Source organism: Polaromonas sp. P1_F2 (genome assembly GCF_056405735.1).
The window spans coordinates 499077-553408 of sequence record NZ_JBFUBN010000001.1 but is presented as its reverse complement, the minus strand read 5'-3'; the positions used below and the strand labels follow the sequence as shown (position 1 = coordinate 553408).

The following is a 54332-nucleotide window of genomic DNA, read 5'->3' as shown; positions in this document are numbered from 1 at the left end:
CCTGCTGAAATGGGGCGGCAACTCCGCCACGACCACTCTGCAGAGCGGTAACGCTTGGCGGTTGGTCGCATCCAAGCTGCAACTGGGGTCCGTGATCGGCGCCGCGGCCTTTATTCCCTTTTTCTGGGTGGTCTCGGGGGCCTTCGAGCGCACCTACGGCGCGCTGAGCCTGTTGTTGTCGTTTGTGCTGGTGTCGGCGCTGTGCAGCGTGGCGACACTTTATTTCCGCGATTTCGCGACGGTGAGTGTGGGCGCCGGCGGGCCGGCGCTGGGCCTGGGGCTGTGCCTGCTCATTGCCATGTTGCGGGGGACCGAAGGTGCGCCCGGCAGGAGCGACCTGTCCATACTCAGCGGGCTGGCGCTGGTCCCGCTGCTCGGCCTTCTGGGTTTTGCCGTTGCCAAGGGCTCGGCGGATTTCGGCTCGCTGCTGTGCGGGCTGTCCTGCGGCGCTGTCATGGGCATGTTGCTTCAGCCGAAAGCCGCCCAAGCGAGTGCGGGGCGCGGCAGCCGGTTTGCGGCCGTCGCGGTATCCGTGGCCGCGGCAGCCGTCATCGTCGGCGGCACGCTTTATGCGCCCAGGCCGCCGTACTACTGGTCGGAAGTCGTGGTGTTGCAGCAGGCCGCGCGGGAGTATGAATCGCAGATCAACCCGCTCAATGCGCGGTTCGAAACATTTATGAACAGGGCGCTCGATGGGGATATCCCGCCCAAGGACCTGGTGCCGGAGATGCAGGCGGAGCTCATCCCCGCATGGCGCGCGATTGAACAGCGCTGGAGCGTGTTCACCATCAACCCGGCGATGCCGGACGCAGCAATGCTGGCTTCGATGAAGCAGTACCCGCAGAGCCGTCGCGCGTTCCTGGAGGCGACGTTCAGGGGCTGGACCACCGGCGACGAAACTGCTTTCATCGATGCGGCGAAGCACAAGGCGATGCTGGAGCAGGCTCGCCTGGTGCTGACAGGCGCGCCAGGCGCCAGGGTGGCGCCAAAGCCGGCAAAGCCTTGATAGCTGGCCGGGCCCGGCATCTTTGTGGAACTGTGACGTCCGACGGGAGCTCTATGGCGGGTACTGAGTACCGCGCCCAGGCCGCCTGGTTGTCGGAGACAGGCGAGTTGCGGCCGGCTCTTTCTGGCAAGATGGACTGACCGCCCAGCAGCTTTCGCGTGGCACCGCTGCTATCCATCACACGGAGAGACCCATGCACATCGCACGCAGAGCCCTCTTGGCTTTCACTATGGCCGCTGTCATGGCCTGCGCCTGGCTGGCGCCCCTGGACGCGCCGGCCATGCGGCAGGTCGATGCCGGCCTCAAGCGCGCGCTGGTCAGTTTCGCGACGGCGCGCCTGCTCAATGCCGTGATCTCCGTCGCGCAGGGCACCGAAGCCTCGGTGCAGCCTTTCGGCGTGGGCGTAACCTTCACGCCCGGGCAAATCCTGGACCCGGTGAATGACCTGGTGGAGCAGTTCTCACACCTGATGCTGGCGGCCAGCGTCGCCTTCGGCATCCAGAAGGCGCTGATCAGCATAGGCGGCTACTGGCCGGTGTCGCTGGCCTTGAGCGCCGCGGCGCTGGGCTGGTGGTGGTTCCAGCTGCGCAGGTCGCGGGCGCCGCCCTGGCTGTCCAGGCTGCTGGTGATTTTGCTGATGCTGCGCTTTGCCGTGCCGGTGGTGACCCTGGGCAGCGACCTGCTGTGGCAAAAATTCCTGGCGGCCGACTACGCGGCCAGCCAGCAGTTGATAGACGGCGCGACGGGCCAGGCCGTTCAGCTCAACCCCGCCGCCGCGGCCGCGCCCGACAACCGCGGCCTGGTCGACAGCATGAAAGACTGGCTGGCGAAAAACGGCGACGTGGGCCGGCATTTCGAGAACCTCAAGCGCGCGGCAGAGCAGGCCACCGAGCACATCATCAAGCTCATCGTGATCTTTGTGCTGCAGACCCTGGTGATTCCATTGCTGCTGCTGTGGGCCCTGTATGCCTTTGTCAGGCAGGTGTTTGAGCGGCCGGCACCAAGGGGGTTTGTATCGACCGCCGTTCCTTGAGCCGCTGTTTTTTAGTCGGCAAGCGACCAGGGCTTGATGCTTCCGTGCTCGAATTCATCGAGCGCTTTTGCCACGGGGACGTTGTAGGTGAATTCGGCTGCGCGGCCTTGTGAGGCAAGCTGCTTCCAGCGCGCCGCATATCCTTCGACTCCGATGTTCATGCCTTGCTTGAATTCGTAGTTTTTCAGGCTTGCCTGCAACGCCGGCAAGGTAATGGCGATGGGCCCCAGCTTGTTTCGCTTCGTCTTGTCCGGCATGGTGATGATCATGTTGTTGACCAGCACAAACGCCACGGGCCCAACAGGTGTTGAGGCTTCGATGGCCAGGGTGGTCACGGAAATCGCGCCATCGCCCCGGTGCGTTTCGATCATCCAGGTCTGGCCCGCGGCAAGCGGCGGCGGCGGGCGCGGACTGCAAGCGGCCAGAGCAAGCGTTGATGCAACTACCGTGGCCGCAATGCAGGAGGCTAGGGTGAGGTGTTGCGGAGCGAGGCTTTTCATCATGCGAATGATCTTAGTCCAGGCGATGCGGGCCTGTTCGTCACCTTTTCGTTATCATCTCGCCCATGCAACTCCAGCTTTCTCCCCCCTCCGTCAGCCTGTGATGCACCCGGCTTGACGCCGGGCTGCGCCCTTTGGCCGTGCCAGTTCCAGCGGAACGGCGCGCGGCCTTGAGTTGACGCGCCTGCCTGCTTTTTTCGCGGCGACCCCGCCTGCGGCAGGCGCACGGACGGAGAATTTTCATGAAAACCCAAACATCGGCCACCCTGGCCTGGGGCGGTATCTTGCTTGCGGGCGTCTTGTGGGGCGTGGGTGCCCTGGTGGCCCAGTCTGTGATGGCCGGGGGCATGGCGCCCTACAGCCTGTCCCTGGCGCGCTTCGCGCTGGGCCTGCCGCTCCTGTGGTGGTGGCACTGGCGGCAGTTGCCGCTTGCGCCGCATACCGCCCAATGGCGGCAACTGCCGCGCCGCGGCCAGGCGCTGGTTGTGGGCACCGGCCTGGCCATGGCGCTGAACGTCACGAGCTGGTTCATCGCCATGGGCTACATCGGCGCGGCGCTGCCCACGGTGATCTCGATCTGCTGCGCGCCCGTCATGGTGGCGCTGCTGTCGGTGCTGCGTGCTTATGAGCGCGCCAGCGGCCGGCTGCTGCTGGCGCTGGGCCTGGCCTTGCTCGGCGTGGGCCTGATCGCCATGCCCGGCGAGGGCTTGAGCCTGCCGGCGCATTACGCGGCCGGCCTGGCCTGGTCGCTGGCTTCGGCCGGACTGTATTCGCTGGTGGTGCTGGGCAATGCGCGCATGCCCTCGCACATTCCCGCGGTCACGGCCTCGGCCTGGAGCATGAGCGCGGCCGCCTTGTTGATGCTGGTCATGGCCATCTCGCAAGGTGTGACCTGGCCGCAGCACACCACCGCCTGGCTGCAGGTGGCTTACACCGGCATTTTCACCACCTCGATTGCCTACCTGGCCTTTGCCTGGGGCGCGCGGCGCCTGTCGCCGACCGCGACGGTGATAGGCACACTGGTGGAGCCGCTGGTGGCCGCCGTCGCGGCGGCCTGGCTGTTTGCCGAACCGCTGAGCGCGCAGCAGGGCGTGGGCGCCTTGCTGCTGGGGGCGGCAATGGTGGTGCTGGCGCGGCGGGCTTCGTGAGTTCGCGCAGGGACGCTCAGGCCGCCAGCGTATGCAGCGGAATGTCCTTCTCCACGGCCAGCGCGTCCAGTTCCTTGCGTGTCTTGCCTCTGAGCCAGGTTTCAATCGCCGCATGCGTGGCCGATGCGAACATGGCCTTCATGCCCGAGGCCTGGACGCCGGCGGCGGCGCACAGGCTGGCCGCGAAGTGCGGCTCCAGCGCCGCCAGCGCGACGCGGCCGTCCTTGCAGGGGTAGAGGCGGTAGCCCGCATGGCCGCCGCCTACGGCCGCGCCGGGTTGCGTCAGGCCCCAACTGCGCGGCAGGGCCAGGTAGCCGGCCGCGGCGGAAAGGGCGACTTCAAGGTACGCGCCTTTGCTCTTGCTCCGCTGGTGCATCACGGCTTGCAGCACGGCTTCGCTGGCCATCAGCGAGCCGCCCATGTCGGCGTACAGCGTGGCGGGCAAGTCCTGCCCGGTGACCAGGTCGTTCTCGGCCAGGTAGGTGAGGTCATGGCCCGGTTCTTCGGCGCGCTCGCCCGGGCTGCCGACGATGGCGACCTGGCTTAACTGCGGGTACTGTTTGTGCAGGGCCTTCCAGGTCAGCCCGAGTTTGATCAGGGCCGAGGGCCGGAAGGAGGTGAGCAGCACGTCGGCTTTTGCGAGTTCGCGGTGCAGCAAGGCCTGGCCGCGTTCAGTTTTGAGGTCGGCCGTGCTGATGCGCACGCCAGCATGCAGCTCGGCGTAAGCCTTCGGGTTGTAGAGCTTCATCGGGTCGCCCGAGGCGTTGGCTGGCGCGCCTGCAGGTGCAGGCGGCTCAAGTTTCACGCAGCTCGCGCCCATTTGCCGGCATCGCATCAGCGCCGCCGGGCCGGGCAGGTTGAGCGCCAGGCTTACGACGCGCACGCCTTTGAGCGGCTGGATGGGGGAGGGCGAGGAGGGCGAGGAGGGAGTTTTGCGGGCGGCGAGTGATTTGGAAGTGGGCATTGAATGAGGTGGAGAAGCGTGAAGAGAAGGCCAGCCCGGCTCGCCGGCGTGCAGGCAATTTACCCCAAACCCTTGCTGGCGGTAGCGCGGGTTGTCGCTAAAGTGCCCAAAATTGTTCACATAATTTCTGTTTTAGAGATATTAATTATTGTTTTACAGTAATTATTCTGAGACACTGAAGCCCTCTTAACAAGGCAACAGGTGCTCCCTTGAAACACACAGCAACTCCCCTGGCCGCGTCCGGGCCCGATGTGCAGGGCATCAGCAGCGTGCTGGCCTGGGCCTGCGCCTTGCTCGCGGTGGCGCTGCCGCTGGCAGTCGCCTACCACCTGCTGAGCACGCCGGTGGACAGCCTGCTGGTGCGCGCGGGCCTCTCGCTGCAGGCGGCGCAGGCCGCCGCCATGGACATCACGCTGGGGCAAAAATGCCTGGCCGCGCTGCTGGGGGTGCTGCCGGTGTGCTGTGCGTCCTACGGGCTGGTGTGTGCGATGCGTTGCTTCTCGGGGTTTTCGCAGGCCGAGTATTTCAGCCTGCGCACCGTCAAATACCTGCGCGGTTTTGCCGCCGGCATTTTTGCGTCGGTGGTCACTGGTGTGCTGGCGTCCACGCTGGTCACGGTGGTGCTGACCCTGGGGGCGCCGGCCGGGCAGCGCGCGCTGTCGCTGGGGTTGGGCAGCAACGAGTTGCTGACCCTGCTGTTCGCCGGCATGGTGTGGCAGATCGCCGCCGTGATGGCACGTGCCGTGGCCTTGGCCGAAGAGAACGCGCAGTTCGTCTGATTTTTCCGCTTTCTCACGTTTCCGCGCATGCCCATCGTTGTCAAACTCGATGTGATGCTTTCCGAACGCAAGGCCAGGTCCAAAGACCTGGCCGCCTACGTCGGCATCACCGAAGCCAACCTCTCCCTGCTCAAGCAGGGGAAGGTCAAGGGCGTGCGCTTTGACACGCTGATGCGTATTTGCGAATTTCTCGATTGCCAGCCCGGGGACCTGCTGGTTTCCCGGCCGGACGATACCGCTTGATTTACTGTTCAGGAACTTCCCATGAAACGTCTTGCCATCGCCGCGGCCCTGGCCGCTTTGCTCAGCGCCTGCGCTGATATCAACTGGGAGCAGACCGCGAAGGAGTCCGTCAAGTCGGCCTGCCGTGGATCCAGCAACTGCAGCATCCCCTGTGACCGCAACAACCCGGCCACTTTCAACGACCCGCAGTGCATCGCGGGCGGCAGGCGTCCATCCCCACAATGGCTGTCATGAAATCAAGACAAAAAGTTTCTGCAGCAGCAGCGGAGCGGACTGCATGAGCGCAAATGCCGAATTCGTCGCCTATGTGCGTGAACTGCTGGCGCCGCTGGGAGACATCCGCGATGGCAAGTTCTTTGGCGGCCACGCGATGAAGCACGGCGGAAACCAGTTCGCCATGATCATGGGCAACACGCTGTACTTTCGGGTGGACGAAGCTTCGCGCGCCGCATACGAGAAGAAGGGCTCCAAGCCCTTCAGCTACTCCACCAAAAACGGTGTGGTCCAGGTGCGCAAGTACTACGCCGCGCCTGCCGAATTGCTCGACGACCCGGGGCAGTTGCTGGTCTGGGCCCGGCAGGCCATCGGTGCGGCGGGAACAGCCTGACTCACACCAGGCAAAAAAAGGTGAACTTAAAGCGGCAGGCCCACATAGTTTTCGGCCAGGGCCGTTGAGGCCGCCGGCGAATGGATCAGGTAGTCCAGCTCCGCCTCCTGCAGCTTGTGGCCGAACTCCCCGCCATCGGGGAACTGGTGCATCAGCGAGGTGAACCACCAGGAAAAGCGCACAGCCTTCCAGACGCGGTGCAAACAGGTCTCTGAATAGCGGTCTATGCCGGACTCGTCGCCGGCGTAAAAACCAGCCAGCGCGCGGGCCAGGTAACGCACGTCGCTGGCCGCCAGGTTCAGCCCCTTGGCACCCGTGGGCGGCACAATGTGGGCGGCGTCGCCAGCGAGGAACAGCCGGCCGAAGCGCAGGGGCTCGGCGACAAAGCTGCGCAGCGGGGCGATGCTTTTTTCGATCGATGGCCCGGTCACCAGGCTTTCGGCGAGCTCGGGCGCCAGGCGGCGGCGCAGTTCGTCCCAGAAGGCGTCGTCGCTCCAGCGCTCGGCCTTGTCATCCAGCGCGCACTGCACGTAGTAGCGGCTGCGCGTGTGGCTGCGCATGCTGCACAGGGCGAAGCCGCGCGCATGGTTGCTGTAGACCAGCTCGTCGGCCACGGGCGGTGTCTCCGACAGCACACCCAGCCAGCCGAAGGGGTAGACGCGCTCAAAGGTCTGCATCGCACCGGATGGCACGCTGGCGCGGCTCACGCCGTGAAAGCCGTCGCAGCCGGCGATGAAATCGCATTCGACCTCGTGCGCCACGCCGTGCTGCACGTAGCGCACCTTGGGACGCGTGCCGTCGAAGTCATGCAGGCTGACGTTTTCGGCTTCGTAGGCGGTGGCCAGGCCCGCCGCGGCGCGCGCGTTCATGAGGTCGCGCGTCACCTCGGTCTGGCCGTATACCATGACACTTTTGCCGCCTGTGAGCTGCTGCAGGTCGATGCGGTGGTGGTCGCCGCCGAAGCTCAGCGAAATGCCGCCGTGCACCAGGCCTTCGGCATGCATGCGGCTACCCACACCGACTTCGTCGAGCAGGTCGGTCGTGCCTTGTTCGAGCACGCCCGCGCGTATGCGGCCCAGCACATAGTCCTGGCTGCGCTGCTCGATCACGATGGCGCTGATTCCGGCCTTGTAAAGCAACTGGCCGAGCAAATGCCCGGCGGGGCCGCCGCCCACGATGGCAACCTGTACACGCATGTCTGTCTCCCATAAATCCTGTTGGCCTCAAGGGTAGGGCGCGCGACTTCGGATCGCCAGTGGCGGCAAGCGGCTTTGCACGATGTTTGGCCTGTTTGTGCGATGATCGCGCAATGGTCACGTCCCGAACCGCTTCAAAACCCGGCACCTTTGCGATTGCCAAAGCCGACATGATTGAAGGCATGGCCAAGGGCATGGCGGTGCTGGAAAGCTTCGATACGCAGCGCCAGCGCCTCAATGCCACGCTGGCAGCCGAGCGCGCCGGCATCACCCGCGCGGCGGCGCGCCGCCATCTGCTCACGCTCACGCACTTGGGTTACCTGGAAACCGATGGCAGCTATTTCTGGCTGGCGCCCAAGGTGCTGCGGTTTTCCGGCAGCTACCTTGCGACGGCACGCCTGCCGCGCGCCATCCAGCCCGCGCTGAACCGGCTGGCCGCGCAGGCGCAGGAGTCGTTTTCGGTCGCGGTGCTGGACGGCGACGAGATCGTCATCATCGGGCGCAGCGGCTTTGAATGGAAAACCTCAGGCGACCCAAAGGCAGCGCCGGCCCGCGTGCTGGCTTACGGCCTGCACCTGGGCGCGCGCCTGCCGGCGCATGCCACTTCCACCGGCCGCATCTTGCTGGCCGCCAAGACCAAGAGCGAATTCAGCGCCTGGCTCAAGGCAAAAACCGAAACCGGCAACCTGGCGCGGCTGACCTTGCACACGACCACCGACCCGCGCAAGCTCAAGGCCCTGGTCGAGCAGGTGAGGCTGGATGATTTTTGCCTGGCCAGCGAGGAGCATGAGCTGGGTGTGCACGCGCTGGCCGTGCCGCTGCGCGACATGCAGGGCCGCACGGTGGCCGCGCTCAACGTGGTGTCCTCGCCGCAGCGCCTGCGCGTGGAGGTGCTGCAGCGCGAGCTGCTGCCTTTGCTGCTGGATGCTGCGCGGGAATTGCGCTCCCTGCTTTAGCCTAGCCTTATTGCGGCACCAGCCCGGCCGCTTTCACGAGGTCAGCATGGATACGGATCTCTTCCGAGATCACCTGACCCAGGGGTTTGCTTTCGTCGACCGCCGGCTCCATGCCTATTTCAATGAACCTGTTTTTGGCATCGCCGCGAAGCATGGTCTTCACGGACTTGCCGAGGCTGTCCAGGATGGGCTGGGGCGTTTTGGCGGGTGCCAGCAAGGCGATCCAGGCCGACAGCACCACGTTGTTCACGCCGCCTTCTTTCAGCGTCGGAATTTCCGGCGCCGAAATGGCGCGCTTCTCACTGAGCACGCCCACCGGATGCAGCTTGCCGGACTTGATGTGCGGCAGCGCTTCCGGCAGCGGGGCGAAGGCCATGTCCACTACGCCGCCTATGAGGTCGGTAATCGCCGGTGCACCGCCCTTGTACGGGATGTGCAGCAGTTTCACGCCGGTCCGGCTTTCAAACATCAGGCCGGCCAGGTGTTGCGGGCTGCCATCGCCCGAGGAAGCATAGGTCAGCTTGCCGGGGTTGGCTTTGGCCGCCGCCAGCACGTCGGCCGGGGTGGCGTATTTCGCCTTGTCGTGCACCACCAGCACCATGGCCTGGTTGACCAGCTTGGTCACGGGCACAAAGTCGGTTTCGGGGTTGTAGGGGAGCGTCTTGAAGATGCTCTTGTTCGTGGTCAGGAAGGATGCCGGCGACACCATGAGGGTGTAGCCGTCCGGTGGCGCTTTTGCAACCACCGGTACGCCGATCTGGCCGGATCCGCCTGCCCGGTTGTCCACCACAAAAGGCTGGCCCAGGTCGGACGTCAACTGCTGGCTGATCTGCCGCGCCACCATGTCCACGCTGCCGCCCGCCGGCAACGCGACGATGACCTTGACCGGCCGGCTGGGGTAGACGTCCTGTGCCGAAGACAGTGTGGCGAACAGGCTGGACGCAGCGCAGAGGGCCGCCAGGAAAGATCGACGGATAGCAGGGGTAGAAGGCATGGCTTGCTTTCAGAGGGAGATAGGGATTTCATGCCTGTCGTCGGCGCACTGGTGCGTGCCCCGGACCGGACAGAAAAATCGGAGCAAGTTGTGTACCAGCCCCGCCTGACGCGGCGCGGGAATTGCGTGCCTTGCTTTAGCTTTTGGGCGGCGAAGGGCGCACGGCCAGCGCGACGCCGCCCAGAATGGCCGCGCAGCAGGCGGCGAGCGCCCAGCCCAGCGGCTCCCCCAGAAAGGCGATACCGCCCAGCGCGGTGATGGCCGGCACTAACAGTTGTACCGAGGCCGCCGTAGTGGCGGGAAGCCGCTTTACCGCCGCGTACCAGACGATGTAACCCATACCGGAAGTGAGCGCGCCGGAGGTCACGGCATATGCCGCCCCGCGCATATCCCAGATCAGCTGCGGGAACATCAAGCCGGCCAACAACAGCGCTGGCGGCGTGGCGCGCAGGAAGTTTCCGGCGGTGGCCCGCGTCGCGTCACCGGCGTGTTTTCCGCGCAGCGAATACACCGCCCAGGCGATGCCGGCCAGCAACATCAACATGGCCGACGGCAAGCTTGGGGCGGCGACGCCCGGCAGCAACAATGCCATGAGGCCCACAACGGCGATTGCCAGGCCGGCGCTTTGCCTGGCGCCCAGCCGCTCGCCGCGGGCCAGCCCGGTGCCCAGCATCGTGAGCTGCACCGAGCCGAACAGCAGCAGGGCACCCGTGGCCGCCGGCAGGCTTACGTAGGCCAGCGAGAATGCGGCCGCGTAGACGAACAGCGCCCCGGCCGACGGCCAGTTGCCGGTCGCCGTGACACCACGCCGCCACATGAAAAGCCAGAGCACCAGCGCACCCGAAGCGATGCGAAGGGCCGTGAAGCTGGCCGCGTCAATCGGCGTGCTGCGAAGTGCGAGGCGGCACAGGAGCGAGTTGCCCGCAAAGGCGAGCATGGCCAGCACGGTGAGGCTCAGTGTCGAGGTGGCCGGTGATATCTTCATGGTTGCCGCTCCCTGGCAACTCCCGGCTCATACGCCCAGGTACTGCGCCAGCAACTCGGGCTTGGCATGCAGTTCGGGGGAACTGCCTTCAAACACGACCTGGCCCTTGACCAGGATCACGTTACGGTCGGTGATCTGGGTCACGTGCTTCCAGTTCTTGTCGACGATCACGCTGCTGATGCCGGTTTCGCGGATCAGGCCGCAGATGCGCCAGATGTCGCGCGCGATCAGCGGCGCCAGGCCTTCGGTGGCCTCGTCGAGGATCAGCACGTCCGGATTGGTCATGAGCGCGCGGCCAATGGTCAGCATCTGCTGTTCGCCGCCCGAGAGCTGCTGGCCGCCGTGGTTCAAGCGCTCTTTCAAACGCGGGAAGGTCTCGAGCACGCGCTCGTAGGTCCAGTCACGCTGGCCCTGGGTGCCGGCGCGTGCCGCCATCTTGAGGTTCTCGGTCACGCTGAGGTTGCCGAAGATGCCGCGGCCTTCGGGCACGTAGGCAATGCCGAGGCGGGCGATTTCGTAGGGAGGCGCGCCCGTCATCGGCCTGCCGTTGATCGCGACCGAGCCCGAGCGCGGTTTGACCAGGCCCATGATGCTTTTGAGCAAGGTGCTCTTGCCCATGCCGTTGCGGCCCATGAGGCCAATCGTCTCGCCGCGGGCGACGTGAAAGTCAATGCCGCGCAGCACGTGGCTTGCGCCGTAGTAGGTGTTGATGTCCTGGGCGCCGATCAGGATGTCGATCTGTTTCTCGGGGGCGTTCATCAGTGTTCCTCGCCTAAATACGCTGCCTGCACACCGGCATCGGCCCTTATCTGCGCGGGCGTTCCGCTGGCGATCACCTGGCCGTTGACCATCACGGTGAGCTTGTCGGCCAGCGTGAACACCGCGTCCATGTCGTGCTCGACCAGCAGGATGCCGTGGTTTTTCTTGATGGCCAGCAGCAGGGCGACCATGCGCTCGGCCTCGGCCACGCCCATGCCGGCCAGCGGTTCATCGAGCAGCAGCACCTGCGGTTCGGTGGCCAGCGTCATGGCGATTTCAAGCTGGCGCTGCTCGCCGTGGCTGATGGTGCCGGCGATGCTGTGCTTGCGGTTTTGCAGTCCGGCCAGTTCCAGCGCTTGTTCGGCACGGGTATTGACCGCCGCGAAGTCGGTGGCGCGCTTGAGCCAGTGGGCGGCATGCGGCGCACGCGACTGTGAGGCCAGCCTGACGTTTTCCCAGACGCTGAAAGGCAAAAAGATATTGGTCTTCTGGTAGCTGCGGCCCAGGCCCTTGCCCGAGATTTTCTCGGGGGTCCAGCCGGTCACGTCATGGCCGCCCAGCGTCACCGTGCCCGATGTCGGCGGCAGGTCGCCTGACAACAGGTTCGTCAAGGTGGACTTGCCGGCGCCGTTGGGGCCTATGACCGCGTGGATGTGGTTGCGCCAGAGGTCGACCGACACATCGTTGACCGCAGCCAGCCCACCGAAGCGCTTGGTGAGGTTTTTTGCACTGAGCAGGACTTCACTCATGGCCGGCCTCCGCCTTGGCTTTGCGCTGGGTGAATTTTTCAACCAGGCCCAGGATGCCGCGCGGCGCGAAAACCACCAGCAGCACGATGAAGAGGCCCATCCACAGCTGCCAGTGTTTGCCGAGGTTGACGCTGCCGATCTGCGGCAGGTCCTTGAAGACGTGCAGCAGATATTCAAACGCGAAGGCGCCGACGATGGCCCCCGCGAAATTGCCCATGCCGCCCAGGATGACCATCATGATGGCGTGCGCGCTCATGTGAAAGCCCATGAGCTCGGGGTTGATGTAGCCGGTCTGCGTGCCCCACAGGTAGCCGGCCAGGCCCGCGAGCGCGCCGGCCAGCGTAAAGGCCGAGAGCTTGTAGCCGAAGGTGCCGAAGCCCATGGCGCGCATGCGGTGTTCGTTGACGCGTATGCCGGCCAGCGTGCGGCCGAAGGGACTCCAGAGCAGGCGGCGCAAGAAGGCGTAGACCCCCAGCATCGCGCCCAGCGTGAAGTAGTACAGCGTGAGCTTGCTGTCCAGGTCGAAGGGCACCCAGCCGAAGACGGCGGCGCTGGGCTTGAAGTTGACATAAAGCCCGTCGGAGCCGCCCAGGGCCTTGTTGTCGAAGAAGAGGTAGAACACCATCTGCGCAAACGCCATGGTGACCATGATGAAGTAGATGCCGTGGGTGCGCACCACAAAGAAGCCGATGATGAGCGCCGCCAGGCCGGAGGCCAGCACGGCCACCGGCAGCGTCCACCATAGGCTCACGGGTTCACCCGCGGGCGTCAGGAAAGCCAGCGCATAGCCGGCCAGGCCGAAGTAGGCCGCGTGGCCCAGCGACACCAGGCCGCTCACACCCTGCAGCAGGTCCAGGCTCATCGCGAAGATCGCCATGATCATCATGCGCGTGACCATCTGCGTGTAGAAGTCGGTACCGACGAAGGGGAAGGCGACCAGCGCGATCAGCCCCAGCCCCAACGCCACCTGCACGCCACGCGGCAGGATTTCGAGGTTTGCTTTTGCCGTGCTCATTGTTTAAAGAGTCCTTCTGGCTTCCACAAAAGGACAGCAGCCATCAACATATAGACCAGCATGCCGGCCATGGAAGGCAGCAGCACCTTGCCGAAGGTGTCGACCAGGCCGACCAGCAGCGCGGAAATCAACGCGCCGCGCACCGAGCCTATGCCGCCAATCACCACCACCACAAAACACATGATGAGCACTTGCGAACCCATGTTCGGGTAGACGCTGGCGACCGGCGCGGCGATCATGCCGGCCACGGCCGCCAGGCCCACGCCCAGCGCGAACACCACGGCATGGATCAGCTTGATGTTGATGCCCAGCGATTCGGCCATGTCGCGGTTGAAGGCGCCGGCGCGTATTTTCATGCCCAGGCGCGTGCGCGAAATCATCCAGTAGAGGCCCAGCGCCAGCGCGATGCAGACGCCCGACATGAAGAGGCGGTAGACCGGGTAGGAAAGGTTGTCGGTCAGCGGCACCGAGGCGCTCAGCAGCTCTGGAATCGTGACGCCGTGCACGTCGTCGCCCCAGAGGATGGAGCGCAGCTCTTCAAAGATATAGATCAGGCCGAAGGTCAGCAGCACCTGGTCCAGATGGTCGCGTTTGTAGAAATGGCGGAACAGCAGCCACTCCAGCGCCAGGCCGAAGATGACCGACAGCACCGCGCCGCCGAGGATGGCCAGCGTCAGGCTGCCCGTCAGCGTGCTGAGCGACCACGCCAGGTAGGCCCCCAGCATGTAGAAGCTGCCATGGGCCAGGTTGACGACACCCATGATGCCGAAGATCAACGTCAGGCCGGCGGCCAGCATGAACAGCAGCAGGCCGTACTGGACGCTGTTGAGCAGCTGGATAAGGAAGTTGGCGAGATCCATAAATCCGATTAGGTATGACGACGTGTAAAGAGAAGCAGGCTGCCCATGAGCGTGAACAGGCCTCCAGAGACGCGGTTGAACCAGCGCACGGCACGGCTGGAGCGTAGCAACGGCGCGATGCGCGATACACCCAGCGCGCAGCAGGTGAGCACCGTGAATTCGAAGGCCATGAAGGTCAGGGCGAGGATGGCGAACTGCGGCACAAAGGGCGCGGCCGGGTTCAGGAACTGCGGGAAGAAGGCCGCGAAAAACAGCACGGCCTTGGGGTTGCTGGCACCGACAAGAAAACCGCGCAGGAAGAACGAACGGCGCTGGGCCGGTGCTTCGCCGGCGGCGGGGTCAAAGACGGCCGCTTCGCTGCGGAAGGTCTTGATGCCTAGCCAGATCAGGTAGGCTGCACCAATCACCTTGGTCACGGTAAAGGCGGTTTCGGACGCCGCGAGCAAGGCCCCCAGGCCCATGGCCGACAGCAACATGACGCACAGCACCGCCGAGACGCTGCCGGCCACCGAGGTCATGGCTTTGCGTGGGCCGTGGTTGAGTGCATTCGTCATGCACATCAGCATGGTTGGGCCCGGCGTGAGGATCAGCAGGGCAACGGCTGCGACGTAGAGGAGGTAGGTGGTGAGCGTCATGAGCCTGAAGATAGCACCGGTAAGGACCCGTCAGCATGGTCCGTGCCAGCATGGTTCAAAAAAATGGGAGGCCTGAAGACCTCCCATTGCGCTGAAACTAAGGCGATCAGGCCATCTTGCAACCGGCGCCGGAGTCGGCCAGAGCTTTCGCTGCCACGCCTATGACCTTGTTTTCCTTGTTCTCGACCACGCGCAAATACATGTCCTGCACCGGATTGTGCGAAGGGCTCATCGTCCATTTGCCGCGCGGGCTGTCGATGACGGCGCCTTCCATAGCTTTGTAGAGGGCCGGCTTGCTGCTCAGGTCTCCCTTGACGGCGTTGGCGCCCTGGATCAGCAGCAGGCCGGTGTCGTAGCCTTGCACGGCGTAAACGTCGGGCTGCATCTTGAATGTCTTGGCGTAGCTGAGGCGGAACTGGCCGTTGCGCTGGGTCGGCAGCGAGTCGCTGTAGTGCATGGTCGTGATGATGCCGTTGGCCGCGGGGCCGGCGGCGTCGAGCACGCCTTCGGTCAGGAAGCCGGAACCGTACAGCGGGATTTTCTCCTTGAGGCCGGCGGCCGCATAGTCACGGATGAACTTGGCGGCGCCGCCGCCGGCGAAGAAGCAGGCCACGGCGTCAGGTTTGAGCGCGGCGATCTCGGTCAGCAGGGCCTGGAACTCGACCTGCGGGAAGGGCAGGCCCAGCTCCTTGACGATGGTGCCGCCCGCGGCGGTGTAGCTTTCCTTGAAGCCTTCAAACGCCTCGTCGCCCGCGGCGTATTTCCAGGTGATCCAGACGGCCTTCTTGTGGCCGCGGTCCACCATGGCCTTGCCCAGGGCGCGGGTCGGCTGCGAGTTGGTGAAGGAAGTGCGGAACACATTGGGCGCGCACAGGCTGCGCGTGGCGGCATGCACGCCGGCATTGGGGATCAGGCTCAGCACGCCGCTGTCGCGCGCGACTTTCTGGATGCCCATCTGCACGCCCGAGTGCACCGTGCCGACCAGCACGTCGACCTTGTCGCGCTGCACCAGCTTGTTGGCGTTTTCAATGCCCTTGGACGGCTCGGACTCGTCGTCGACCTTGAAGTATTCGATCTCGCGGCCGCCGAGCTTGCCGCCTTGCTCGTTGATGGCCATGCGAAAGCCGTTTTCAATGGCCACGCCGAGCTGGGCGAAGGTTCCGGTATAGGGCAACATGAAACCCACACGCACCTTGGCGGACTGCGCACGCACAATTTCGGGGAGCAAAAGGCCGGTGGAGGCGGCACCTATCATGGCGGCGCTGCGGGTCAGTATGAGACGGCGTGAGGTCATGGAATAGCTCCTGGTTGAGACTGAAAACAGTTAGACGAATAGTAAGCGTGCGTTGTGTGGGCGGCCCTAGTGTAAAACCCGAGATTGAGGGTTGAATTGTTTACATCTAAAGCAATAGCTGTGCCCGATCCGGGCCTGCCTGCACTTTTTTTCGAGGTTTTTTGCGGCACGGCGGGTTTGTGCACGGTGCGCGTCAGCGCGGCTGGCGCAGCTTGAAGCGCTGGATCTTGCCGGTGGCCGTCTTCGGCAACTCGCTGACGAACTCAATCCAGCGCGGGTACTTGTAGGGTGCGAGCTGCTGCTTCACGTGGGCCTTGAGTTCGTCCATGGTGGCGCTCTGGCCGGCCTTGAACACCACGTAGGCCTTTGGCTTGACGAGCTCATCGGCATCGGCCACGCCGATCACCGCCACTTCGAGCACGGCCGCATGCGTCATCAGGCAGGCCTCCACCTCGAAAGGCGAAACGTAAATGCCGCCGACCTTGAGCATGTCGTCGCTGCGGCCGCCGTAGGTGTAGTAGCCGTCGGCGTCGCGTGTGTACTTGTCGCCGCTTTTGGTCCATTCGCCGGCGAAGGTGGCTTTGGTCTTGGCGCGGTTGTTCCAGTACATGATGGCGGCGCTGGGGCCGCTGATCTGCAGTTCGCCGATCTCGCCGTCGGCGCATTCGCGGCCGTCGTCGCCGATGATGCGAAGCGCATAGCCCGGCACCGCCTGGCCGGTCGTGCCATAGCGCACCTGGCCGGGACGGTTGGACAAAAAGATGTGCAGCATCTCGGTGGAGCCTATGCCGTCAAGGATTTCGCAGCCGTAGTGTGCCGTCCATTTTTTGCCGATCTCGGCGGGAAGGGCTTCGCCGGCGCTGGTGCACAGGCGCAGGCTCAGTTCGGACTTCGCCGGCCGTGCCGGGTCGGCCAGCAGGGCGGCGTACAGCGTGGGCACACCGTAAAAAATCGTGGGCTGGTATTTTTTGAGCAGCGCGAAGACATCGGCGGGCGCCGGCCGCGCGGGCAACAGCACCGTGGTGGCGCCCACGCTCATCGGGAAGGTCAGCGCGTTGCCCAGGCCGTAAGCGAAAAACAGCTTGGCGGCGGAATACACCACGTCGGACTCGCGTATGCCCAGCACACCGCGGCCATAAAGCTCCGCCGTCTGGACCAGGTGGCTGTGCAGGTGCACCGTGCCCTTGGGCGCGCCGGTCGAGCCGCTGGAATACAGCCAGAAGCAGGCGTCGTCGGCGCAGGTGGCCGCGATGCTGGGGGTGGCCGCCGATGCGCGCAGCAGGGCAGCCATGGTGGTGTGTCCTGCGGACTCCTCAACGCCTGCGACGATCACAGTCTTGAGCTGGTCGATCTTGCCCAGCAGCGGTTCAAAAGCCGGCAGCAGCGCGTGCGAGACGACCAGGCCCTGGGCGCGCGAGTCGCGCAGCATGAATTCGAAGTCCTGTGTGGTCAGCAAAGTATTGGCCGCCACGGGCAGCACCCCCGCGAGGATGCAGCCCAGAAAGGCGACCGGCCACTGCGGCGTGTCCAGCATGGCCAGCAGCACGCGGCTTTCGGGGGCGAAGCCCTGGGCGCGCAGGGCGTTGGCAAATCGGTGGGATTGTTCGGTGAGTTCGCCGTAAGTGAGCTGTTCGCCGCTCAGCGCGTCCATAAACGCCACTTTGCCGGGGCGCGTGGCATTGCGCGCCAGCAGGTCGTGCGCCGCGTTGTAGTCGCGCGGAATGGTCACCCGGGGCGGGCTTGCCGAATGGTCGGCGCTGCTTGTTTGCATGCTTGTCTCCAGATCTCTTTTTGTCTTTTGTTTTGGTAGCTGCTTGCGCACGCTCATCAAGCGCTACGGGTCGTTTCTTCTTCTTCTTTTTCTGTGCGTCAGGCGGTGGCGGAACTGGCCCCCAATGTCTGCAGGGCATCGGTGAGCCATTGGCGGCACCACTCGGTGCCTTCCGTTTCCGGCATGGTGCCGCTGCTCGCGTCATGGCACCAGACTTCGCCGATGCGCTGTGCGCCGAGGTCCTGCAGGCGCTCGTCAAATTTCTTGCCGCCGAAGCAGAAGGTCTGCATATAGGTACGGTCGCCGAGCGCAATGACGCCGTAGCGCACGTGGCCGAGGAATTGGGGATTGGCGCCCAGCGACTCATAGAGGGCACGGGCGTTGTCGGGCACGTCGCCCGAGCCGTAGGTGGAACTGCAGATGAGATAAAGTGCATCTTCGGCCTTGGCCGCATCAAAGACGCTGATGTCCAGGTTATCCATCAGCTCGACTTCAATCTCACTCACCAAATCCGCACAATCCATTTGGATTGCTTGTGCGACATAGTCAGCGGTGCTGGTCATTGTGCCTACAAGGATTTTGAGTTTCATCAAAAAGTCTCCAGAAAAAAGATGCAATAAACTGCTTTACATCAAGTTAAAGTGAAGTATACTGCAATTAACGCAGGGCGCAACGGTAAAAGTTGCATAAAACCTAATTTTTTCAAACAGGTGTCTCTTGGAAATCATGTCTGAACAGGAATCGAAAGCCACGCTCAGTGAACTGGGCGCCCGCGTTCGCGCCTGGCGTGCCCGCCGCGGCATGACGCGGAAACAGCTGGCTTCGGATTCGGGCCTGAGCGAGCGTTTCCTGGCCGACGTGGAAAGCGGCAAGGGCAATGTGTCCATCAATTCCCTGGAAGCTGCGGCCCGCGCGCTCAACATCTCCATCCTGGAACTGCTGCAGGACGCGCCGCGCCCGGCGCTGGCCCGCGTGCAGGGCCTGCTGACGCGGCTGGACGATGCCCAACTGGACCAGGCTTACAGCCTGCTCGGCGGCACTTTCGGCCTTAGCGACGCGCTGGGCCGCGAGCAGCGCGTGGCGCTGATAGGCCTGCGCGGCGCCGGCAAGTCCACCTTGGGCAGCCAGCTGGCGGCTGAGCGCGGCGTGCCTTTCATCGAACTCGACCGCGAGATCGAACGCGAAGCCGGCACCAGCATGAACGAAATCCTGTTGCTGCATGGGCAGGCCGGCTACCGCCGCTATGAGCGCCGCGCGCTGTTCCGCATCGCCGAGGACCACCCGGAAGGCGTGGTCATGACCACGGGCGGCAGCATCGTGAGCGAGCGCGAGACCTTCGACCTGCTGCAAAGCCGCTTTTATTGCGTGTGGCTCAAGGCCAGCCCTGAGGAACACATGGCCCGCGTGGTGGCCCAGGGCGACATGCGGCCTTTTGACACGACCCGCGGCGCGACCGACGAGGCGATGGAGGACATCCGCCGCATCCTCTCAAGCCGGGAAGCGCTTTATGCCCGCGCTGATGCCGTGGTCGATACCGCTGCGCGCACACTGAAACAAAGCCTCAAAGACCTGGAACGCGCCGTTCCCAAAACAACCGTCCGCGAACAAGCCGAACGGACCTAACCGGAGACACCCCATGAACGCCATGACAGAACCGCTTTTATTCAAACAGGTCATTGAGGGCCAGGAGCGCGAGCTCGTGAGTTTCTCCACTCACCCCAGCAAATACCAGCACTGGACGCTGAGCGTGGAGGGCGACGTTGCGCGCCTCAAGCTCGACATCAACGAAGACGGCGGCATCAAGCCCGGCTACAAGCTCAAGCTCAACAGCTACGATCTGGGCGTCGACATCGAGCTGCACGACGCCATCAACCGCGTGCGCTTCGAGCACCCGTCCGTCAAGGTGGTGGTGTTCGAGTCGGGCAAGGAAAAGATCTGGTGCTCGGGCGCCAACATCTACATGCTGGGCCTGTCCACCCACGGCTGGAAGGTCAACTTCTGCAAGTTCACCAACGAAACCCGCAACGGCCTGGAAGACTCCTCCCGCCATGACGGCCTGAAGGCGATCGCCTCGGTGACCGGCGCCTGCGCCGGCGGCGGCTACGAACTGGCCCTGGCCTGCGACCGCATCATCATGGTCGACGACCGCTCTTCCACCGTGAGCCTGCCCGAAGTGCCTTTGCTGGGCGTGCTGCCCGGCACCGGCGGCCTGACCCGCGTGACCGACAAGCGCAAGGTGCGCCGCGACCTGGCCGATATTTTCTGTACGACCTCCGAAGGCGTACGCGCCGACCGCGCCAAGGACTGGAAGCTGATCGACGCCCATGCCAAGCCGCAGCAGTTCGGCGACTTGCTGAACACCGAAATCGAGGCGCTGCGCGCGCAGTCGACGCGGGCCGCCGGCGCCAAGGGCACAGAACTGACGCCACTCAAAGCCCTGATCGATGACGCCGGTTACCACTACAGCCTGGTCGATGCTCAGATCGACCGCGAAAAGCGCATCGCCACTGTCACGGTGAAGGCACCCGCTAGCGCGATTGAATCCACACCCGAGGCGATTGAAGCAGCCGGCGCCAACTGGTACCCGCTCAAGCTGCAGCGTGAACTCGACGACGCCATCCTGAACCTGCGCACCAATGAACTCGAAGTCGGCACCTGGGTCATCAAGACCATGGGCGATGCCGGCCAGGTCATCCGCATGGACGAGGTGCTGGCCAAGCTCAAGGATCACTGGTTGGTGAAGGAAACCACGGGCGCGCTGCGCCGTACGCTGGCGCGGCTGGATGTCACCAGCCGCTCGCTGATCGCGCTGGTCGACGCAGGCTCGTGTTTTGCCGGCACCTTCTATGAATTGGCCCTGGCTTGCGATCGCATCTACATGCTCGATCTGCCCGATGCGCCCGACAGCGCGCCTGCATTGCAACTGAGCCCCGCCAACTTCGGCTGGTTTCCCGCCGTCAACGGCCTGACGCGGCTACAGACGCGCTTCTGCGAAGACAGCGCCACGATTTCCCAACTGCAAAAACTCGGCGACAGCGCGCTGCGCGCTGACCAGGCGCTGGCCCTGGGCCTGGTGACCCTGACACCCGACGACATCGACTGGGAAGACGAAATCCGCATCATGCTGGAAGAGCGCGCCTCGCTCTCGCCCGATGCCATGACCGGCATGGAAGCCTCGCTGCGCTTCCCGGGCAAGGAGACCATGGAAACACGCATCTTCGGTCGCCTGTCGGCCTGGCAGAACTGGATTTTCATCCGCCCGAATGCGGTGGGTGAGGACGGTGCCTTGAAACTTTTCGGCACAGGCAAAAAAGCCAAATTCGACTGGAAGAGGATTTAGCCCCGCACGCTTTTCGCTGCGCGTAATGCGCTTCCCCCCGAGGGGGCCGTTTTTTCTAGGGGCGGCCCGTCGAAAAAGTATTTAAGGAAACATCATGAGCTCTATAGACCTCCAAGCCCTCATCCCCAACAACGTCCACCTGGGCGAAAACCGCCAGCTCCAGCGCGCGCTGGAGCACTGGCAGCCGGCCTTCCTGAACTGGTGGGACGAGATGGGCCCCAGCGACTTCAAGGCCAAGGAAGTCTATTTGCGCACCGCCGTCGGTGTCGATGCTTCGGGCTGGGCCAGCTACGGCTACACGCCCATGCCCGACTACCGCTGGGGCATCTTCCTGGCCGACAAGGAAGAGGGACGCAAGATCGGCTTTGGCGACCACATGGGCGAAGAGGTCTGGCAGGACGTGCCCGGCGAATACCGCTCCACCTTCCGCCGCCTCATCGTGACCCAGGGCGACACCGAGCCGGCCTCGGTCGAGCAGCAGCGCCTGCTGGGCCACACCGCGCCTTCGCTGTACGACCTGCGCAACCTGTTCCAGGTCAATGTGGAGGAGGGCCGGCACCTCTGGGCCATGGTCTACCTGCTGCACGCGCACTTCGGCCGCGACGGCCGCGAAGAAGCCGAGGAGCTCCTGATGCGCCACAGCGGCGACGCCGACAAGCCGCGCATCCTGGGCACTTTCAACGAGCCCATGGACAACTGGTTGTCCTTCTTCATGTTCACCTATTTCACCGACCGCGACGGAAAATTCCAGCTCAAGTCATTCGCGGAATCCGCCTTCGACCCGCTGGCACGCACCACACGCTTCATGCTGACCGAGGAAGCCCACCACATGTTTGTGGGCGAAACCGGCGTGGGCCGCGTCATCAAGCGCACGCTGGAAGTCATGAAGGAGCTGGACACTGACGACGTCGCGACGCTGCGCAAGGCCGGCGTAATCGACCTGCCCACCATCCAGAAGTTCATGAACTTCTGGTTCACCTCGTCGCTGGACCTGTTCGGCTCGGAAGCCTCGTCCAACGCCGCCAACTACTTCAGCAACGGCATCAAGGGCCGGCCGGACGAAGCCAAGTTTGCCGACCATGTGGAGCTGGAGACCGAGATGAGCATCGTGGTGCCCAACGGGCAGGGCGGGCTCAAGAACGAGACGATTTCGACGCGCAACGGCATGAATGAAATCACGCGCCTCGAATATGTCAAGGACTGCAATGTCGGCGTAACGCGCTGGAACATGGGCATCAAGCGCGCGGGCGTGGACTTTGAACTGACCTTGCCATCGACGCGCTTTCGCCGTGAAGTCGGTGCCTGGGCCGGCAACTTCACCGACCCGCTGGGCAACCCGATCAGCACCGCCGATTTCGAGGCGAAGAAAGACCAATGGCTGCCGACGCCGGCCGACACGGCTTTCGTGAAGAGCCTGATGAACCGCGTCACCGAACCTGGCAAGATGGCCGCATGGATCGCACCGCCTGATCGCGGCATCAATGCCAATCCCCTCGAGTACGAGTACGTCAAACTCTAAGGGAGCGATTTAAGCCAAGGTCGGGGCCGCGGGACTGGCTTTGCCAGACCGCAGGCGCAGCGGCCCCTCGGGGGCAGGGCGCTACACGCAGTGAGCAACCGTGGGGCTAACCGATTTTGGCGCCGCGGTCCTTAAGCAGGTCCCGCAGCAGTGAGCGGTGGCAGCGCGCCTCGTTTTCGCAGTAGCAGCCCATTGCGAAGTTCGCCTGGTGCGATAGCGCCGCCAGCAGGTCGAGATTGCGGCTGGCGTCGGACTCGTTCATTTCCGAGCGGTATTTTTTGCTGAAGGCGGCCCAGTCCTTGTCGGAGTCCACACTCTGGCCCAGCTTCAGGGTTTCCACGCTGGGCGCGAGGTTGGGGTACCAGACGTCGTACCAATCCTGTGAGGCGAATTCGGCCTTGGGCACGCCGCGCGGCGGCCTGCGCACCGTGCCTATGCGCAAACCCTCGTTGGCACTGCGGGCTGTGCCCAGCCTGATGATTCTGACGGCCATGGCAGTCTCCTTTTCTGCGAACGTTCACAAGCTCTTTGTTGAAGCGGTTCAGGGCGCGGCCGGAGTGGCAGCGGCGCCCGGTTCGGGTGGCTCTACGCGTGACATCTCCCGCATCTGGCGCGCGATTTCGTCCTCGGCCATGGGGACTTGCGCGGACGCAGCTGGAGCGGGTGCATCCAGCCAGTGCACGGTGGCCGGAAAGGCAAACACCACCACCGTGAGCGCCACCTGTACCAGCAGCATGGGCCACAGCCTTGCCAGCAGTTGCCGGCTCGAAATGGCCGGCAGGCCCGAGCGCGACCTCGCCATCAGCACGGCATAGCCCATGGGTGGAATCAGGAAACTGAGTTGCAATACCAGCAGCAGCAACACCGCCGCCTGCTGGGCATCGCCCAGGCGCGCGATCAGCGCCGGCGCGACGATGGGCACGATGACAAAAATCATCTCGAACGCATCCAGCACCCAGGCGCACAGCGCCACCAGCAGCAGTACCAGCGCCGCCGTCACGCCGGGCGGCAGGGTAGAACCCAGCAGCAGGCCGTTAAGCCAGCGGTCGGTGCCGAATACGCGAAACACCAGGCTGAAAGTGGTGGCGCCCACCAGCAGCGCAAACAGGGCGCCGCTGAGCTTGAGCGTGTCGGCCAGCACCGCCTGCCAGCCGGCCACCGGTAGCGAGCGGCCCAGGAGGGCCGAGACGACCAGCAGCATCGCGCCGGTTGCCGCTGCCTCCACCGCGTAGAGCTTTCCGGTAAAGACGCCGGCCAGCAGCAGGACGATGGTGCCGCCTGCGATGAGGGCGACGGCCACCTGCACCCGGTTGGCGGGGACTTGCGGCGGCGCTTCCTTGAGCTTTCGCGCCTGGCGCCAGGCCACCAGGGCCCAGAGCGCCAGCACACACAGGGCGGGCAGCAGCGCGGCATGCATCACGTCCTGGGTGTTGATGATGCGCTGGCCGGCCTGCAAATAGCCCGGCAACCGGCTGGCCTCCAGGTGCGCCAGCAACATGGCATCACCCAACAGCAGCAAGACCAGCGAGGGCGGAACCACCACGCCTATGGTGGCGGCCACGCTGATGATGGAGAGGGCCCGCGCGGTGTCCAGGTGCGCCATGCGCGGGGCAACAAGGCGTGAGAGCAGGGCCGAACTGGAGGCGACCGAGCCGTTCATGGGCGCAATCAGGGCGCCCACGCCCAGGGCCGAGAGGGCGTGCGCGCCGGCCAGCGGGCGGAATAGCCGCAGCAGCGCGGAGTACAGGGCGTCGGCCACGGTCAGGCGCTGCAGCAGCACGCCCATGAAAACATACAGCGGCATGGCCTGCAGCAGATCGTTTTCCAGCAGGCCCAGGGTGCGCACCGGAAGGGCCTGCAAGATTTGCAGGTCGAAAGCGCCCGCTGCCAGGCCCAGCACCGCGAACAGGCTTGACACGCCGATCAGCAGGGCCCAGACCGGCAGGCCGGTGGCAAGAATCAGCGCGCCCAGCGCCAGCAGCATCCACACACCCGCGAGCGGGCCGGTCAGGCTCATGGCGAGCCCGGCGCGCGGCCGTGCGGCAAGAGTTCGAGCAGGCCTTCGGCCAGCACCAGCAAAAGCATCAGCGCCATGGCGAGCTTGATCACGAAATAACCCGGCGTGAGCGTTTCGCCAAATCGCTCGAAAGAGGCTACAGAGGCCGCAACCAGCGGCCAGCCGGCCCACAGCATGAACAGCGCCCAGGGCATGACACAGGCCAGCAGCGCCCAGGCATGCCAGCGCGGCCGGGGCGCGCCGGACGGATGCGGCTGCAGGGAGGCCAGGTGGGCGTGGTTTCTGGAAGCCGCCGTCACGGCCGTCGCCACATAGAGCGCGAACAGCACCTGCGCCGCATCGTTGGCCTGGCGTGAGTAGGCTTGCACAAGTTCACGCAGCGGCCATTGGGCCAGCAGCAGCGCCGCCAGCGGCAGCACCAGCAGCGAGAATGCCGCGGTCAGACGCGTCAGGCCTTTGTCTATTTGGGAAGCGGCCGCGGCGGCGGCCCCCATCCTCATGCGGCCCCAGGGTTGCGACGGCAAGCCTTTGCGCCGGGCCGGTGCTGATCGGGCTGGACAGCGAGGCGAAATTTCATTGGGTAATCCAGTGAATGGAAAAAATGAAGGGGGCGCGGGAAAGTGTAGCGGGTTCGAGCTATAATATTTGACTAGTCGGAGTGTGGCGCAGTCTGGTAGCGCACCTGGTTTGGGACCAGGGGGTCCAAGGTTCGAATCCTTGTACTCCGACCATCATTTCCCAGCAAAAAGCCCACGTCAGTGGGCTTTTTCATGTCCGCATGGCGGCGAAGCCCTCAGGACTTGAGCGGCCCGAAGTTGGAAGTTCGCCAGTATTCGCGCACCTGTTCCAGTTTTTCCTGGAAATCCCGGAAATGCAGCGGTTTGCGTACGTAACTGTTGAGACCGCCCTGAATCTCTTTCACGATTGGCGAGTATTTGGGCTCGGAGGTCAGGATGACGACGGGCACGAAGAAAGTGCGGGGGTCCCCACGCATGCGCTGCATGACTTCCGCGCCGCTGATCCCAGGCAAATTCAGGTCCAGCATGACCAGTTCCGGCGGATGGTCGTTGGGCCGGTTGCTGTAAGCACCCTCGCAGAAAAGGTATTCCAGGGCTTCCGTGCCGTCGCGGGCCACGATGACCTCATGGTCGGCGCCGTTTTCCTGCAACGTCAGCAACGTCAACTCGACGTGAGCGGGGTTGTCCTCCACCAGCAACATGGTTGGTCTGGCCATCTTTTCTCGCCTCCTTGGTCTTGCCGGCCTTTGCACGGGGCCGAATCCCGACTATATACCCCGATTCCGAGGGTGTGTAAGCGAAGTTCGTTGATCGCGGGGGGAAAGGGCGGGTACGGCTGACGCCGCGAATTGGCCTGCCCGGAGGGGATCGAACCCCCGACCCTCAGCTTAGAAGGCTGATGCTCTATCCGACTGAGCTACGGGCAGTTTGTGTATGAGAGCAAGGGCAAGGCCACGCAGGGGCGGCCGCCGTTTCCAGCTCGTCGCGAATCATACCTTCAATCGAGGGCTGCCAACCCCGGCCGGCCGGCCTTCACCCAGCGCTTTTCAGCGCTTTTCTCAGCGCTTTTCGTACTGCGTCTTGCCGAACAGCACTTCCCGCGCTTTGTCGTCGGTGATGGGCCTGCGCAGCTCGGCCAGCACCTTGACGCCGCGCTGCACGGCAGGGCGTTCGCTGATCAGGTCGAACCACTTTTTCAGGTGCGGATAGTCGGCCCAATCGATCCCGTGGTTTTCCCAGTTGCGCAGCCAGGGGAAGATGGCGATGTCGGCAATGCTGTACTCGTCGCAGGCGATGAACCGGCTGCCGGCCAGCTGCTTGTCCATCACGCCGTAAAGCCGTTTCGTTTCATTGGTGTAGCGGTTGATGGCGTAGTCTATTTTTTCGGGCGCGTACTGGCGGAAATGGTGTGTCTGCCCGATCATCGGACCGACGCCGCCCATCTGGAACATCAGCCATTGCAACACCTGGAACTTCAGGCGGTCGGTTTTCGGCAGCAGCTTGCCGGTTTTGGCGGCCAGGTAGAGCAGGATGGCGCCAGACTCGAACACCGAGATGGGCTTGCCGTCGGGGCCGACCGGGTCGACCAGCGCCGGGATCTTGTTGTTCGGGCTGATGGTCAGGAATTCGGGCTTGAACTGGTCGCCGGTGCCGATATTGACTGGGTTGGCCTGCCAGTCGCGGCCAAGCCGCAGGCCGCATTCCTCCAGCATGATGTGGACTTTGTGGCCGTTGGGCGTGGGCCATGAGTAAACATTGATCATTGGGACTTCCTTGACTACTATGATGCTTGCTGCACTTTAAGAGAAAAGCGAAAACCATGTTCGAGCGGCTGAAGAAAGTCTTGGTCGGGGGTAAGGCGGATGCCGGCGATGCCGCCACATCCGACGAGGCCGTGTCCGAATGGGCCGGCACCCGTGGCTTTTCTTTCACCGGCATGGGGCAGGGCAAGGGGTTTGCGCTCAAGGGCAACGTGGGCGGCAAGCCCTGGAAGTTGGAGCGCGGCAGTCCATCGCGCGACTACATCCGCGGCGAAGAACTGCGTGCCCGGGGCGAGGTCAAGGTCAACGACGACGTCACGGTCCTGGTCATGAACCGGGCCTTGAAGGAGGGGCTGGAAAAGCGCGCCTACCAAGCTTATACCGACACCCTGCAGACCACCGCCGATCCCAGCATGCCCGAAGAGGTGCGCTGGCTGGCCATGTACCCCGAAGTCGGCTGGGAAAGCCTGCCCAAGCCCTTCTGGCAACGTTATGCGGTGATGGCGGACCATCGCTCCAATGCCCTCGCGTGGCTGGACTCGCAACTGGTCGAGTTGTTGATGTCCTGGCCCGAGCCTTCACCCGACGCGCAGGTGCCTTTTATCCTGATGGTGCTGCGCGGCAAAACCTACCTGCGCATGCAGTACACCCCGGCCGACATGCCCACCCTGGAGCATGCGGCGCTGATTTTCACCACGGCCTGCGAGTCGGCGATCGCCGGACTCTCCAACGACCTCACGCTCTGAGCAGCGGGCGACCGGGAGCGACTCTCAGCCGCCGCGCGTGATGGGCATTTCCACTTCGCCGGGCATCAAGAGATGCTTGGCCAGCTCCAGCTTGGCCAGCGAGGCGCGGTGCACCTCGTCCGGGCCGTCGGCAAGGCGCAGGGTGCGCTGGCTGGCGTAGGCATAGGCCAGCGGAAAATCATCCGATACGCCGCCGCCGCCGTGGGCCTGGATGGCCCAGTCGATGATCTGGCAGGCCATATTGGGCGCCACCACCTTGATCATCGCGATCTCGGCCTTGGCGACCTTGTTGCCCACGGTGTCCATCATGTAGGCGGCCTTGAGCGTCAGCAGGCGGGCCTGCTCAATCATGCAGCGGGCCTCGGCGATGCGCTCGTGCCAGACGGACTGGCTGGCGATCGGTTTGCCGAAGGCGACACGGCTGTTCAGGCGCTTGCACATCAGCTCCAGCGCGCGTTCGGCGATGCCTATGCTGCGCATGCAATGGTGGATACGCCCGGGGCCGAGGCGGCCCTGGGCGATCTCAAAACCGCGGCCTTCGCCCAGCAACAGGTTGGCGGCCGGCACGCGCACATTGGTCAGGCGCACTTCCATGTGGCCGTGCGGTGCGTCGTCGTAGCCGAACACCGACAGCGGGCGGATCACGGTGATGCCGGGTGTATTGGCGGGCACCAGGATCATCGATTGCTGCTCGTGGCGGCCGGCATCGGGATTGGTCTTGCCCATGACGATGTAGACGGCGCAGCGCGGGTCGCCCGCACCGGACGACCACCACTTGAGGCCGTTGAGCACGTAGTCCTCGCCGTCGCGCTCAATGCGGCACTGGATGTTGGTCGCGTCGGACGAGGCGACTTCGGGCTCTGTCATCAAAAAGGCCGAGCGGATCTCGCCCTTGAGCAGAGGGTCCAGCCACTGGTCCTTGTTGGCTTCGGAGCCGTAGCGGGCGATGGTTTCCATGTTGCCGGTGTCCGGCGCCGAGCAGTTGAAGACCTCGGCCGCGAAAGGTACGCGGCCCATGATTTCGCACAGCGGCGCGTACTCGAGGTTGGACAGGCCTTCAGGCGCGCGCGGCGAGTGCGGCAAAAACAGGTTCCACAGGCCGGCGGCGCGGGCTTTGGGCTTGAGTTCCTCGACCAGTTTGGTGGGGACCCAGGCATTGCCCTTGGCGCGGTTTTCGGCGATTTCGCGGAAAAAGCGCGCTTCGTTCGGGTAGATGTTCTCGTCCATGAACTTGAGCAGGCGCGCCCGCAGTTCCTGTACTTTGGGGGTGTAGTTGAAGTCCATGAAATCTCCAGAAGGGGTGTGGGGGCGATGTTGTTGTGAAGAAGGGCAGGCTTCAGCCCTGGCTTTTGAGGGCAAAGCCCCAGGCCATCTTGGCCAGCAGCGGCGCACCGGCGGCCGAGCTGACGGCCTGGGCGCTGGAGGCGGTTCCGGCCTCGACCCGCTTGGCGATGCCCTGCAGGATGGCCGCGATGCGAAACAGGTTGTAGGCCATGTAGAAGTTCCAGTCGGCCTGGAGCGCCTCGGGCGTGGCAAGGCCGGTGCGCTCGCAATAGCGGCGTATGTACTCGGATTCGGTGGGAATGCCCAGGCTTTCGACGTCCAGCCCGCCTATGCCACGGAAGGCCCCGGGCGGGATGTGCCAGGCCATGCAGTGGTAGCTGAAGTCGGCCAGCGGATGGCCCAGCGTGGACAGCTCCCAGTCGAGCACGGCCAGCACGCGCGGCTCGGTCGCGTGGAACAGCAGGTTGTCGAGCCGGAAGTCGCCATGCACGATGGAGACAATGCTGTCGTCGCGCGCGCCGGCCGGGATGTTGGCGGGCAGCCATTGCATCAGGCTGTCCATCTCGGCGATGGGCTGGGTGATGGACGCTGTGTACTGCTTGCTCCAGCGGCCTATCTGACGCTCAAAGTAGTTGCCGGGCTTGCCGTAGTCGGCCAGGCCGCGCTCGGCGAACTTCACCTTGTGCAAGGCGGAGACCACGCGGTTCATTTCGTCGTAGATCTCGCCGCGCTGGGCCTGGGACATGCCGGGCAGCGACTGGTCCCAGAGCACGCGGCCCTCGACGAACTCCATCACATAAAAGGCGCGGCCTATCACCGACTCGTCCTCGCAGAGGCAATACATTTTTGGCACCGGCACGTCGGTGCCTTGCAGCCCCTGCATGACCTTGAATTCGCGCTCCACCGCATGGGCCGACGGCAGCAATTTGGCCACGGGCCCAGGCTTGGCGCGCATCACATAAGACGCGGTGGGCGTGATGAGCTTGTAGGTCGGGTTGGACTGGCCGCCCTTGAAGATTTCAGCCGTCAGCGGGCCTTTGAAGCCGGGCAGGTGGCTGCCCAGGTAAGCGGTGAGCGCGTCGAGGTCAAAGGCCTGCGCGCCGGACACGGCCCGCGTGCCGACAAAGTGGTCGAAATTGCTCGTGCTCAAAGGGCTGGCCCCCGTGTGTTTATTTGTCGATTTCGGCTTCGGAAATGCGCATCAGGGCTTGCCGGTTGCGCACCACCAGGCCGCCCGGCTCTATGCGTATGGCTTCCTCGCGCTCCATGGACTTGAGTTCCTGGTTCACGCGCTGGCGCGAGGCGCCCAGCAGCTGGGCCAGTTCTTCCTGCGCCAGCTGCAGGCCGATGCGCACTTCGCCGCTGTCCGCCAGGCTGGGCACGCCGTAGCTGCGGACCAGGTGCAGCAGCTGCTTGGCCAGCCGCGCGCGCAGGGGCAGGGTGTTGAGGTCTTCCACCAGGCCGAAGAGTTGCCGTATGCGGCGCGCATGCAGGCGCAACAGCGCTTCGTAGAGCTCGACGTGCTGGCTCAATATCTTGCGCAGGTCGGCGCGCGAGACGCACAGCAGCGTGGTTTCGCCATGGGCATAGGAGTCGTGGGTGCGTCGCTCCCCGTCGAAGATCGCCACGTCGCCGACCCAGATACCGGGCTCCACATAGGTCAGGGTGACCTGCTTGCCCGAAATCGAGGTCGAGCTCACCCGGATGGCGCCGCGCGCGCAGGATATCCACTCTTCCGGCGCGTCGCCGCGGGCGCTGATGAGTTCGCCGTCTTTGTAGCGTTTGACGTAGGCGCATCGAAGTATGTCGTGCCTCAGGGATGGGGACAGGGATGAAAACCAGCGGCCGTTGTTAATGGCCTCTCGTTCCTCTATCGTAAGAATGGGATCGTCCATGGTCTGTCTTTTGAGTGACTAACAAGACGTCCATTGTCGCTTGAGGGACCCGCCCGGCGCCAGCGGGCTGTCGCATGGGTGTCGCCCGGCCGGAGGGGCCGGGGATTTGGCGGCGGGGCGGGCCGCGGCGGGCCCGCCCGCGCAGGGACCGGCTAGCGGTAGTGCGGCGTACGCTTGTTCAGGAAGGCGTCTATGCCTTCACCGGCGTTGGCGTCGTGGAGGTTGCGCACGAAGTGGTCCTGCTCGCGGACCAACTGCTGGTTCAGCGTGTTGCCGGCCGCGTCGTTGATGAGTTCCTTGATGCTGGCCAGCGCGTTGGGCGCGCGCGCATTGAGGTTGTCGGCCAGCTGCAGGGCCTGGGCCAAAGCTTCGCCCGGGGCCGTGACACGGTTGACCAGCCCGAGATCGTGCAGGCGGCGTGGGCCTATGCGTTCGCCGGCCATCAGCAGTTCGCTGGCCAGCGCGCGGGGCAGGGCGCGCGCCAGGGCCCAGCTGCCGCCGCCATCGGGCGACAGCGCCACAGTGCTGTAGGACATCACGAACACGGCGTTGTCTGCCGCCACCACAAAATCGCAGGCCAGCACCAGCGAAAAGCCGGCGCCGGCGGCCGGGCCCTCCACGGCGGCGATTACCGGCTTGGGGTAGGTGCGTATCGAGTCGATCCAGTTGTGCAGGCCTTCGATGCTCTGCGCCTGCACCTCGGGCGCTTCACGGCGGTTGGCCTGCAGCCGCTGCAGGTCGCCGCCCGCACAGAAGATCGAACCCTCGCCGGTGATGACCACGCTGCGGATGTCCGGGTTGTTCTCGGCGGCGTTCAAGGCCTCAATGCCGGCCGCATAAATATCGGGACCCAGGGCATTCCTGAACTCCGGGTTGCTGATCGTCAGGATAAGGGTCTGGCCCTCACTTGTACCTTTGATTGCGCCTGCCATGTCAGTTGTTCCAATACGAAAGAATGTGTGGTCGCCGGAGGAGGGATTCCCACGCCAGTGGGGGCCGCGGAACTGGCTTTGCCAGGCCGCGGGCGCCGCCTCCTGGAGGGGGGAAGGTGCTACACGAAGTGAGCATCCGAAGGGGGTGATTCATTCCCATCCGAAGGGGGTGTTTCATTCTTCCTGGTGTAGGAGGCTCAGGCCGATGGCGCCGCGGCGCCGCAACCAGGGGGAAGGGCGGTAGCGCTGGTCGCCGTACACGGTCTGCATGTTGAACAGCACTTCCAGCACATTGGTGGGGCCGTAGCGGTCGCCCATGGCCAGCGGGCCCATGGGATAGCCCAGCCCGAGGGTCACGGCGGTTTCCAGGTCTTTCGGGTTGCAGATGCCCTGCTGGCAGATGTCGCTGGCGATGTTGACGATGGCGGCCACCACGCGCTGGGTGACGAAGCCGCCGCTGTCACGGATCACGCTGACGGCCTTGCCGTCGCGGGCGAAGAGGGCATGGGCCGCGTCGCGCATGTCGCTGCGCGTGGCCGGGTTGGTGGCCAGCACACGCCGCTTGGTGGCTGCGTCGTCGATCAGCATGTCGATGCCGATGGTACGGGCCGGGTCCAGGCGCTCCACCACGGCCACCGTGGTGATGTCAAAGCCCAGCGGCGCGACCAGCATCAGGGCCTGCGGCGAGGCGGAGGCGCCGGTCTCGAGCTTGGCGCCCAGGTTCTTGAGGAGCTGCAGCAGTTCCGAGCGCCGCGACGCACGCGGCGAGACCCAGACCGGCGGAAGTTCGGCAACCTGGGGAACGGGGGGCTCCGGCGGCACCTGCATGGCGCCATCCACATAGCGGTAAAAGCCTTCGCCGGTCTTGCGGCCCAGCATGCCGCCGGCCAGGCGCTGCGCCGTGATCACGCTGGGGCGGTAACGGGCTTCTTCATAGTACTGGTGGTAAATCGACTCCATCACAGGATGGGAGACGTCGAGCGCGGTCAGGTCCATCAGCTCGAAAGGGCCCAGCTTGAAGCCGGCCTGGTCGCGCAGGATGCGGTCTATGGTGGCGAAATCGGCAATGCCTTCGCTGACGATGCGCAGTGCCTCGGTACCAAAGCCCCGGCCGGCGTGGTTGACGATGAAGCCGGGCGTATCTTGCGCCTGCACGGGCGTATGGCCCATCTGCCGCGCGTATTGGCTCAGGCCCTCGCAGACCGCGGGGCTGGTCTTCAGGCCCGCTATCACTTCCACCACTTTCATCAGCGGAACCGGGTTGAAGAAATGAAAACCGGCCAGGCGCTCGGGGTGTTTGAGCGCCGCCGCGATGGCCGTCACTGAAAGCGATGAGGTATTGCTGGCCAGCACGGTGCTCGCGGGCACCAGGGCTTCGAGTTCGGCGAACAGCGCGCGCTTGACGTCCAGGCGTTCCACGATGGCTTCGACGACAAGGTCGCAGCCCGCCAGGTCGGGCAGCGTGCCGGCGAGCAGCAGCCGGTCCTTGTGCCCGGTGGCCACGGCTGCGTCGAGCCGGCCTTTTTCGACCAGCTTGTCCCATTGGGCGCAAATGGCTTCGCGCGCCTTTTCGGCGGCGCCCGCCTGGGCGTCCATCAGCTTGACGGTGCTGCCGGCTTGCGCCGCGATCTGCGCGATGCCCCGACCCATGGCGCCGGTGCCAACTATTCCCACATTTGCAAAATTTACTTTCATGGCCGAATTATGGCTGAGCGTATTCGGCAAAGGTGCGTGGCAAAATTTGCGCACCCCATGAAAGTCGCCGAGAAGTTCCTGAAATGCCTGCTTGGCGCTTTGCTGTTGGGGCTTGCCGCCAACGCCCTGGCCGCGTCCCTGGGACGCATGCGCGGGGCGGCCATCGTAGGGCATCCACTGGACGTCACCCTGTCCGCACAACTGGATGCCGCCGAAAATCCTTCTTCCGCCTGTGTGTCAGTCGATGTATTTTTCGGCGACAGCCAGGTTTTCCCTGACAGGATACGCACCGCGATCTCGCCGGGTTCCGGCGCTGGTGAAATCCTGGTCCGCATCCGCACGACGTCGGCGTTGGATGAGCCGGTCGTGACGATCTATGCACGCGAAGGCTGTCAGCAAAAGAATTCACGCAAGTACGTCTTGCTGGCCGAGATGCTGGGCGACAACATGGCCCCGATGCTTTCGGTCCTTCCGCAAGCGGCGGTTGCGGCAAGCCTGGTACAGGCTCGCCCGGCGGCGCCATCCCGTTCCGGGACATCGAGGGCGAAGCCGGAACCTCGCGCCGGGATGGCCTCTTCACTGGCCACACCGCCGGTCCGCGCGGCAGGCAAGCCTCCGGCGCCGGTGCGTCAATCGCGGGCACGACTGCAACTGGCCCCGATTGACCTCACCATCGAACGCGACCCGGTGCTTCGTTCATCGCCGGAACTGCTGACGCCGCTTTCCACCGATGCCCAGCAACGCGCCTCCGCAGCCGCCTTGTGGCAGGCTTTGAATGCCCAGCCGCAAGATATGCTCCGCGACAGCCAGCGCCTCAAGTCCCTGGAGACCGACGTGGCCGCCATGCTGGCGCAAAGCCGCAAAACCGAACAGGCCGTGACGGACCTGCGCAGCCAGCTGGACCAGGCACGCCAGGAGCGTTACAGCAACTGGCTGGTGTATGCCCTGGGCGCTGTCCTGCTGTTTGCGCTGCTGACGGCCGGCCTTCTATGGCGGCGCAACCGGCAGCACGCGCTGCGTTTCAGCCATGGTCCCTGGTGGGACAAAAATGGCGAACAGAGCGGTTTTGCGGGCGATGCCGGGCCAGCCTCCGGGCATGCCGGCACTGTGCCGGCGCACGAGGAGCGCTCACCCAAGCCGGCGGTGGACCTCGACCTGGATGCGCTTCAGTTCGAAAGCACACGCAAGCTGCCCGCAGCCAGGCCGCCTGAATTTGCTGATCGCCCGGAATTTCTCCCCAGCCTCGGCGGCTTGAGCGGCATGCCCCGTATCGTCAATGCCGAAGAGCTTTTTGATGTCCAGCAGCAGGCGGATTTTTTCCTCTCGCTGGGTCACCCCGACAAGGCGGTGGATGTCCTGCGCCTGCACATCATGGACAACGTGGAGACGAGCGCGCTGGTCTATCTGGACCTGTTCGATCTCTACCACAGCCTGGGCCGCAAGGACGACTATGACGCACTGCGCAAGGATTTCCACCGGATGTTCAATGCCCAAGTGCCGGCCTTCGATGACTATGCAATAGATACGCACGGCCTGGAGTTCTATGTGGCCGCCCTTACGCGTATCGAGTCGCTGTGGCCCACGCCCAAGGTGCTGGACGTCCTGGAAGAATCCATCTTCCGCAAGCCCGATTCGCGCAACGAGGTCTTCAGCCTCGCGGCTTACCGCGAACTGCTGCTGCTTCACTCCATCGCCAAGAAGCTTATTTTTCGACCTGGACAGCCGGAAGAAAAGGGCGGTGAGCCTGCGCTGCTTTCCGCCCAGGATGAGCCGGCCGCCTTGCCGCAAACGACCAGCTTTGGCCCGACCAATATCCTGCCCTTGTCAGCCCGGGTTCAGGCGCCGCCTCCGCCGCTTGCCGCCGCGCTTCCTATCGCTGTGGTTGCCGACCTTTCCACGGAAATCGCATCGGCGCCCGACCTGACACGGCCTCCCGTTTCGCCGAGGCTGGGGCTGGACATTGACTTGAGCCAGGACGTGGGCGGCGCGCTTGAACCGCTGCCGGTCATCGTAGCGATGGACACCGAGGCCGAAGCCGGAGACTTCGGCAATCTCATCGAGTTCGACCTCGATAGCCCGATCGCGGCACCGGCCCGGAACGCCTAGCGGTTTTAGCCCCCGCTTTGGGGGCAAGGCATCACCTAGCGCCGCACTTGCAGGGCGCCGGGGTTCACGATATTGGTGGGCGTGCCCTTGATGAAATTGACCACGTTGTCGAAGGCTGCGCCGAAGTAGAGCTCATAACTGTCTTGCTCCACATAACCGATATGCGGCGTGCAGATGCAGTTCTCCAGGCGAAGCAGGGCATGGCCCTGCAGGATGGGCTCGGATTCAAACACGTCGATCGCCGCCAGGCCTGGGCGGCCGCGGTTGAGCGAGGCAATCAGGGCTTCGGGTTCTATCAGCTCGGCACGCGAGGTATTGACCAGCAAGGACGTGGTTTTCATGCGCGACAGGTCTTCGAGCGTGACAATGCCGCGGGTTTCGTCGTTCAGCCGCAGGTGCAGGCTCAACACGTCGCTTTGTTCAAAAAACTCGGCCTTGCTGTCGGCGATCTCATAGCCATCGGCCTGGGCCCGTTCACGCGAGGCATCGCGGCCCCAGATGATGACCCGCATGCCGAAGGCCCGGCCGTAGCCGGCCACGATCTGCCCGATTTTTCCGTAGCTCCAGATGCCCAGGGTCTTGCCCTTGAGGACCGAGCCTATTCCGAAATTCGGCGGCATGGAGGCCGACTTGAGGCCCGCCTGCTGCCAGGCCCCGTGCTTGAGGTGGGCCACGTAGTGGGGGATGCGGCGCATGGCCGCCATGACCAGTGCCCAGGCCAGTTCGGCCGGCGCAGTAGGCGATCCGGTGCCTTCTGCCACCGCGATGCCGCGCTCCGTGCAGGCAGCGACGTCGACGTGGCTTCCGACACGGCCGGTCTGTACGATCAATTTGAGCTTGGGGAGTTTTTCAATGACCTGCCGGTTGAGCTGGGTCCGTTCCCGGATAAGGACGATGACGTCGGCATCCTTGAGCCGGACGGACAGCTGGCCTATGCCTTTGACGGTGTTGGTGTAGACCTTGGCGGGGTAGGCCTCAAGTTTGGCAGCGCAGTTCAGTTTTCGCACTGCGTCCTGGTAGTCGTCGAGGATCACAATATTCATGCCGATATTGTGCCTGCAAGATTTTTCTTCCTCGCGGGAAGGGCTACCCGAATGCTTGCATTTTGTATCGCAAGGAAACCTGTCGAGGCATTTCAGTCCTGCCGTGGCGCACCGGGCGGGCTCATTGACCTTCACGCAGCCGGGAAATAGCCTCCCTCAGAGAGGGCGAAGGCGGGCAGGGGCTTTTTTATTGCAAGGCGGCCTCGCGCTGGGCCATGCGCTCAAGCTCCGCACAGACGTCGGCCATGCGGCCGGAGATGACCATGCGGCCGGCGCAAGCCGGGCCGACATTGGCATCGAATTCGCGCACGATGCGCAGGCGGCTGGGCGTGGGGTTGCGGGGCCTTGCCTTGCCGGCTTGGGTGGCTTCGCGGGGCGATGGGGCGGGACCGGAGGAAAAAGGCAATGCCAGCTGGCCGGCCGCGCGCTGGGCGCGCACGGATTTGGAAAACTGATGGGACCTGCTTTGCTGCGCAGGCACAAACCAGGCTGCCAGCGCCTGCACGGGAGCCAGCAGGAGAGACAGAAGGGGTGAATGTGAAAAACTGACGATTCCCATGATGAACTCCTGTATGAGAGAGGTTTACACAGGCAGGATTTCGGACCGGCTACAGCCGGCAGGGCCGCTGCACCAGGGTGTTGGCCATACAGCCAAACGCCCGCCACCTGGTGCGCGGCCGGATTGAAAGGCTTACATCAGCATGGTGTTGCGTATCAAACCGACGGCGAGGCCTTCGAGTTCAAACGGCTCGCCGGGCTCGACCACGATGATGTTGAAGTCGGGGTTTTCGGGCAAAAGCTCGATCAGGTTCTTGTTGCGGCGAAAGCGTTTGACGGTGACTTCATCGCCCAGGCGGGCCACGACGATCTGGCCGTTCTTGGCTTCCTTGGCCTGTTTGACGGCCAGCAGGTCGCCGTCCATGATGCCGACGTCGCGCATGCTCATGCCGCGAACCTTGAGCAGGTAATCGGGCTGGCGCTGGAACAGGCTGCTTTCAAAATAATAGGTTTGCTCGATATGTTCCTGCGCGAGAATCGGGCTGCCAGCAGCAACCCGCCCTACCAAAGGTAGGGCGAGCTGGGCCAGGCTTTGCAACGGCAGGGAAAACTGTTTGGTGCGTGATTCGTTGATGGAACGTAGGGTGTCGCCGCGCAAGCGTATGCCGCGTGAAGTACCGCTGACGAGCTCGATGACGCCTTTGCGGGCCAACGCCTGCAGGTGTTCTTCGGCGGCGTTGGCGGACTTGAAACCCAGTTCGTTCGCGATTTCGGCGCGGGTGGGCGGTGCACCGGTACGGGCGATGGCACTCTGGATCAGTTCCAGGATTTGTTGCTGGCGCGCCGTGAGCTTGGGACCTTCGGAGGGAAAATGCGGAAAATCGGCGAGGATGCTCATGGCGGGGACTCCTATGGTTCTTCAGATAAAGGCAGAACCGAGGGCTGCAACCGTTTGCCTGCCGTCGACCTGTTTTAATATCCAGTACCTGTATTTTCATCCAGTTTTTAAAAGATTGCAAGATCACTTTCCATGCATCCTCAAAATATTGTGATTCTGGGCACCGGCGGCACGATCGCCGGCCGGGCCGCCAGCGTTTCGGACAACATCGGTTACACCGCCGCCCAGTTGGGCGTCGAAGAATTGCTGGCTGCGATCCCCGCTCTGGCGCAGGCCGGCACCGTGCTGACGGAGCAGGTGGCGCAGGTCGACAGCAAGAACATGAGTTTTGCGGTGTGGGCCAAACTGGCCGCGCGCGTCAGCCATTACCTCGCGCAGCCCGACGTCCAGGGCATCGTCATCACCCACGGCACCGATACGCTGGAGGAAACCGCCTTTTTCCTGCAGGCGCTGCTGGCGCCAACCAAGTCCGTGGTGCTGACCTGCGCGATGCGCCCGGCCACGGCGCTGGTTCCTGACGGGCCGCAAAACCTGCTCGATGCAGTGGCTGTGGCGCGCCACGAGGGAGCGCAGGGCGTGGTGGCGGTGTGCGCCGGCGTTGTCCACAGCGCGGCGGACGTTCAGAAGGCGCATACCTATCGTCTTGACCCTTTTAGTTCGGGCGACGCCGGTCCTATCGGCTATGTGGAGGAGGGGCGGCTGAGGCAGTTACGCAATTGGCCGCACGCCGCCGAGGCGGGCCGCGCGCAAACTGCCGCCAAAATCATTACCGCCCTGGCCGGCACCGCCGTGCCCCGCGTCGAAATCCTCATGAACCACGCCGGCGCCGGCGGCGCCATCGTGCAGGCCTTGCAAGCGCAGGGCGTGCAAGGCCTGGTAGTGGCTGGTACCGGCAACGGCAGCCTGCACCACGAACTGGAGGCTGCCCTGCTGAAGGCGCAAGCCGGCGGCGTCAAGGTCGTTCGCGCCAGCCGCTGCACTGCAGGGCGGGTGCTGCCGACCCCGGCTGACGCAATTCCGGATTCAGAAGGCCTGAGCCCGGTCAAGGCCAGGGTCCAGCTGATCCTGCAACTGCTGGCCTGATCTCCCGAGCCCGGCAGCGCTGGCGCGCCGGGTTCCACCCCATTCCCTTTGACTCTCGCGGACGACCTTCCATGCAAACCCCGTACGAACTCGGCAACCAGAACCAGACAACGACCTGGGATGCCTGCATCCGGTTTTATGAAGCGCTGGCGCTGCGCTGCCCCGGCGTCCTGCGGTTTTCGCAGATTGGCGTTTCCGACGCCGGCGTGCCCCTGCACGCGGGCATCGTGAGCGCCGACGGCGTGTTTGACCGCGAGCAGATCCGGCAAGCGGGGCGCGCCGTCTTTTTCAACAACAACGGCATCCATCCCGGTGAGCCCGAAGGCATAGATGCCTGCATGGCGCTGGTGCGCGACCTGTGCCTGGAGCCCGAACGCCTGGCCGCGCTGGGCAGCACGGTCTACCTGTTCATCCCGGTCTACAACGTCGACGGCAGCTGCAACCGCGGCGATACCAGCCGCGTGAACCAGGACGGGCCTGAGTCCTTCGGCTTTCGCGGCAACAGCCTGCACCTGGACCTGAACCGCGACTTCATCAAGTGCGACAGCCTCAACGCGCAGCTGTTCAACCGCTTCTTCGCGGCCTGGGACCCGGACGTGATGGTCGACACCCACACCTCCAACGGCGCGGACTACAGCTACACCATGACGTTGATCCACACCCAGGCCGACAAGCTGGGCGGCGGCCTGGGCGCTTTCCTGCGGGAGCGCATGCTGCCGGTGATTTACCAGGGCATGGAGGCGCGCGGCTGGCCGACCTGTCCCTATGTGAATCCCGTGCACGTGAGCCCGGACCAGGGGATTGCCGATTTCCTGGAGGTGCCGCGGTTCTCGACCGGCTACGCGGCGCTGAACCACACCATAGGCTTCATGCCCGAGACCCATATGCTCAAGCCCTTCAAGGACCGGTATGAATCGATGCGCGCGCTGCTGGACGTGACGCTGGCCTTCACGGTGGCGAATGCGCCGGAGATCCAGGCGCTGCGGCGGCAGGCCCGGCAAGCGGCGGGCGGCAGGACGCATTGGCCTGTCCGCTGGAAGCTCGATGAAACCCGCCGCTCGCGCCTGCGCTTCAAGGGTTATGCAGCGCTGCGCTCGCCCAGCCTGCTGGGCGACTACCAGCGCCTATCCTATGACAAGGACCAGCCCTGGGAGCGCGAGATCGACTACTTCACTCACTTCTCCGAAGAGGTTTCCGTGCCCGCGCCCCTGGCCTACGTCATTCCCCAGGCCTGGCGCGCCGTCGTCGAGCGCCTGGACTGGAATGGCGTGCAGATGGAGCGCCTGGGCAAGTCCCGTACGGTGCAGGCCCAGGTCAGCCGCATCCAGAGCGTCCAAAGCCGCCCTGGCGCCTACGAGGGCCACATGTTCCATGACGAGGTCACGCTGGAAACCAGCCTGCAGGCCGTCGAACTGCAGGCCGGCGACTGGTGGGTGCCGCTGGACCAGGACAAGGCCCGTTATGCCGTCGAAACCCTGGAGCCGCAAGCGCATGACAGCTTCTTCCGCTGGGGATTTTTCAACAGCATTCTGGAAAAGAAAGAGCATTTCTCGGACTACGTCTTCGAAGACATGGCGCTGCAGCTGCTCAAGGAGGAGCCGGCGCTGCGCGCGCGCTTTGAGCAGTGGAAGGGGGCCAACCCCCAACTGCTGTCAGATCCCCAACAGGTCTTGGGTTTTATCTTCGAGAACTGCGCGCGCCATGCCGAACCGCAATGGCGCCGCTATCCGGTGCTGTCGATTTTTGAGCGCCCATGAAAAAAGCCGTCGGAAGACGGCTTTTTTATGAACCTGCTGCGGCCTAAGCGGACAGCGCCTCGAAGGCGCGCGCCGTGATCTGGTCTACCGTGCCCATGCCACTGATGGCGCGGTATTTGGGGGCAGCGTCCGGTGCGACCTTGGCCCAGCCGGAGTAATAGTCCACCAGCGGGCGGGTCTGGGCGCTGTAGACCTCCAGCCGCTTGCGCACGGTTTCTTCCTTGTCGTCTTCGCGCTGGATCAGCGGCTCGCCGGTCACGTCGTCCTTGCCCTCGACCTTGGGCGGGTTGAACTTGACGTGGTAGGTGCGGCCCGAGGCGGGGTGCGAACGGCGTCCGCTCATGCGCTCAATGATGGCCTCGAAGGGGACGTCGATCTCCAGCACGTAATCGAGCTTGACGCCCGCCGACTTCATCGCGTCGGCCTGGGGGATGGTGCGAGGGAAACCGTCGAACAGAAAGCCCTTCGCGCAATCGGGCTGGGCAATACGTTCCTTCACGAGGTTGATGATCAGGTCGTCACTGACCAGCGCGCCGGCATCCATGATTTTCTTGGCTTCAATTCCCAGAGGTGTGCCGGCCTTGACGGCCGCGCGAAGCATGTCGCCGGTGGAAATCTGGGGGATGCCGTACTTCTGGCAGATGAAGGTCGCTTGCGTCCCCTTGCCCGCGCCAGGCGCGCCCAACAATATCAGTCTCATGGATGTCCTCGGATTTTATGAATTCGTGAAGCCAACCCGGGCCGGCGCGCCGGTACCCGCTAGGCTTGCTTGGGGCAGGTGTAAAGGGCTGCCAGCGCGTCCTGCAGGCCTTCCACTTGCGTTTTTCCCAAGGATAGCATGCACCCCTGACAGCACCTTACAGGCAAGGGCATCCCGGCGTGAGGGCGCGCTCAGGAAAACAGCTTGCGGGCGCGGTCCAGGTCTTCGGCGGTGTCGACGCCCGGGCCGGGCGCGTCGTCGGTGATGTGCACGGCGATGCGGTGGCCGTGCCACAGGGCGCGCAACTGCTCCAGTTGCTCGAGCTGCTCCAGCGGCGCCTGGGGAAGGCGGGGAAATTCCCGCAGAAAACCCACGCGGTAGCCGTAGATGCCGACATGGCGCAGCGGCTTGGGCAGGGTGCTGCCGGCCTCCCACCAGGCCTGGCCGGCGAAGTCGCGGCCCGCCGGAATCGGCGAACGGCTGAAATAGAGCGCGGTGTGGCGGGCATCCAGCACCACCTTGACCACGTTCGGGTTCTGCAAGTCGGCCAACTGGCCTATGGAATGCGCGGCGGTGCTCATGGCGCAGTCGGGCCGTTCGTTGAGCAGGCGCGCCACGGCGTTGATCAGCGCCGGGTCTATCAGCGGCTCGTCGCCCTGGACGTTGACCACGATGTCCTCGTCCGCCAGGCCCAGAACACCGCAGGCTTCGGCCAGCCGGTCGCTGCCGCTGGGGTGGTCGACGCGGGTCAGCACGGCCGTGACGCCGAAGGACGCGCATCTTTCAATGATTTCCTGGCTATCGGTTGCGACGACGGTGCGCAAGGCAGCGCTTTGCATGGCGCGCTGCGCCACGCGCACGACCATGGGGGCCCCGCCTATGTCGGCCAGCGGCTTGTTGGGAAGGCGGGTGGAGGCCAGCCGGGCCGGGATCAGGACGGTGAAGCTCACAGGCCCAGCTCTTCGTCGGTCATGGTGCGTGCTTCGCTTTCCAGCAGCACGGGCAGGCCGTCGCGCACGGGGTAAGCCAGCCGGGCGCTGCGGGAGAGCAGTTCCTGTTTTTCCCGGTCGTAGTCAAGCGGGCCTTTGGTCACGGGGCAGACCAGCAGTTCAAGCAGTTTGGTGTCCATGTTTCGATGGTAATGGAGAAAGCAGGGGCGCCAGCAGCGCGTCAAAGGCGGCGAAAAAGGCCGGTTCAGGCGAAAACACCAGAGGCACGGCCAGCAGGTCCAACCCGGCGGCGCCCGGCAGGGCAAACAGCTTGACGGCGTCTTTTTCGGTACACAGCACGGTCCGGCCCCGCAGCCCGGCCAGGTCGGCTTCGCTGAAGACATGGTGGTCGGACAGGGTGATGGTGGCCTCCAGCATCAGGCCGCGGTCCTCCAGCATGCCGAAAAATGCCTGCGGATTGGCGATGCCGGCCAGCGCCGTCACCGGCCGACCGCGCAAGCCGGCCAGCGCGACCCGGTCGTCGCCTGGCGACCAGGCATCGTGGGCCAGTTGCCGGCTGGAGGTGAAGCCTTCGAAGGCAGGTTTTTGCCCGGTGTGCAGAACAAGGTCCAGGCCATGATGTTTGCGCGCAGGCCAGGGTTCGCGCAGAGGGCCTGCCGGCAGCAGCCAGCCATTGCCCGCGCCACGGTCGTCAAACGCGGCGATTTCGATGTCGCGCTGCAGGGCGTAATGCTGCAGGCCGTCGTCGCATAGCACCACGGCCGTCTCGGGATGGGCGGCCAGCAAGGCCCGCAGTGCTTCAGTGCGCTTGTCCGCCACAAAAACCGGCACGCCGGTAAGCCTGTGGATCAGTGCCGGCTCGTCTCCGGTTTGCGCGAGCGGCGCGGTGGGCGTGACCTCCACGCAGTCCGAACCTGAGCGCCCATAGCCGCGCGACACCACGCCCACCGCAATATGCTGCGCCTGGAGATGCCTGACAAGGGCGATTACCAAGGGGGTTTTGCCGGCCCCGCCGGCGACCACATTGCCGACCACCACAACGGGAACCTTGAAACGCTCGGACCGCAGGAAGCCGTGGCGGTACAGCGCACGGCGCAGGCGCACCAGCAGGCCGTATAGCTGCGCCAGCGGCCAGAGCAGGCATGCCAGCCCTCCGCGGGTGAGCCAGGCGTTCTGCAGAAGGTGTTTCACGGCCGTTTCGCGGGGGAGGGCGGCTGTTGCGGCCGGGAGTGGCCAGGGGCTTATTTCGCCCCGCCCATCGCGGCGCTCTGTGTGGCAAACGTGATTTGCGTGAGGCCCTGGCGGCGCGCCGCCTCCATGACGGTGATGACCGCCTGGTGCGTGGCACTGGCGTCGGCGCTGATGATGATGACGCTCTCCTTGCCGGCCTTGGCCGCCTCGGCCAGCGCGGCGCCCAGCGCCTCGATGCCGCGGCCTTCGACCAGGGTCTTGTTGACCATGTAGCGGCCGTCGCTGCTCACCGCGACGATGACTTCCTTGGGATAGTCGCGTTGCTGTTCGGCGTCCGCCACCGGCAGCTTGACCTGCAGTTCGGTGAACTTGCTGTAGGTGGTGGACAGCATCAGGAAGATCAGCACCACGAGCAGCACGTCGATGAAGGGGATCAGGTTGATCTCCGGTTCGTCGTGGGGGTGAGGACGGAAATTCATTTACGCAGCGTGTTGAGGTGGCGGACGAAGCGTTCGGCGGCCAGTTCCATGCTCAGCAGGTAGCCATCCACGCGGGCCCGGAAATAGCGCCAGAAGATCAGCGCTGGAATGGCCACCATCAGGCCGAAAGCCGTGTTGTAGAGCGCGATCGAAATACCGTGCGCGAGTTGCGCCGGGTTGCCGCCGGTCGCGCCGCCGACACCGCCGCCGCCGGCCTGGGAGCCGAAAATTTCAATCATGCCGATCACCGTGCCCAGCAGGCCCAGCAGCGGGGCGGCGGAGGCGATGGTCGCCAGGGCCGCAAGGTAGCGCTCCAGCTTGTGCGCCGCCTGGCGTCCGGCGCCTTCGAGGATGGAGCGCAGGTCGTCCTCGCTGATGCGTGGGTTGGTGTTCAGCGCGCGAAAGCCGCTGGCCAGCACCTCACCGAGCACCGAGTTCTGCTCGAGCTGAGCGACGACGTCGGGCGAAGGGATGGAAGCGCGGGAGACGGTGATGGCCTCGTCAAGCAGCTTTGGGGGCGCGACTTTGCGGATTTTGAGGCTGGTGAAACGCTCGATAACCAGGGCGAGAGCCAAGACGGAACAGGCAACCAAGGGCCAGATCGGCCAGCCTGCGGCTTGTATGATCGAAAACAATGCACATCTCCAAGCAGATAATTTGTGGTGGATTATGGCTTACAGATACTGCAGCGCCGCGCGATGCGCGGCGCATCCACCACGAATGTTTTCAATATCCGATTTTTGTCAGACATAGCCCACAGAAGTTGTGGATAACTTTGTGAGCAAGTAAGGGCGGTGCGCCCGCCAAGCCGCGTCAAACCGTGGATATGACAAAACGATGAAAATTTGAGCAGAATTAAGTTATTCAAAATCAATGAGTTACACGAATTTATCGGGTCATCCGCAGGGAACAGGGTCTTTCGCCCATGCTGGACGGCGCTCTGTGGAGTACTGCCCCTGCGAAATCAAGGGGTTTGGCCGTGTTTGAGCCAGCGGTGCGTCCCGAGAGGCCGTTTCCGGCGGGACGCGAGGCGGGTGTGCGTATCTGGCCGGTGGGCTCCCTGCTGCGCGCGATTGCGGACAGCCTGGAGGCGCGCTTCAACCCGGTAGCCGTGCAGGGCGAGATCAGCGGATTTTCGCGGGCGGCCAGCGGCCATTGCTATTTTTCCCTCAAGGACGAGCAGGGCCAGATCCGCTGCGCCATGTTTCGCCGCGCCGCTGGGTTACTCGATTTCGCCCCGCGGGACGGCCAATTGGTGGAGTTGCGCGGGCGCCTGGGCGTGTACGAACCGCGCGGCGAGCTGCAACTGGTGGTGGAGTCCATGCGGCAGGCCGGGCAGGGCAACCTGTTCGAGCAGTTCCTGCAGCTCAAGGCCAGGCTGGAGGCTGAGGGCCTTTTCGAGCCGGGCCGAAAGCGCCCCTTGCCCCTGCTGCCGCGCGGGATCGGCGTCGTTACCTCGCTGGGCGCCGCGGCCCTGCATGACGTGGTGAGCGCGCTGCAGCGGCGTGTGCCGCATATCCCCGTGGTGATCTACCCGGCCAGCGTGCAGGGCGCGCAGGCTGCGGGCGAATTGCGCGAGGCGCTGCACAAGGCCTACCAACGGCGCAGCCAGGACCGGGTCGACGTTTTGCTCCTGGTGCGCGGCGGCGGTGCCATGGAAGACCTGTGGGCCTTCAATGACGAGCAGCTTGCGCGGGCCATCGTGGCCTCGCCGGTGCCGGTGGTCAGCGGTGTGGGCCATGAAACCGACTTCACCATCGCCGACTTTTGCGCCGATGTACGCGCGCCGACGCCCACCGCCGCGGCCGAGCTGTGCGCGCAGCCGCAAAGCACCTGGCTCAGCGCGCTGGACCTGGCCTTGTCGCGCCTGCAGAACGGCGTAGACCGCCAGCTGCAGTCGCACAACCAGCGCCTGGACTGGGCGGCGTCCCGGGTCAGCCGGCCGTCACATCTTGTGACGCGCCAGCATGCGCGCCTGGCCGGCCTGGGGCAGGACCTGAATCACGCCGTACGCTCGGCCCTGCAGCACGAGCGGCTCAAGCTGCAGTCCCTGGCGAGCGAGTTTCCGCGCGAAGTGGAGGGCAGCCTGCGGCGTGGCCGGCAGCGCCTGGAACGCGCGCAGCTGCGGCTGGAGTTGCTGGACCCGAAACTGGTCCTCAAGCGCGGTTACGCCTGGCTGGCCGACCTGCAGGGCCAGCCGATCACCAGCCCGGAGAAGACGCATGAAGGCCAGCCCGTACGCGCTACCCTTGCCGGCGGCGAGGTCGATTTGACCGTCACGGCGCGCCGCCTGATTTAGTTTTTACAATGGCCCGGACAGCGTTCACAACCGTTCAATAACAGTTTATTCATCACCACGAGGAAAATCATGGAACACAAGCTCCCACCACTCCCTTACCCGATCGACGCGCTGGCGCCGCACTACAGCCAGGAGTCCTTTGAGTACCACCATGGCAAGCACCACAACGCTTATGTGGTGAACCTCAACAACTTGCAAAAAGGCACCGAGTTCGAAGCCATGACGCTCGAAGAAATCGTCAAGAAATCCAGCGGCGGCGTTTACAACAACGCGGCCCAGATCTGGAATCACACCTTTTTCTGGAGCTGCATGAAGCCCGCCGGCGGCGGCGAACCCGGCGGCGCGCTGGCTGCGGCCATCAACGCCAAATTCGGCTCCTACGCAGCCTTCAAGGAGGCGTTCGTCAAGTCCGCCGTCGGCAATTTCGGCTCCGGCTGGACCTGGCTGGTCAAGAAGGCCGACGGCACGGTGGACATCGTCAACACCGGCCCGGCCGGCACTCCGCTGACCACCGCCGACAAAGCCCTGCTGACGGTCGACGTCTGGGAACACGCCTACTACATCGACTACCGCAACCTGCGCCCCAAGTTCGTTGAGACTTTCCTGTCCAACCTGGTCAACTGGAGTTTTGCGGAAGCCAACTTCGCCTGATTGACGCTGCCGGCGCACTCAGCGCCCGTAAAAAAGCCGACTTCAAGTCGGCTTTTTTTGCTTTCGGGCGGGCGGGAAAATCAGCGCCTCGTTTCAAACGGGGGGCCGCCCAGCTTGCTGCCGGCCTTGATGCCCTTTTGGGCGAACCAGCCCTTGTTCATTTCCAGCACGTAGCGCACCGGCTTGGCGGAGCAATGCGGATCCGTGGTTTGCGGCTTCATGTCAGCCAGGTTCACGATGGTGCCGTCGTCCGCCACGAATGCCGCCGTCAAGGGCAGCAAGGTGTTTTTCATCCAGAAACATTGCTGGCTGGGCTGCTCGAACACGAAGATCATGCCTTCCTGCTGCGGCATCTCCTTGCGGAACATCAGGCCGATTTGCCGCTGCTCGGGCGTAAGGGCCACCTGTGCATCAATCAGGTGCATGCCGGCAGACAGCTTGACGCGCTGCAGGTTCATCTGCGGCGCCTCCTGGGCCGAAGCGCACAGCGGGGAGAGCAGGGCGGCCAGGGCCAAGGCGCTGGCCAGGACCTGGAATACCTTGCCCAATGAATGGGCGCCAGGTTTTGAAAGCATAAAGTCACCACGCATGAAGTTGATCTGCCAGCATAAACGACGCGCATAAAAAATGCCCGCACGCGGCGGGCATTCTGACCGAAGTCACCAGGAATTACTTCTTGGCTTCAGCTTTCTTGGCGGCAGCGGCTTCAGCCTTTGCCTTCTTGGCGGCAGCGGCTTCAGCTTTCTTGGCTGCGGCGGCTTCAGCTTTTGCTTTCTTTTCAGCAGCGGCTTTTTCTTTCTTGGCGGCCTTGGCGGCAGCTTTTTCTTCCTTGGTCATCTTGGCTGGCTTGGCAGCTGGGGTAGCGGCAGGAGCAGCGGCGGCAGCTGGAGCGGCTGCAGCAGCAGGAGCGGAAGCAGGCTTGGCAGGGGCTTGTGCGTATGCACCAACAGCGAAGAGGCCAGCGATCAAAGCAGCGAGGATTTTGTTCATTTGGAATTTCCTTGATAACGTTATTGGAAAAAAATACCCCGAACTTCTCGGAGGCCCTACCGTAACGGAGCCCCTTCCCCGGCCGTTGACACAAGCCCCCAAATTCTTTTGCTCCCTGGATTTACGGCTAGAATTTAGGGGTTTTTACCTAACTGCTACAGGGCGTACCTTCCACGCCTCAGCGCTCACCGGAGACTTTCCTACATGTACCAGCACATCAAGGTGCCTTCCCAAGGCCAGAAAATCACTGTCAACGCCGACAACTCCCTGAACGTTCCTGACGAACCCGTCATTCCGTTCATCGAAGGCGACGGCACCGGCGCCGACATCACGCCGGTCATGTTGAAGGTGGTCGATGCTGCTGTTGCCAAAGCCTACGGCGGCAAGAAGAAGATCCACTGGATGGAAGTGTTTGCCGGTGAAAAGTCCACCAAGGTCTACGGCCCCGACGTGTGGCTGCCCGAAGAAACCCTGCACGCCGTGCGCGACTACGTCGTTTCGATCAAGGGCCCGCTGACGACGCCCGTGGGCGGCGGCATCCGCAGCCTGAACGTTGCGCTGCGCCAGGAACTCGACCTCTACGTCTGCCTGCGCCCCATCCAGTACTTCAAGGGCGTTCCTTCCCCGGTCAAAGAGCCTGAAAAGACCCACATGGTCATCTTCCGCGAAAACTCGGAAGACATCTACGCCGGCATCGAATTCGAATCCGGCAGCGACAAGGCCAAAAAACTCATCAAGTTCCTGCAGGACGAGATGGGCGTCAAGAAGATCCGCTTCCCGAACACCTCGGGCATCGGCATCAAGCCGGTTTCCAGCGAAGGCACCGAGCGCCTGGTGCGCAAGGCCATCCAGTACGCCATCGACAACGACAAGCCCAGCGTGACCATCGTGCACAAGGGCAACATCATGAAGTTCACCGAAGGCGGTTTCCGTGACTGGGCCTACGCCCTGGCCAAGAAGGAATTCGGCGCGGTGGAAATCGACGGCGGTCCATGGATGAAGTTCAAGAACCCAAGGACCGGCAAGGAAATCACGGTCAAGGACAGCATCGCCGACGCCTTCCTGCAGCAGATCCTGTTGCGCCCCGCTGAATACAGCGTGATCGCCACCCTGAATCTGAACGGCGACTATGTGTCCGATGCGCTGGCGGCCCAGGTCGGCGGCATCGGCATCGCCCCCGGCGCCAACCTGAGCGACACCGTCGCGATGTTTGAAGCCACCCACGGCACGGCGCCCAAGTACGCCGGCAAGGACTATGTCAATCCCGGCTCTGAGATCCTCTCCGCTGAAATGATGCTGCGCCACATGGGCTGGACCAAGGCCGCCGACCTGATCATCAGCTCGATGGAGAAATCCATCGAGTCCAAGAAGGTCACCTATGACTTCGCCCGCCTCATGGAAGGCGCGACCCAGGTCAGCTGCTCCGGTTTCGGCCAGGTCATGATCGACCACATGTAAAGCGGGCCCAGCCCTCTATTTTGAAGCCGCCCGGGAGCAATCCCGAGGCGGTTTTTTCATGTGCGCGAAATAAGCAAAAAATCACGCTTGAATGTCGCGTTCCCGCCACCAATTTCCCTAACAGGCGCACTGGGTTATATCGGTGGCTAGAATGAATTCCATGGCAACCAAGTCTCCCAAACCCCCGAACACTCCGGTGCAGCATCCGGTACCAGCCGTCAGGCCGGACAACGGAGGGGATTCGGTCGTGCTGGAGCGCCGGCCGCAAAAGACCAAACCGCCGCAGATGTACCAGGTCGTTCTGCTCAATGACGACTACACCCCCATGGAGTTCGTGGTGGTGGTGATCCAGGAGTTTTTCAACAAGGACCGGGAAACCGCCACGCAGATCATGCTGAAGATCCACCTGGACGGCAAAGGCGTCTGCGGGGTTTTCTCCAAGGACGTGGCCGCCACCAAGGTCGACCAGGTCACCGAAGCCGCCCGCAAGAACGGCCATCCGTTGCAGTGTGTCAGCGAGCCCATTGAATAATCGCGAATCCGGCCAATATTCGAGCTATAAGTCAGTTAAGTAACCCAAGCAAGCCGAAAGGAAGATCAATGATTGCCCAGGAATTAGAAGTCAGCTTGCACATGGCGTTTGTCGAGGCGCGCCAGCAGCGCCACGAGTTCATCACCGTTGAGCACCTCCTGCTTGCCTTGCTGGACAACCCCAGTGCCGCCGAAGTGCTGCGAGCCTGCTCCGCCAATGTCGACGATTTGCGCAAATCGCTGGCCAACTTCATCAAGGACAACACCCCGCAGGTCGCGGGCACCGATGATGTCGACACGCAACCCACGCTGGGCTTCCAGCGCGTGATCCAGCGTGCCATCATGCACGTGCAGTCCACCGGCAACGGCAAGAAGGAAGTCACCGGTGCCAACGTGCTGGTCGCCATCTTCGGCGAAAAAGACTCGCACGCCGTGTATTACCTGCACCAGCAGGGCGTCACCCGCCTGGACGTGGTGAACTTCATCGCCCACGGCATCAAGAAGAGCGACCCGCCCGAGCCCGCGAAGGCCGGCGAGAGCGCGGCCGAGAACGAAGAGGGCGCCGAGAAGAACGAAAAGGCCTCTCCACTCGAGCAGTTCACCGTCAACCTGAACCAACTCGCCAAGGACGGCAAGATCGACCCGCTGATCGGCCGCCAGTACGAGGTCGAGCGCGTCATCCAGATCCTCTGCCGCCGCCGCAAGAACAACCCGCTGCTGGTCGGCGAGGCCGGCGTGGGCAAGACCGCCATCGCCGAGGGCCTGGCCTGGCGCATCACGCAAAAAGACGTGCCCGAGATCCTGGCCGAAGCCAATGTGTATTCGCTCGACATGGGCGCCTTGCTCGCGGGCACCAAATACCGTGGCGATTTCGAACAGCGCCTCAAGGGCGTGCTCAAGGCGCTGAAGGACAAGCCCAACGGCATCCTCTTCATCGACGAGATCCACACCCTGATCGGTGCCGGTGCGGCTTCGGGCGGCACGCTGGATGCGTCCAACCTGCTCAAGCCCGCGCTCAGCTCGGGCCAGCTCAAATGCATTGGCGCGACCACCTTCACCGAATACCGCGGCATCTTCGAAAAAGACGCGGCCCTGTCGCGCCGTTTCCAGAAGGTCGACGTGGTCGAGCCCACGGTGCAGGAAACAGTCGACATCCTCAAAGGCCTGAAGTCGCGCTTTGAAGAGCACCACAGCGTCAAGTACGCCGTGGCCGCCCTGCAGGCCGCGGCCGAGCTCAGCGCCAAGTACATCAACGACCGCCACCTGCCCGACAAGGCAATTGACGTGATTGACGAAGCCGGCGCCGCCCAGCGCATCCTGCCCGCGTCCAAACGCAAGAAGATCATCACCAAGGCCGAGGTCGAAGAGATCGTGGCCAAGATCGCCCGCATCCCGCCCGCCAACGTGTCCAACGACGACCGCGGCAAGCTCAAGACGCTGGAACGCGACCTGAAAAGCGTGGTCTTCGGCCAGGACAAGGCGCTCGATGTGCTCTCGTCCGCCGTCAAAATGGCGCGCTCGGGCCTGGGCAAGGACGACAAGCCCATCGGCTCCTTCCTGTTCTCCGGCCCCACGGGCGTCGGCAAGACCGAAGCCGCCAAGCAGCTGGCCTACATCATGGGCATCGAGTTGATCCGCTTCGACATGTCCGAGTACATGGAGCGCCATGCCGTGAGCCGCCTGATAGGCGCGCCCCCGGGCTACGTCGGTTTCGACCAGGGTGGCCTGCTGACCGAGGCCATCACCAAGAAGCCGCATGCCGTGCTGCTGCTCGACGAGATCGAAAAGGCGCACCCGGACATCTTCAACGTGCTGCTGCAGGTGATGGACCACGGCACGCTGACGGACAACAACGGGCGCAAGGCCGATTTCCGCAATGTCATCATCGTCATGACCACCAACGCCGGTGCCGAGACGATGAACAAGGCGACCATTGGCTTTACCAACCCGCGCGAGTCCGGCGACGAGATGGCCGACATCAAGCGCCTGTTCACGCCCGAGTTCCGCAACCGCCTGGACGCGACCGTGAGCTTCAAGGCGCTCGACGAAACCGTCATCCTGCGCGTGGTCGACAAGTTCCTGCTGCAGCTCGAGACCCAGCTGGCCGAGAAGAAGGTTGAGGTCACCTTCACCGACACGCTGCGCAAGTACCTCGGCAAGAAGGGCTTCGACCCGCTGATGGGGGCGCGCCCGATGCAGCGCCTGATCCAGGACACGATTCGCCGCGCCCTGGCCGACGAACTGCTGTTCGGCCGCCTGATGGACGGCGGGCGCCTCACGGTCGACATGAAAGTGACGGCCGACGAAAAAGGCGTGGAGACCGGCGAGGTCGAGCTCGACATCCAGCCGCTGCCCAAGAAAGAGGGCAAGGCCAAACCCGAAGCCGAGGCGGCTGAGACCAACTGAGGGCTTGGCAGGCGCTGATTTTTCAGCACCCACCCAAAAGGCCGGTAGCATCACGCTATCGGCCCTTTTTTATGCCCGCCAGCGCCGCCAACCCCTTTAAATCCTGTCTTGACGCTTCCCGAACTCAACTCCGAATGGAAAACCGGCCTCTCCCTGGCCTGGAGCGCCTACATCGCGGTGTTGTCCATCTGGATCGTGATGCAAAAGCGCGCCCCGGTGTCCACCATGAGCTGGATACTGTCGCTGGCCTTGCTGCCTTTCGCGGGCTTTGTCATCTATTACTTCCTCGGGCCCCAGCGCCTGAAAAAGCAGCGCCTCAAGCGCCTGCGCAGCCGTGCCGGCGAGCGCGCGGGCGCCGACCTCGCCTTGCTGCGCGAGGCCGCGGAAATGGCGCCCGCGGCCCTGCGGCAGATGGCCGCGCTGGGCACCGCCGCCTGCGGCTTGCCGGTGTCCAGCGCGACCTCGGTCGAGCTGCTTTCGGGCGGCGCCCGCACCTTCGACCGCATCTTCGAGGCGGTGGGCGAAGCCCGCGACCACGTCCACCTCGAGTACTACATCTTCGAGCCCGACCAGATCGGCACCCAGCTGCGCGACCTACTGGTGCAAAAAGCCGGGCAGGGCGTCACCGTGCGGCTGCTGGTCGACGCGCTGGGTTCCAAGCGCCTGGGCAGCAGCTTCCTGGCGCCGCTGCAGGCGGCCGGCGGGCAGGTCGCGTTTTTTCACGACACCCGCATAGGCCGGGGGCTGCGCCCGGTGACCAACTACCGCACCCACCGCAAGATCGTGGTCTGCGACGGCAGCATAGGCTTTACCGGCGGCGTCAACATCACCGACGAAGAAGACCGGCGCACCCGCAGCGACGCCTACCACGATGTGCACCTGCGCATAGAAGGCAGCGCCGTGCGCTGGCTGCAGACCACCTTCCTCGAAGACTGGGCCTACACCACCGGCGAGTCCCTGAACGACGGGCAACGCGCCTTGCCGCAGCTGTTGCCGCGGCTGCAGCCCGAAGCCGAGGCCGGCGAGATCCCGGTGCAGATCGTCACCAGCGGGCCCGACACCACGCTGGAGCCTATACACCGCATGCAGGTGGCGGCCATCAACGCCTCTTGCCAGCGCGCCTGGCTGACCACGCCGTATTTCGTGCCCGGCGAACCCGCGCTGATGGCGCTGACCAGCGCCGCGCTGCGCGGCGTCGACGTGCGCCTGCTGGTGCCGCGCCGCAGCGACAGCCTGATCGTCAGCGCCGCCGCGCGCTCCTACTATGACGAACTGATCGCCGCCGGCGTCAAGGTCTGGGAATACAAGGCCCGCATGCTGCACTCCAAGACCCTGGTGGTCGACGACCACTGCGCCATGGCCGGAACCGCCAACTTCGACAACCGCAGCTTCCGCCTGAACTTTGAGGTCATGGCGGTGGTCTACGGCCCGGCGCTGGCAGGGCCCCTGGCCGACCAGTTTGAAACCGACCTGCGCAGCGCCGCCGCCGTGCGCGCCCACAGGCCGCAGCGCTTCCTCGTGCGGCTGGCGGATGCCACCGCGCGGCTGTTTTCCCCCTTGCTTTAACCATCCTTCCCGAGACGTTCCATGGCCTCCCACACTTTTCTCTGGCACGACTACGAGACTTTCGGCATCAACCCCCGGCGCGACCGTCCCGCGCAGTTCGCCGGCATACGCACCGACGCCGAACTCAACGAAATCGGCGAGCCGCTGATGCTTTACTGCAAGCCCGCCAACGACTACCTGCCCGACCCGGAGTCCTGCCTGCTCACCGGCATCACGCCGCAGCTGTGCCTGGAGCGCGGCGTGGCCGAGCACGAATTCGCCGCCCGCATCGAGGCCGTGCTGGCCGAGCCCGGCACCATAGGCGTGGGCTACAACACCATCCGCTTTGACGACGAAGTCACGCGCCACCTGTTCTGGCGCAACCTGATCGACCCCTATGCGCGCGAATGGCAGAACGACTGCGGCCGCTGGGACCTGCTGGACGTGGTGCGCATGGCCTACGCCCTGCGGCCCGAAGGCATCACCTGGCCGCGCAAGCCCGACGAGCGCTTTCCCGACGACCCGAAGGTGACCCGCCCCAGCTTCA

At 64.2% G+C, this 54332-nt stretch carries 56 protein-coding genes and 2 tRNA genes (2 of these 58 cut by a window edge); 23 read left to right on the top strand and 35 right to left on the bottom strand.

Translation table 11 applies throughout. The features are described from left to right. A protein-coding gene (locus tag AC1D0O_RS02745; RefSeq protein WP_477652014.1) for a hypothetical protein crosses the window boundary here: on the top strand, positions 1 to 1006 show its 3' portion. The gene continues 173 nt to the left of window position 1, outside the view; the window shows 1006 of its 1179 coding nt (coding positions 174-1179); the start codon falls outside the window, past its left edge; its stop codon occupies positions 1004 to 1006. Between the two features lie 193 nt (positions 1007 to 1199). Continuing rightward, on the top strand, positions 1200 to 2039 hold the full coding sequence (locus AC1D0O_RS02740; RefSeq protein ID WP_477652013.1) for a hypothetical protein: 840 nt from the start codon (positions 1200 to 1202) through the stop codon (positions 2037 to 2039). Between the two features lie 11 nt (positions 2040 to 2050). Here AC1D0O_RS02740 and AC1D0O_RS02735 read toward each other — a convergent pair whose 3' ends face one another. Continuing rightward, positions 2051 to 2542, bottom strand: a complete 492-nt coding sequence (locus AC1D0O_RS02735) for a hypothetical protein (protein ID WP_477652012.1) — start codon at positions 2540 to 2542, stop codon at positions 2051 to 2053. Positions 2543 to 2781: 239 nt separating this feature from the next. Here AC1D0O_RS02735 and AC1D0O_RS02730 point away from each other — a divergent pair, with 239 nt between their 5' ends. Next, complete coding sequence (locus AC1D0O_RS02730; RefSeq protein ID WP_477652011.1) at positions 2782 to 3687, top strand: DMT family transporter; 906 nt, start codon at positions 2782 to 2784, stop codon at positions 3685 to 3687. Positions 3688 to 3703: 16 nt separating this feature from the next. On the opposite strand, the gene AC1D0O_RS02725 is transcribed toward AC1D0O_RS02730, so the two are convergent. Next, entirely contained in the window at positions 3704 to 4651 is a 948-nt protein-coding gene (locus tag AC1D0O_RS02725) for a CoA transferase (protein WP_477652010.1), read from the bottom strand. Positions 4652 to 4860: 209 nt separating this feature from the next. Here AC1D0O_RS02725 and AC1D0O_RS02720 point away from each other — a divergent pair, with 209 nt between their 5' ends. Genes AC1D0O_RS02720 through AC1D0O_RS02705 form a run of 4 tightly spaced genes read left to right on the top strand, consistent with a single transcriptional unit; the run spans position 4861 to position 6280 of the window. Beyond that, entirely contained in the window at positions 4861 to 5430 is a 570-nt protein-coding gene (locus tag AC1D0O_RS02720) for a DUF2975 domain-containing protein (RefSeq protein WP_477652009.1), read from the top strand. Positions 5431 to 5457: 27 nt separating this feature from the next. Continuing rightward, entirely contained in the window at positions 5458 to 5673 is a 216-nt protein-coding gene (locus AC1D0O_RS02715; RefSeq protein ID WP_477652008.1) for a helix-turn-helix domain-containing protein, read from the top strand. 21 nt (positions 5674 to 5694) lie between these two features. Next, positions 5695 to 5907: a hypothetical protein gene (locus tag AC1D0O_RS02710; protein WP_477652007.1), complete on the top strand. Its 213-nt coding sequence runs from the start codon at positions 5695 to 5697 to the stop codon at positions 5905 to 5907. 43 nt (positions 5908 to 5950) lie between these two features. Next, positions 5951 to 6280 carry a TfoX/Sxy family protein gene (locus AC1D0O_RS02705; protein WP_477652006.1) on the top strand — a complete coding sequence of 110 codons (330 nt, stop codon included), beginning with the start codon at positions 5951 to 5953 and terminating at the stop codon, positions 6278 to 6280. Between the two features lie 26 nt (positions 6281 to 6306). Here AC1D0O_RS02705 and pobA read toward each other — a convergent pair whose 3' ends face one another. After that, positions 6307 to 7476, bottom strand: a complete 1170-nt coding sequence (gene pobA, locus AC1D0O_RS02700) for a 4-hydroxybenzoate 3-monooxygenase (protein ID WP_477652005.1) — start codon at positions 7474 to 7476, stop codon at positions 6307 to 6309. Between the two features lie 113 nt (positions 7477 to 7589). Between pobA and AC1D0O_RS02695 the strand changes: the two genes are divergently transcribed. After that, complete coding sequence (locus tag AC1D0O_RS02695; protein ID WP_477652004.1) at positions 7590 to 8432, top strand: IclR family transcriptional regulator domain-containing protein; 843 nt, start codon at positions 7590 to 7592, stop codon at positions 8430 to 8432. 7 nt (positions 8433 to 8439) lie between these two features. Here the strand turns inward: AC1D0O_RS02695 and AC1D0O_RS02690 are convergent, their stop codons facing one another. The 10 genes from AC1D0O_RS02690 to AC1D0O_RS02645 form a co-directional block, all read right to left on the bottom strand. Then, a complete protein-coding gene (locus AC1D0O_RS02690; RefSeq protein WP_477652003.1) occupies positions 8440 to 9426 on the bottom strand; it encodes a Bug family tripartite tricarboxylate transporter substrate binding protein in 987 nt (328 codons plus the stop codon). 136 nt (positions 9427 to 9562) lie between these two features. Beyond that, positions 9563 to 10411 carry a DMT family transporter gene (locus tag AC1D0O_RS02685; RefSeq protein ID WP_477652002.1) on the bottom strand — a complete coding sequence of 283 codons (849 nt, stop codon included), beginning with the start codon at positions 10409 to 10411 and terminating at the stop codon, positions 9563 to 9565. Between the two features lie 27 nt (positions 10412 to 10438). Beyond that, positions 10439 to 11170 carry an ABC transporter ATP-binding protein gene (locus AC1D0O_RS02680; RefSeq protein ID WP_477652001.1) on the bottom strand — a complete coding sequence of 244 codons (732 nt, stop codon included), beginning with the start codon at positions 11168 to 11170 and terminating at the stop codon, positions 10439 to 10441. After that, on the bottom strand, positions 11170 to 11919 hold the full coding sequence (locus AC1D0O_RS02675) for an ABC transporter ATP-binding protein (protein WP_477652000.1): 750 nt from the start codon (positions 11917 to 11919) through the stop codon (positions 11170 to 11172). The genes AC1D0O_RS02680 and AC1D0O_RS02675 overlap by 1 nt, the downstream gene beginning before the upstream one ends. Further along, positions 11912 to 12934, bottom strand: a complete 1023-nt coding sequence (locus tag AC1D0O_RS02670; RefSeq protein WP_477651999.1) for a branched-chain amino acid ABC transporter permease — start codon at positions 12932 to 12934, stop codon at positions 11912 to 11914. The genes AC1D0O_RS02675 and AC1D0O_RS02670 overlap by 8 nt, the downstream gene beginning before the upstream one ends. Then, positions 12931 to 13794: a branched-chain amino acid ABC transporter permease gene (locus tag AC1D0O_RS02665; RefSeq protein ID WP_477651998.1), complete on the bottom strand. Its 864-nt coding sequence runs from the start codon at positions 13792 to 13794 to the stop codon at positions 12931 to 12933. The genes AC1D0O_RS02670 and AC1D0O_RS02665 overlap by 4 nt, the downstream gene beginning before the upstream one ends. Positions 13795 to 13802: 8 nt before the next feature. Further along, positions 13803 to 14429, bottom strand: coding sequence for a LysE family translocator (locus AC1D0O_RS02660; protein WP_477651997.1), 627 nt, complete (start codon positions 14427 to 14429; stop codon positions 13803 to 13805). A 106-nt stretch (positions 14430 to 14535) separates the two neighbouring features. After that, positions 14536 to 15723, bottom strand: coding sequence for an ABC transporter substrate-binding protein (locus AC1D0O_RS02655; protein WP_477651996.1), 1188 nt, complete (start codon positions 15721 to 15723; stop codon positions 14536 to 14538). Between the two features lie 193 nt (positions 15724 to 15916). Continuing rightward, on the bottom strand, positions 15917 to 17494 hold the full coding sequence (locus tag AC1D0O_RS02650; protein ID WP_477651995.1) for a benzoate-CoA ligase family protein: 1578 nt from the start codon (positions 17492 to 17494) through the stop codon (positions 15917 to 15919). 98 nt (positions 17495 to 17592) lie between these two features. Further along, entirely contained in the window at positions 17593 to 18084 is a 492-nt protein-coding gene (locus tag AC1D0O_RS02645; protein ID WP_477651994.1) for a flavodoxin domain-containing protein, read from the bottom strand. A gap of 136 nt (positions 18085 to 18220) precedes the next feature. On the opposite strand from AC1D0O_RS02645, the gene AC1D0O_RS02640 reads away from it, so the two are divergent. The 3 genes from AC1D0O_RS02640 to boxB all read left to right on the top strand — a co-directional run bounded on the left by AC1D0O_RS02640 (position 18221) and on the right by boxB (position 22353). Next, positions 18221 to 19117, top strand: a complete 897-nt coding sequence (locus tag AC1D0O_RS02640) for a helix-turn-helix transcriptional regulator (protein ID WP_477651993.1) — start codon at positions 18221 to 18223, stop codon at positions 19115 to 19117. Positions 19118 to 19139: 22 nt separating this feature from the next. Then, on the top strand, positions 19140 to 20834 hold the full coding sequence (gene boxC / locus AC1D0O_RS02635) for a 2,3-epoxybenzoyl-CoA dihydrolase (RefSeq protein WP_477652242.1): 1695 nt from the start codon (positions 19140 to 19142) through the stop codon (positions 20832 to 20834). Positions 20835 to 20928: 94 nt separating this feature from the next. Then, on the top strand, positions 20929 to 22353 hold the full coding sequence (gene boxB / locus AC1D0O_RS02630; RefSeq protein WP_477651992.1) for a benzoyl-CoA 2,3-epoxidase subunit BoxB: 1425 nt from the start codon (positions 20929 to 20931) through the stop codon (positions 22351 to 22353). Positions 22354 to 22459: 106 nt separating this feature from the next. Here boxB and AC1D0O_RS02625 read toward each other — a convergent pair whose 3' ends face one another. From AC1D0O_RS02625 to AC1D0O_RS02615, 3 genes are read right to left on the bottom strand one after another with little or no spacing between them, the layout of a single operon-like run. Then, a complete protein-coding gene (locus tag AC1D0O_RS02625) occupies positions 22460 to 22846 on the bottom strand; it encodes a DUF488 domain-containing protein (protein ID WP_477651991.1) in 387 nt (128 codons plus the stop codon). Between the two features lie 48 nt (positions 22847 to 22894). Continuing rightward, positions 22895 to 24370, bottom strand: a complete 1476-nt coding sequence (locus tag AC1D0O_RS02620) for a TRAP transporter large permease subunit (RefSeq protein ID WP_477651990.1) — start codon at positions 24368 to 24370, stop codon at positions 22895 to 22897. Then, positions 24367 to 24870 carry a C4-dicarboxylate ABC transporter substrate-binding protein gene (locus AC1D0O_RS02615; RefSeq protein WP_477651989.1) on the bottom strand — a complete coding sequence of 168 codons (504 nt, stop codon included), beginning with the start codon at positions 24868 to 24870 and terminating at the stop codon, positions 24367 to 24369. Before AC1D0O_RS02615 ends, AC1D0O_RS02620 begins: the two co-directional genes overlap by 4 nt. A gap of 154 nt (positions 24871 to 25024) precedes the next feature. On the opposite strand from AC1D0O_RS02615, the gene AC1D0O_RS02610 reads away from it, so the two are divergent. Beyond that, positions 25025 to 25101, top strand: a tRNA-Pro gene (locus AC1D0O_RS02610). 62 nt (positions 25102 to 25163) lie between these two features. Here the strand turns inward: AC1D0O_RS02610 and AC1D0O_RS02605 are convergent. The 3 genes from AC1D0O_RS02605 to AC1D0O_RS02595 all read right to left on the bottom strand — a co-directional run bounded on the left by AC1D0O_RS02605 (position 25164) and on the right by AC1D0O_RS02595 (position 26651). Beyond that, positions 25164 to 25604 carry a response regulator gene (locus tag AC1D0O_RS02605; protein WP_477651988.1) on the bottom strand — a complete coding sequence of 147 codons (441 nt, stop codon included), beginning with the start codon at positions 25602 to 25604 and terminating at the stop codon, positions 25164 to 25166. 133 nt (positions 25605 to 25737) lie between these two features. Continuing rightward, positions 25738 to 25814: transfer RNA gene (locus AC1D0O_RS02600), tRNA-Arg, on the bottom strand. A gap of 132 nt (positions 25815 to 25946) precedes the next feature. Continuing rightward, positions 25947 to 26651 carry a glutathione binding-like protein gene (locus AC1D0O_RS02595; protein WP_477651987.1) on the bottom strand — a complete coding sequence of 235 codons (705 nt, stop codon included), beginning with the start codon at positions 26649 to 26651 and terminating at the stop codon, positions 25947 to 25949. 56 nt (positions 26652 to 26707) lie between these two features. On the opposite strand from AC1D0O_RS02595, the gene AC1D0O_RS02590 reads away from it, so the two are divergent. Next, a complete protein-coding gene (locus AC1D0O_RS02590; protein WP_477651986.1) occupies positions 26708 to 27394 on the top strand; it encodes a hypothetical protein in 687 nt (228 codons plus the stop codon). Between the two features lie 24 nt (positions 27395 to 27418). On the opposite strand, the gene AC1D0O_RS02585 is transcribed toward AC1D0O_RS02590, so the two are convergent. From AC1D0O_RS02585 to AC1D0O_RS02565, 5 genes are all read right to left on the bottom strand, one after another. Further along, positions 27419 to 28678, bottom strand: a complete 1260-nt coding sequence (locus tag AC1D0O_RS02585) for an acyl-CoA dehydrogenase family protein (RefSeq protein ID WP_477651985.1) — start codon at positions 28676 to 28678, stop codon at positions 27419 to 27421. A gap of 52 nt (positions 28679 to 28730) precedes the next feature. Beyond that, a complete protein-coding gene (locus tag AC1D0O_RS02580) occupies positions 28731 to 29828 on the bottom strand; it encodes a phosphotransferase family protein (protein ID WP_477651984.1) in 1098 nt (365 codons plus the stop codon). A 19-nt stretch (positions 29829 to 29847) separates the two neighbouring features. Further along, positions 29848 to 30573 (bottom strand): Crp/Fnr family transcriptional regulator, encoded by a 726-nt coding sequence (locus tag AC1D0O_RS02575; RefSeq protein WP_431096232.1) that lies wholly within the window; start codon positions 30571 to 30573, stop codon positions 29848 to 29850. Between the two features lie 152 nt (positions 30574 to 30725). After that, positions 30726 to 31505, bottom strand: a complete 780-nt coding sequence (locus AC1D0O_RS02570; RefSeq protein ID WP_477651983.1) for an oxepin-CoA hydrolase, alternative type — start codon at positions 31503 to 31505, stop codon at positions 30726 to 30728. Positions 31506 to 31679: 174 nt separating this feature from the next. Next, positions 31680 to 33200, bottom strand: coding sequence for a 3-hydroxyacyl-CoA dehydrogenase (locus AC1D0O_RS02565; protein ID WP_477651982.1), 1521 nt, complete (start codon positions 33198 to 33200; stop codon positions 31680 to 31682). Between AC1D0O_RS02565 and AC1D0O_RS02560 the strand changes: the two genes are divergently transcribed. After that, the gene (locus tag AC1D0O_RS02560; protein WP_477651981.1) at positions 33123 to 35306 is read left to right on the top strand and encodes a type IV pilus assembly protein FimV; all 2184 of its coding nucleotides are present in this window, start codon (positions 33123 to 33125) and stop codon (positions 35304 to 35306) included. The two genes, AC1D0O_RS02565 and AC1D0O_RS02560, sit on opposite strands and share 78 nt — an antisense overlap. 35 nt (positions 35307 to 35341) lie before the next feature. On the opposite strand, the gene AC1D0O_RS02555 is transcribed toward AC1D0O_RS02560, so the two are convergent. From AC1D0O_RS02555 to lexA, 3 genes are all read right to left on the bottom strand, one after another. Continuing rightward, on the bottom strand, positions 35342 to 36349 hold the full coding sequence (locus AC1D0O_RS02555) for a D-2-hydroxyacid dehydrogenase family protein (protein ID WP_477651980.1): 1008 nt from the start codon (positions 36347 to 36349) through the stop codon (positions 35342 to 35344). A 187-nt stretch (positions 36350 to 36536) separates the two neighbouring features. After that, positions 36537 to 36908: a hypothetical protein gene (locus tag AC1D0O_RS02550; protein ID WP_477651979.1), complete on the bottom strand. Its 372-nt coding sequence runs from the start codon at positions 36906 to 36908 to the stop codon at positions 36537 to 36539. A 132-nt stretch (positions 36909 to 37040) separates the two neighbouring features. Beyond that, on the bottom strand, positions 37041 to 37745 hold the full coding sequence (gene lexA / locus AC1D0O_RS02545; protein WP_436154473.1) for a transcriptional repressor LexA: 705 nt from the start codon (positions 37743 to 37745) through the stop codon (positions 37041 to 37043). Between the two features lie 132 nt (positions 37746 to 37877). Between lexA and AC1D0O_RS02540 the strand changes: the two genes are divergently transcribed. Further along, a complete protein-coding gene (locus AC1D0O_RS02540) occupies positions 37878 to 38828 on the top strand; it encodes an asparaginase (RefSeq protein WP_477651978.1) in 951 nt (316 codons plus the stop codon). 71 nt (positions 38829 to 38899) lie between these two features. Beyond that, the gene (locus AC1D0O_RS02535; RefSeq protein WP_477651977.1) at positions 38900 to 40585 is read left to right on the top strand and encodes a M14 family zinc carboxypeptidase; all 1686 of its coding nucleotides are present in this window, start codon (positions 38900 to 38902) and stop codon (positions 40583 to 40585) included. A 43-nt stretch (positions 40586 to 40628) separates the two neighbouring features. On the opposite strand, the gene adk is transcribed toward AC1D0O_RS02535, so the two are convergent. The 6 genes from adk to AC1D0O_RS02505 all read right to left on the bottom strand — a co-directional run bounded on the left by adk (position 40629) and on the right by AC1D0O_RS02505 (position 44540). Then, on the bottom strand, positions 40629 to 41285 hold the full coding sequence (gene adk, locus AC1D0O_RS02530; protein ID WP_477651976.1) for an adenylate kinase: 657 nt from the start codon (positions 41283 to 41285) through the stop codon (positions 40629 to 40631). 191 nt (positions 41286 to 41476) lie between these two features. After that, a complete protein-coding gene (gene kdsB / locus AC1D0O_RS02525; RefSeq protein WP_477651975.1) occupies positions 41477 to 42235 on the bottom strand; it encodes a 3-deoxy-manno-octulosonate cytidylyltransferase in 759 nt (252 codons plus the stop codon). Continuing rightward, positions 42232 to 42414: a Trm112 family protein gene (locus tag AC1D0O_RS02520; RefSeq protein WP_477651974.1), complete on the bottom strand. Its 183-nt coding sequence runs from the start codon at positions 42412 to 42414 to the stop codon at positions 42232 to 42234. Before AC1D0O_RS02520 ends, kdsB begins: the two co-directional genes overlap by 4 nt. Next, a complete protein-coding gene (lpxK, locus tag AC1D0O_RS02515) occupies positions 42395 to 43426 on the bottom strand; it encodes a tetraacyldisaccharide 4'-kinase (protein ID WP_477651973.1) in 1032 nt (343 codons plus the stop codon). Before lpxK ends, AC1D0O_RS02520 begins: the two co-directional genes overlap by 20 nt. A gap of 50 nt (positions 43427 to 43476) precedes the next feature. Further along, positions 43477 to 43905: an ExbD/TolR family protein gene (locus AC1D0O_RS02510; protein WP_477651972.1), complete on the bottom strand. Its 429-nt coding sequence runs from the start codon at positions 43903 to 43905 to the stop codon at positions 43477 to 43479. Further along, positions 43902 to 44540 (bottom strand): MotA/TolQ/ExbB proton channel family protein, encoded by a 639-nt coding sequence (locus AC1D0O_RS02505; protein WP_436154481.1) that lies wholly within the window; start codon positions 44538 to 44540, stop codon positions 43902 to 43904. The genes AC1D0O_RS02510 and AC1D0O_RS02505 overlap by 4 nt, the downstream gene beginning before the upstream one ends. 344 nt (positions 44541 to 44884) lie before the next feature. On the opposite strand from AC1D0O_RS02505, the gene xseA reads away from it, so the two are divergent. Together xseA and AC1D0O_RS02495 are read left to right on the top strand one after the other, a co-directional pair. Continuing rightward, positions 44885 to 46204 (top strand): exodeoxyribonuclease VII large subunit, encoded by a 1320-nt coding sequence (xseA, locus tag AC1D0O_RS02500; protein ID WP_477651971.1) that lies wholly within the window; start codon positions 44885 to 44887, stop codon positions 46202 to 46204. A gap of 69 nt (positions 46205 to 46273) precedes the next feature. Continuing rightward, positions 46274 to 46855, top strand: coding sequence for a Fe-Mn family superoxide dismutase (locus AC1D0O_RS02495; RefSeq protein WP_477651970.1), 582 nt, complete (start codon positions 46274 to 46276; stop codon positions 46853 to 46855). A gap of 80 nt (positions 46856 to 46935) precedes the next feature. Here the strand turns inward: AC1D0O_RS02495 and AC1D0O_RS02490 are convergent, their stop codons facing one another. Both AC1D0O_RS02490 and AC1D0O_RS02485 read right to left on the bottom strand, forming a co-directional pair. Continuing rightward, positions 46936 to 47430, bottom strand: a complete 495-nt coding sequence (locus AC1D0O_RS02490; RefSeq protein WP_477651969.1) for a DUF192 domain-containing protein — start codon at positions 47428 to 47430, stop codon at positions 46936 to 46938. 94 nt (positions 47431 to 47524) lie between these two features. Then, entirely contained in the window at positions 47525 to 47845 is a 321-nt protein-coding gene (locus tag AC1D0O_RS02485; protein WP_477651968.1) for a cell envelope biogenesis protein TolA, read from the bottom strand. 204 nt (positions 47846 to 48049) lie between these two features. On the opposite strand from AC1D0O_RS02485, the gene icd reads away from it, so the two are divergent. The 5 genes from icd to sbcB form a co-directional block, all read left to right on the top strand. Further along, positions 48050 to 49303: an NADP-dependent isocitrate dehydrogenase gene (gene icd / locus AC1D0O_RS02480; protein WP_477651967.1), complete on the top strand. Its 1254-nt coding sequence runs from the start codon at positions 48050 to 48052 to the stop codon at positions 49301 to 49303. Positions 49304 to 49463: 160 nt separating this feature from the next. After that, the gene (gene clpS / locus AC1D0O_RS02475) at positions 49464 to 49835 is read left to right on the top strand and encodes an ATP-dependent Clp protease adapter ClpS (RefSeq protein WP_477651966.1); all 372 of its coding nucleotides are present in this window, start codon (positions 49464 to 49466) and stop codon (positions 49833 to 49835) included. Positions 49836 to 49903: 68 nt separating this feature from the next. Then, entirely contained in the window at positions 49904 to 52240 is a 2337-nt protein-coding gene (gene clpA, locus AC1D0O_RS02470) for an ATP-dependent Clp protease ATP-binding subunit ClpA (protein WP_477651965.1), read from the top strand. 108 nt (positions 52241 to 52348) lie between these two features. Then, positions 52349 to 53806: a cardiolipin synthase gene (gene cls / locus AC1D0O_RS02465; protein ID WP_477651964.1), complete on the top strand. Its 1458-nt coding sequence runs from the start codon at positions 52349 to 52351 to the stop codon at positions 53804 to 53806. 21 nt (positions 53807 to 53827) lie between these two features. After that, on the top strand, positions 53828 to 54332 hold the 5' portion of the coding sequence (gene sbcB, locus AC1D0O_RS02460) for an exodeoxyribonuclease I (protein ID WP_477651963.1). The gene runs 965 nt beyond the window's last position; the window shows 505 of its 1470 coding nt (coding positions 1-505); the start codon lies at positions 53828 to 53830; the stop codon falls past the right edge of the window.

Bases quoted from the DNA above. Each gene is read 5' to 3' on its own strand.
- AC1D0O_RS02740 (WP_477652013.1), top strand. From the start codon at position 1,200: ATGCACATCGCACGCAGAGCCCTCTTGGCTTTCACTATGGCCGCTGTC.
- AC1D0O_RS02735 (WP_477652012.1), bottom strand. From the start codon at position 2,542: ATGATGAAAAGCCTCGCTCCGCAACACCTCACCCTAGCCTCCTGCATT.
- AC1D0O_RS02730 (WP_477652011.1), top strand. From the start codon at position 2,782: ATGAAAACCCAAACATCGGCCACCCTGGCCTGGGGCGGTATCTTGCTT.
- AC1D0O_RS02725 (WP_477652010.1), bottom strand. From the start codon at position 4,651: ATGCCCACTTCCAAATCACTCGCCGCCCGCAAAACTCCCTCCTCGCCC.
- AC1D0O_RS02715 (WP_477652008.1), top strand. From the start codon at position 5,458: ATGCCCATCGTTGTCAAACTCGATGTGATGCTTTCCGAACGCAAGGCC.
- AC1D0O_RS02710 (WP_477652007.1), top strand. From the start codon at position 5,695: ATGAAACGTCTTGCCATCGCCGCGGCCCTGGCCGCTTTGCTCAGCGCC.
- AC1D0O_RS02705 (WP_477652006.1), top strand. From the start codon at position 5,951: ATGAGCGCAAATGCCGAATTCGTCGCCTATGTGCGTGAACTGCTGGCG.
- pobA (WP_477652005.1), bottom strand. From the start codon at position 7,476: ATGCGTGTACAGGTTGCCATCGTGGGCGGCGGCCCCGCCGGGCATTTG.
- AC1D0O_RS02695 (WP_477652004.1), top strand. From the start codon at position 7,590: ATGGTCACGTCCCGAACCGCTTCAAAACCCGGCACCTTTGCGATTGCC.
- AC1D0O_RS02690 (WP_477652003.1), bottom strand. From the start codon at position 9,426: ATGCCTTCTACCCCTGCTATCCGTCGATCTTTCCTGGCGGCCCTCTGC.
- AC1D0O_RS02685 (WP_477652002.1), bottom strand. From the start codon at position 10,411: ATGAAGATATCACCGGCCACCTCGACACTGAGCCTCACCGTGCTGGCC.
- AC1D0O_RS02680 (WP_477652001.1), bottom strand. From the start codon at position 11,170: ATGAACGCCCCCGAGAAACAGATCGACATCCTGATCGGCGCCCAGGAC.
- AC1D0O_RS02675 (WP_477652000.1), bottom strand. From the start codon at position 11,919: ATGAGTGAAGTCCTGCTCAGTGCAAAAAACCTCACCAAGCGCTTCGGT.
- AC1D0O_RS02670 (WP_477651999.1), bottom strand. From the start codon at position 12,934: ATGAGCACGGCAAAAGCAAACCTCGAAATCCTGCCGCGTGGCGTGCAG.
- AC1D0O_RS02665 (WP_477651998.1), bottom strand. From the start codon at position 13,794: ATGGATCTCGCCAACTTCCTTATCCAGCTGCTCAACAGCGTCCAGTAC.
- AC1D0O_RS02660 (WP_477651997.1), bottom strand. From the start codon at position 14,429: ATGACGCTCACCACCTACCTCCTCTACGTCGCAGCCGTTGCCCTGCTG.
- AC1D0O_RS02655 (WP_477651996.1), bottom strand. From the start codon at position 15,723: ATGACCTCACGCCGTCTCATACTGACCCGCAGCGCCGCCATGATAGGT.
- AC1D0O_RS02650 (WP_477651995.1), bottom strand. From the start codon at position 17,494: ATGCAAACAAGCAGCGCCGACCATTCGGCAAGCCCGCCCCGGGTGACC.
- AC1D0O_RS02645 (WP_477651994.1), bottom strand. From the start codon at position 18,084: ATGAAACTCAAAATCCTTGTAGGCACAATGACCAGCACCGCTGACTAT.
- AC1D0O_RS02640 (WP_477651993.1), top strand. From the start codon at position 18,221: ATGTCTGAACAGGAATCGAAAGCCACGCTCAGTGAACTGGGCGCCCGC.
- boxC (WP_477652242.1), top strand. From the start codon at position 19,140: ATGACAGAACCGCTTTTATTCAAACAGGTCATTGAGGGCCAGGAGCGC.
- boxB (WP_477651992.1), top strand. From the start codon at position 20,929: ATGAGCTCTATAGACCTCCAAGCCCTCATCCCCAACAACGTCCACCTG.
- AC1D0O_RS02625 (WP_477651991.1), bottom strand. From the start codon at position 22,846: ATGGCCGTCAGAATCATCAGGCTGGGCACAGCCCGCAGTGCCAACGAG.
- AC1D0O_RS02620 (WP_477651990.1), bottom strand. From the start codon at position 24,370: ATGAGCCTGACCGGCCCGCTCGCGGGTGTGTGGATGCTGCTGGCGCTG.
- AC1D0O_RS02615 (WP_477651989.1), bottom strand. From the start codon at position 24,870: ATGAGGATGGGGGCCGCCGCCGCGGCCGCTTCCCAAATAGACAAAGGC.
- AC1D0O_RS02605 (WP_477651988.1), bottom strand. From the start codon at position 25,604: ATGGCCAGACCAACCATGTTGCTGGTGGAGGACAACCCCGCTCACGTC.
- AC1D0O_RS02595 (WP_477651987.1), bottom strand. From the start codon at position 26,651: ATGATCAATGTTTACTCATGGCCCACGCCCAACGGCCACAAAGTCCAC.
- AC1D0O_RS02590 (WP_477651986.1), top strand. From the start codon at position 26,708: ATGTTCGAGCGGCTGAAGAAAGTCTTGGTCGGGGGTAAGGCGGATGCC.
- AC1D0O_RS02585 (WP_477651985.1), bottom strand. From the start codon at position 28,678: ATGGACTTCAACTACACCCCCAAAGTACAGGAACTGCGGGCGCGCCTG.
- AC1D0O_RS02575 (WP_431096232.1), bottom strand. From the start codon at position 30,573: ATGGACGATCCCATTCTTACGATAGAGGAACGAGAGGCCATTAACAAC.
- AC1D0O_RS02570 (WP_477651983.1), bottom strand. From the start codon at position 31,505: ATGGCAGGCGCAATCAAAGGTACAAGTGAGGGCCAGACCCTTATCCTG.
- AC1D0O_RS02565 (WP_477651982.1), bottom strand. From the start codon at position 33,200: ATGAAAGTAAATTTTGCAAATGTGGGAATAGTTGGCACCGGCGCCATG.
- AC1D0O_RS02555 (WP_477651980.1), bottom strand. From the start codon at position 36,349: ATGAATATTGTGATCCTCGACGACTACCAGGACGCAGTGCGAAAACTG.
- AC1D0O_RS02550 (WP_477651979.1), bottom strand. From the start codon at position 36,908: ATGGGAATCGTCAGTTTTTCACATTCACCCCTTCTGTCTCTCCTGCTG.
- lexA (WP_436154473.1), bottom strand. From the start codon at position 37,745: ATGAGCATCCTCGCCGATTTTCCGCATTTTCCCTCCGAAGGTCCCAAG.
- AC1D0O_RS02540 (WP_477651978.1), top strand. From the start codon at position 37,878: ATGCATCCTCAAAATATTGTGATTCTGGGCACCGGCGGCACGATCGCC.
- AC1D0O_RS02535 (WP_477651977.1), top strand. From the start codon at position 38,900: ATGCAAACCCCGTACGAACTCGGCAACCAGAACCAGACAACGACCTGG.
- adk (WP_477651976.1), bottom strand. From the start codon at position 41,285: ATGAGACTGATATTGTTGGGCGCGCCTGGCGCGGGCAAGGGGACGCAA.
- AC1D0O_RS02520 (WP_477651974.1), bottom strand. From the start codon at position 42,414: ATGGACACCAAACTGCTTGAACTGCTGGTCTGCCCCGTGACCAAAGGC.
- AC1D0O_RS02510 (WP_477651972.1), bottom strand. From the start codon at position 43,905: ATGAATTTCCGTCCTCACCCCCACGACGAACCGGAGATCAACCTGATC.
- AC1D0O_RS02495 (WP_477651970.1), top strand. From the start codon at position 46,274: ATGGAACACAAGCTCCCACCACTCCCTTACCCGATCGACGCGCTGGCG.
- AC1D0O_RS02490 (WP_477651969.1), bottom strand. From the start codon at position 47,430: ATGCTTTCAAAACCTGGCGCCCATTCATTGGGCAAGGTATTCCAGGTC.
- AC1D0O_RS02485 (WP_477651968.1), bottom strand. From the start codon at position 47,845: ATGAACAAAATCCTCGCTGCTTTGATCGCTGGCCTCTTCGCTGTTGGT.
- icd (WP_477651967.1), top strand. From the start codon at position 48,050: ATGTACCAGCACATCAAGGTGCCTTCCCAAGGCCAGAAAATCACTGTC.
- clpS (WP_477651966.1), top strand. From the start codon at position 49,464: ATGGCAACCAAGTCTCCCAAACCCCCGAACACTCCGGTGCAGCATCCG.
- clpA (WP_477651965.1), top strand. From the start codon at position 49,904: ATGATTGCCCAGGAATTAGAAGTCAGCTTGCACATGGCGTTTGTCGAG.